Raw genomic sequence first — 56,686 nt, forward strand, 5'->3', positions numbered from 1 at the left:
CCACGATTGCTACCGACTTCCCGGCTTGTGCCGCACGAATCGCGGCGACATATCCACCGGGTCCGCCACCTAGGACAACGACGTCGAATTCTCTAGCCATGTTGGTTCGCCTCCATATTCCTTAACTTCTTCTTCCCCACGTAAGACACGCAACACTCCTTCTGCGAGCGCCTGCAACTCATCTTCACCAGGACTACGTACGACTTGACCGAGGTGGACGATGCGTTCTTCGATCGCACGCGTCAATCGATCACTATAGGCAAGTCCGCCTGTTAGGATGATCGCGTCGATCTGCCCGAACAAGACGGCACTTTGACCAGCGATCTCTTTTGCGATCCGGTACGCCATCGCGTCATATAACAATGCCGCTTTTTCATCGCCTTCTTCAATCCGGCGCTCGATCTCGATCGCGTCAAACGTTCCCAAGTGCGCGACAAGTCCGCCTGACCCAACGACCAGACGCTTCATCTCTTCAAGTTTATACTTGGTACTATAACATAGTTCTACTAGTTGACCAACAGGTAGCGATCCGCTTCGTTCTGGCGAAAACGGTCCTTCTCCATCGAGTCCGTTATTGACATCGATGACACGCCCCTCTTGGTGCGCACCGACCGTAATCCCGCCGCCCATGTGTGCGATGATCAGGCGCAGTTCCTCATAGGGACGTCCGATTTCCTTCGCGTACCGCTTCGCGACAGCTTTTTGATTCAAAGCATGGAAAATACTCTTTCGTTCAAGTTCAGGTAAGCCTGTAATCCGCGCAATCGGCTCGAGTTCGTCAACGACGACTGGATCAACGATGAACGATGGGATGTCGAGTGTCCGAGCAATCTCATCCGCGAGGAGTCCACCGAGGTTCGAGGCATGGACGCCAAAAATACCGCTGAGTAAGTCTTCTCGCATTTCCCGGTTAACGGTGTACGTACCGCTGACGAGTGGTCGGAGCAGTCCTCCGCGTCCTACGACTGCAGTAAGCGCTTTCAAATCAATCTGTTCTTCAGCTAACACTTCGAGTAACACATGACGACGCATCTCCAGCTGCGCTGGAAGCGGTCCTCCGACCGCCTCCGCTGGATGGCGTAACGTCTTCGTGAACACCTGATTCGCCCCTTCGAAGATACCAATCTTCGTCGACGTCGAACCGGGATTGATCGTTAAAATACGTTCGCTCATGGATATCCTCCTCTGATCAGCCGCGTGACCCTAGAATGTTTTTATCACGACGCAGGAACTGGCTGCGGGCACTACGCATCGTCGCAATGCGCTCTTCTGCCATTTTCTCAGCCGCACGGTATGTCGGTAAATGATCGCGTTTTGCGATTTCGAACACTTTCGTGACCGCATCATAGACAAGTTCAACTTTTTTCATAGCACGATCACGGTTGTATCCGTCGAGTTCATCAGCAACGTTGATGACACCACCGGCATTGATGACGAAGTCTGGTACGTATAAAATATCGCGTTCTTCAAGCATGTCACCGTGACGGTCTTCTTTGAGTTGGTTATTTGCCGCACCAGCGATGATCTTGACTTTCAATTGGGGAATCGTCTCGTCGTTTAATGTCGCACCGAGGGCACATGGTGCGAAGATATCTGCTTCGACACTGTAGATGTCTTCTGGTGCGACGATCAAGGCACCGAATGCTTCTTCTGCACGTTGAAGTGCTTCTTGGTTGATGTCCGTGACGATCAGCTTCGCCCCTTCTTCATGCAAGTGACGGCACAGATTGAAGGCAACGTTACCGACACCTTGGATCGCAATCGTTTTTCCACCAAGTGAATCTGTTCCGTACACTTCTTTTGCCGCTGCTTTCATCCCACGATAGACACCGTATGCCGTAACCGGTGATGGGTTACCACTTGATCCGAATGCTGGGCTGACACCAGTAACGAAATCTGTCTCCATGTGGATGTAATCCATGTCTGCAACTGTCGTATTGACATCTTCTGCTGTGATGTAACGACCGTTCAGTGACTGGACGTAACGTCCGAATGCCCGGAAGAGTGCTTCTGACTTTTGTGTCTTCGCATCGCCGATGATGACCGCTTTACCACCACCAAGGTTTAATCCAGCGGCTGCGTTCTTATATGTCATCCCTTTTGATAAACGAAGCGCATCAATCAATGCCTCTTCGTCTGATGCATAGTTCCACATGCGAAGTCCACCGAGTGCCGGTCCGAGTGTCGTGTCATGAATCGCGATGATTGCTTTTAGTCCTGATACTTTATCGTGGCAAAAAACGACTTGTTCGTAATCTTCCATCTCCATTGTTTCAAAGATGCTGAAGCGTGATTCTACGTTTGTTTCGACCATTTTAAGTTCCTCCTCAAATTGTTTGTTTTACTTTTTTCGTCTGTTGGGCATTTAATAGCGCAAAGGCTAGTGAGTACATTTTTGCTTCTGCTGTATCGGCACGGCTAGTCAAAACGACTGGCGCCCGCGCTCCGACGAGAATCGCCGCAACCGAGGCATGTGCGAAATACATGAGTGATTTGTAGATGACGTTTCCGACTTCGATTTGCGGAACGACGAGTAAATCCGCCTGACCTGCTACATCTCCCGTCAATCCTTTTTGCTGGGCAGCGACGAGATTTACGGCATTGTCGAGTGCGAGTGGTCCGTCTACAAGGCAATCCTTGATTTGACCACGTCGGTTCATCTGTGTCAAAAGTGCGGCATCAATCGTCGCCTGCATCGTCGGATTGACGACTTCGACAGCTGCTAAGACTGCGACTTTCGGTAAGCCGTATCCGAGAGCACGTAAGGCGGAGACACCGTTTTCGATGATCTTCACTTTGTCTTCTAGTGTCGGTTGGATGTGAATCGCTGCATCGGTTAATCCGATCGCTGATTCACGCCCCGGTACTTCGAACAAGGCGACATGCGACAAGACATTCCCTGAACGCAAACCCGTTTCTTTGTTCAAGACAGCTTTCATGAACGTAGCTGTCGGAACAAGACCTTTCATCAAGACGCTCGCATCCCCCTTGCGAACGGCATGAGCAGCACGTTCTGCCGCTTCTTGCGATGTAGAAGTATGAGTGATCACGAACTGTGACTCTCGTAATGCTCGTTTTTGAATCATCTGCTGAATCCGTGTCGCATCCCCGAACAAATGAAAACGCGCTAAATCGTTCTCAATTGCTAATGCGACAGCATCCATCACTTCTTCGTCATCCGCAGCTGCAATCGCAACGACGGAATCTTCGAGTCGAGCTGCCTGCTCGACCATTTCACTGAATCTCACCGTATTCCCCCCTCACCTGTCATACATAAATAGTAATAGCAATTTTCGTGCCAATTCAAAAGAGACGGTAGGTTAAGCAAGAACGTCTTTAATTTTGCACGCTTTTGCATTTTTTGCAATATATTGCACGCAAAAATTTGCGCTTCATGAATAGATGTTAAATCGTTCCACTTTGTAATAAAGTGCCCGAAGAGAAATTCCGAGTTGTTTCGCCGCTTCTGTTTTGTTGCCATTAAAGGCAGTAAGCGCTTCCCGAATCAACCGTTCTTCGACGTGTGACATCTCGTCCGATAGATGCTTGATTTCCTTTTTCTGTCTCGTCGTGACTTTCGTTGTTTGTGGCACGACAAGCTGAAGATGACCTTTTCGCAAGACGGTTTCTGTTTTATCCGTAAAAATCAACGCGCGTCCGATGACATTTTCAAGCTCGCGGACATTTCCTTTCCACGGTTGCTTCTTCATTGCTTCAAGTACATCATCTGAGATCCGTCCGACCGATCGTCCATAACTTTGATTCAATTTACGGAGTAAGTGTAAGGTCAATGGTGCGATATCATCCGGTCGCTCACGTAGTGCCGGTATGTGAATCGGTAAACGATTGATCCGGTAGTAGAGATCTTCTCGGAACTCATTCATAATGATCTTTTGCTCTAGATTCGCATTCGTCGCCGCGATAATCCGGACATCGACTGGAATCGCTTTCGTCCCACCGACGCGAACGACTTCATTTTCCTGTAACACCCGTAATAGTTTGGCCTGGACGTCGAGTGGTAGTTCGCCAATCTCATCTAAGAATAGCGAACCTCCATGTGCTTCTTCGAAATATCCCCGCTTCCCACCACGTCGCGCTCCTGAGAACGCGCCTTCCTCGTAGCCGAATAGTTCACTTTCGAGTAACGTCGGTGCGATTGCCGCACAGTTGACGCGGACGAATTGTTCATATTTACGTTCGCTCGCTGCATGGATCGCATGTGCAAACAGTTCCTTGCCGGTTCCGGATTCACCGCGAATCAAGACGTTGACGGGCATCGTTGCCGCAAGCTTTGCTTGATCGACGACGAAGCGCATCGCTTCACTCTCAGCGATGATATCGTCAAAAGTATATTTGGCTTCGAGCGTCCGGATTTTTTGTCGCGCTGCCTTCAATTCTTTGGCGAGTGCCTTCATTTCTGAAATATCCCGAATGACCCCAACGGAACCGCGGACTTGTCCATCGACGATGACGGGTGCCGCATTGACGATGATATCACGTTGATCTTGCCCGATCTTCATGCGAACATCCCGCACGTTCTCGCCCGTATTCAATACTTTCAAATGAACGGATTCCTGCATTCCGATATCGGCACTTGCCGGTTTTCCGACGACGTCTCGCTCCGTGAAACCAGTCATACGCGTATATGCTGGATTGATCAGCATCGTCTGTCCGTCTTGATCGGCGACGGAAATCGCCTCGCTCGTACAATGAATGATTGCTTCGAGCATTTTCTCTTTTTCAGTCAATCGCTCAAGCAACACTCTGACGAATTCACCCGGTAAGACCGCCGCTCCCGGAAAATCATGAATCAATTGCTCAAGTACGCCAGTTTCTCCTGTAGCGTCAATGATGAAATCGACATCAGCTCCTTCAAAAGCTGACCAATTCGTTTCGATCCGAATGTCCGCACGCCGTGCAAGCGCCACCCCAGGCGCCTCCATGTTTGGATCGACGAGACCGATGACCGTTAATAATGGTGAACGTTGAAACGCATGTAGGACTTCTGTTCCCCCTTGACCAGCCCCGACGACGAGTAGATGATGCATATGAATTCCCCCTTTGAAACTGCTTACATTTCTATCGTACTCGGAATAAAATAGGGAAGCAAACCCGATTCGCAGAACGATCGATTTTTTGATACAATACGCTTGGAAAGGAGTGGCGTCCTATGCGTATCATTGGTTTGCTCTCATTATTAATCCCCGGCATCATCGGCGCGATTGGTATTAAGCTCATGCGTGATAGTGTTTTTCTAATTGCGCAAGTGCCGTTTAAATACTTAGGCGATGCGGCTTACGTATATGTACTGCAAGGTCTCGTTGGTTTGGTTCTTGCGATGGGTGGCATTGGATTTGTCGCAGGATATGTCTTTTATCGCGATCGAAAACGTGGAAAAGTCTCCGACCGCTATCAAAAAAAATGAACACAGAAAAAGGTCCCCATCTCTTGAACTCATTTCAAGCGCGGGACCTTTTACTCGTATAAAATTGGTTTCACTTACGGATGAACTCCTCTCATAGTTAGAACTATTCGTGTACTCCAAAACCTTAGGTGTTCCTCTTAATGAAGAGGTAGAAAGAAATCAGATCTGGCTATCGGGCTAACGATAGAATGGTGTTTCAGTTCCATCATCTGACTGTACTCGGGACCTAGGTGGAGCGTAATGTCATCCGCTTGAAGCAGTCAAACATTCGGTTGCTAACAATCACTGCTAGACAACACTCCTTTTCACGAACTGTACTTTTCATTTTAGACGATCCGTTACCTTCCACTTTTCCCTAGCTTCGAAATCATGGAAGCTCCCATTCATTCGAGATTTCCCATCTAGAATGAACAAGATACCTTGGTACGACTTCTACCAAGAGAATGTCGTCCGGCATTCTTGAGCCATTTACAGTTGGCGTTCTGAGATGATGTTCATCAACAGGATTTCCGGAGTCCTTGTCGACTCGACGTTCATCTGACGTCTTGCCAAATCATTTGGTACCTTTATTATAACAAACATTTCAGTTTATGCAATATTTATTTGCAAGCGCTTTTATATATTTTTAGCTTTGCGGTATGCTATAAGCAGAACGTAATCGAAAGGAGATCTTTCATGCGAAAAATCATCGTATTCGAACATCTATCGTTAGACGGTGTCGTTCAAGCACCGAGCGGAAAGAATGAGGATGTGAGCAACGACTTCGAACAGGGTGGATGGACTGCTCCATTTCAGCATCCCGAGATCGGTCAGGTCATCCGTGGATGGATGCAAGAGGATTGCGCCCTGTTACTCGGTCGCGCGACTTACGAGCAATGGTCGAGTTACTGGCCACTCCATGCAGATATCTGGCCAGTTGCCGATCGTGCCATGAAGTATGTTGCTACGCGTCATACACCACCTATTCGTTGGCAGCCGACGACATATTTGAATCAACCGACTTCTGAACTAACACGCTTGAAACAACAGGACGGACCACCGCTTCACGTCTGGGGGAGTAGTCAACTCGTTCATACGCTTTATCAAGCTGATCTGATCGATGAACTTCGATTGATCCACTATCCAGTCATCGTCGGTTCTGGTAAACGTCTATTTCCCGACAACGGAATGACGCCCCTCACTTGGAACGTCACGAAACGACACACGTTCGATAACGGCGTGTTGATCGCTTACTATGAGCGGGATCGGAACTAAAAACACACCGTCTATCATTCAGACGGTGTGTTTCCTTTAACCAGATTGTTCTTGATTCATATGACTTGAAACATACGAGATGAATTCCGAGTTCTTCGGACTTTTCTCTTGTTCGATTCGACCATTGAAGAGCTCGTGCTGTTGCATTCCTTCGTTCCAAGCTGACTTGATGGCGTGACGCATCGCTCGTTCGACGCGAGATGCCGTCGTTTGATGTTTTTTCGCAATCGTCGGATAGAGTTCCTTTGTGATCAATCCAAGTAAATCTTCCCGTTCTAGCACCATTAAGACAGCGTCCTTTAAATACGTGAAGCCTTTAATATGCGGAGCAATCCCCACTTCTCGCAGTGTCGTACCGACTCTTAAGTCAATTGTTTCGACGATCGGTGCTTGTCCTTGATGCGTCACGAGACGAATTTTTTGAACGAGCTGATCCATGCTGAACGGTTTAAGTAAGAAGTACGATGCTCCGAGAGTGACCGCCTGTTGTGAGACCTCATCCTTACCGAAAGCACTCAACATGATGACAGCAGGGTTCTTCTTTTTCTTCATCAATTCTTCGAGAACACCAAGCCCATCTAAATGAGGCATGATGATATCGAGAAGCAATACATCCACTTCATGTTCTTTCATACGTTCGAGACAACTCTCGCCATTGTAGGCGACGCAAACGACTTCCATGTCTTCTTGCGCAGAGATATGCTGGCGAATCAGTTCGACCATTTCGCGATTATCATCTGCTATCCCGACTTTAATCAATCCTTACACCCCATTTTTAAGCGATTCTTTCATCGTCTTCGCCTGATCCATCAATTCCTCGGCATGGCGTAACGTCAAATCCGTCATATGTGCACCGGAAATCATCCGTCCTAGTTCGTTTCCTCGATCTGACTGAGACAAGACGTTGACCTGTGTCGTCGTACGATCCGTCTCCTCGATTTTCCGAATATAGAGATGTTGATCGGCCATCGAAGCGACTTGCGGTAAGTGCGTAATACAAAGCACTTGTCCGTCTACCGATAATCGATAGATTTTTTCAGCCATCGCTTGTGCGACACGACCCGATACTCCTGTATCGACTTCATCGAAAATGATCGAAGCAACTCCGACCGAGCGCGAGAAGATTGACTTCAATCCGAGCATGATACGAGATAACTCCCCGCCCGATGCGACTTTTCCGAGCGACTTGAATGGCTCTCCCGCATTCGTCATGATGAAGAACTCCACTTGGTCGATTCCGTTCTTGCGTAGCATCGGTGTCTTCCCGTCTTGAAGAAAACGAATTTCAAACCGTGCTTTTTCCATGTAGAGCTCACGCAACTCCAGATGAATCGCTTCGCTTAATTGAACGGCCGCTTTTCGACGCTGTTGCGACAGACGCCCACCTATCTCAAACAATTCGCCTTCGAGCTGTTCGACTTCGGCTTTTAAGCGTTCAATCCGTTCATCTCGATTCGTCATCGTATCGAGTTCAACACGAATCTTCTCCCCATACGCGATGACTTCCTCGATCGTCGCCCCGTATTTTCGTTTCAGTTGTTGAAAGACGGATAAACGTTGTTCGATCTCATCGAGTCGATTGGAATCGAACTCAAGTGTTTCGAGTTGATCTCGAATCGCATACCCGACTTCTTCGAGTCCATAAAAAGCGCTTGCGATCGCGTCACTCTGCTGCGAAAACTGTTCGTCGATGCTTGATGCTTGTTGTAATTCACGCATCGCGTCTCCAACAGAGTCGATGCCGCGCATCTCATCATGCAAAGCATCGTACGCTGTCTTTAACGACGCATATAGCTTCTCGAAATTCGCGAGACGATTTCGTTCGACGAGCAACTCGTCTTCCTCATGTGCTCGAAGTTTTGCGCCTTCAATCTCTTCCGTCTGGAACGATAGTAGATCAATCCGTTGAGCGAGTTCTTGCTCACTTTGCGCGAGCGATTGCAGCGCCGTCCGTTTTTCTTCATACGCTTGATAACCGGATTGATAGGCTTGAAGGAGCGGTGCAATCGTCTCTTGCGCGAAGTCATCGAGAATCGCTTGATGATACGTACTGTCCATTAAATGCTGATGTTCATGTTGCCCGTGCATGTCGACGAGGACACGCCCGAACTCCCGTAAGATCGTCAGTGTGACCAGCTTATTGTTGACGCGACAGACACTTTTCCCGGTCGCGAACAGATCACGTCGTAAGATGATCAATCCATCTTCGATATCGATACCATACTCTTCTGCGAGATCATAGACGAGATGGTCGTCTTCAATCAGAAACAATCCTTCTAGCTCCGCTCGATCTTCCCCGTATCGAACGAATTCCGCGGATCCACGTCCACCAATCAATAATCCGATCGCGTCGAGAACGATCGATTTACCGGCACCTGTTTCCCCAGTCAAGACGGTCATTCCTTTTTTAAAGTCGATCTGTAGCTCGTCAATGATCGCAAATTGTTTGATCGATAATTCAGCTAGCATCCTGTCAACTCCTTACAGCATTTCTAAAATTCGTTCCGTCACTTCTTTCGCTTGTTCCTCACTTCGTGCGATCAATAGGATCGTATCGTCCCCACACACCGTGCCAAGCAGTTCGTTCCAGCTCAAATGGTCCAGTAAGACAGCGACTGCATTCGCATTTCCCGGCAGGACATGCATGACAATCAGATTTTGAGCAGAATCAATCGAGATGAAGCTGTCCCCGAGCAGACGCCGCAATTTCCCGAGTGGGTTGAAGCGTTGGTCGGCAGGTAAGCTGTATTTATAACGTCCATCATTCAACGGGACCTTAACGAGGTGAAGTTCCTTGATATCTCGTGATACCGTTGCCTGTGTCACCTTATATCCTGCATTCCGTAATTCCTCTACCAATTCATCTTGGGTTTCTACTTCCGACTGGGTGATGATCTCCCGAATCTTAATCAACCGTTGCCCCTTTGTCATCCCTGCACCTCACAGTATTCTTCGATGTTACTATTGTAATCCAATAAATCATTAAAAGTCCACGTTTGCCATTTTATTATACGGTTTTCGTCGCTCCGAACAATAAGGAAGACGGACCCATGAACCGGATCCGTCCTCGTTTTCATCTGTTCGTTTAAAGACTAGCATGTGCTTGCTTGACTGTCTCTGTCGCATGGACAGATGGATCAAGTCCTGGTTGACCAAGGCGCGCATGCAATAAGAACTCGATGTTCCCCTCTCCACCGGTAATCGGCGAATAGTCGAGCTGTTTCACATAGAACCCTTGTTGAATGAAGAATTCAACCATCTCATCGAGGACGCGGACATGAATCCGTTCATCCCGCACGATGCCTTTTTTACCGATATCATCACGCCCCGCTTCGAATTGCGGTTTGACGAGCGCCATGACATCTCCTCCTTCGACGAGGATCGTCTTCAGGGGTGGAAGCATCAACCGTAACGAGATGAATGAGACATCAATCGTCGCAAACTGTGGCGCAACAGGGAACATATCTGGTGTTGCGTGCCGAAAGTTCGTTTTCTCCATCACCGTCACACGATCATCCGAACGAAGCTTCCAGTCCAGCTGATTGGAACCGACATCAAGCGCATACATATGCGCTGCTCCATTTTGTAAGGAGCAATCGGTAAAGCCACCCGTTGACGATCCGATATCGAGACCTGTTTTACCAGCGACATCGAAATCGAATACTTGAAGTGCCTTTTCCATCTTGAAGCCTCCACGACCGACATAAGGCATCAACTGACCTTTAACATGCAGGTCGATGTCCGACTTGACCTTCTCACCAGCCTTCTCTAATCGTTCCGTACCACTAAAGACCAGTCCAGCCATGATCGATCGCTTTGCTTTTTCACGCGTTTCAAACAAACCGCGCTCGACGAGAAGAACGTCGAGGCGGATTTTTTTTACATTTTCCATGAATCGTCACACACTCTGTTTCTTTCCTTGATTGACGAAAGCGCGTACTTCTTCTGCGATTTGTCCAGGTAATAATCCGATTTCTTCCAGTAATTCGTTCACACCGCCATGCTCGATATACCAATCCGGAATACCAAAGCGTTTGACGCGTGGGAATGCTTCCTGCTCGTTCGCATGCTCAAGGACAGCTGATCCGAATCCACCTTTTAAGACGGCTTCTTCGAGCGTCACGAGTGGAATGCCTTCTGCGTAAAGGGCATTCAGCATCTTCTCATCAAGCGGTTTGATCGTCCGAGCATTGATGACACGAACCGACAGTTCGTCTGCTAGGAAATCCGCGATTTTGAGCGCATCTTGTACTTGTGGTCCAAACGCAAGGATCGCGACGTCCGTTCCTTCACGTTCGACTTCCCATGTATCAAGCGAAATTTCATGCAGTGTCTCGTCCATTGGTACACCGATACCTTCTCCACGTGGGAAACGAACGGCGATTGGTCCTTCATATTTGACGGCCGAATAGAGCAAGTGTTGCAGTTCGTTCTCATCCTTCGCCATGACGATCCGGATGTTCGGTACGTGACGCATGAAGGCAATATCGAAGACGCCTTGGTGTGTTTCACCATCTGCGCCAACGAGACCTGATCGGTCAATCGTAAACGTCACATCTAGATTTTGACGCGCCACGTCGTGAACGAGCTGATCGTATGCACGTTGGAAGAAGGTCGAGTAGATCGATACGACAGGTTTCATGCCTTGCGTCGCTTGACCAGCTGCGAACGTCACAGCATGTTGTTCTGCAATTCCGACGTCAAACATCCGCTCTGGGAATTCTTTTTCAAAACAATCGAGTTTTGAACCGACGCTCATCGCTGGCGTGATCAACGTCAGCTTTTCATCATCGCGTGCCATCTTCGTCAAAGTATCCGCTACCGTAAAGGAGTAACTAGGTGCTTTTGATTTTCCTTTAATGACTTCGCCAGACTCCATCTTGTATGGTCCAAGACCATGCCATGTGCCGACGCCATCGAACTCTGCCGGACGATAGCCTTTCCCTTTTTTCGTGATGACATGAAGCAGGACAGGACCTTCTTCTTTTTTCACGTAATTGAGCTGTTCGATTAAATCATCAAGATCGTGCCCATCGACTGGACCATAATAGTTGAAGCCGAGCTCTTCGAAGAACATGCCAGGAACAAGTGCGCCTTTAACAGCTTCCTTCAACTTCTCGCTTCCTTTTTCAAGACGTCCGCCAATGACCGGAATCTTTTTGATCAACGTTTCAAGCTCGTCTTGGGCAAAACGCACTTTACGTGACGAACGAATTCGTCCAAGCATTTGATGCATCGCCCCAACGTTTGGTGCAATCGACATCTCGTTATCGTTCAAGATGACGATGACGTTTTGTTGTTCTGCTCCAATATGATTCAATGCTTCGAGTGCCATCCCACCTGTCAACGCACCATCACCGATGATTGCGACTGCACGATCACTCTTACCGCTCAGTTCATTCGAGACAGCAATCCCCATTGCTGCTGACAAGGACGTCGAGCTGTGTCCTGTCTCCCAGACGTCATGCACACTCTCATTACGTTTCGGGAACCCACAGAGTCCTTTGTGTTGACGGAGCGTATCAAACTGGCTCGCGCGTCCTGTCAAAATCTTATGCACGTATGCTTGGTGCCCGACATCCCAGACGAACTTGTCATTCGGACTGTCGAATTCACGATGCAACGCAAGTGTCAACTCAACGACACCGAGGTTCGGTGCCAAGTGTCCACCTGTCGTCGCTAATTCTTCAATCAAAAAGCGTCGAATATCGCCTGCGAGTACTTCGAGTTCGGAGACCGACATACGCTTTAAAAATGACGGATCCTGTATTTCTGTCAATTTCATACCTTACCGCCTCTTTTCCTTACAATCTTATAGGGTTTGTACCCTACATTGTACTAGAACAATCTATCGAGCGCCATTATCAGCATAGAAAAAGACGACGCAGATGCGTCGTCCTGCTTAATGGTCGCGCTTGACCACGAAGTCGAGCAGTTCCTTAAGTGTCGTCGCTTCGACTGATAATGCATCAATCGCTTGTTCCGCTGCTTCCACCTGAGCTGTCAGTGCGCGTTTCGCTCCTTCAAGACCCAGTAATTTTGGATACGTTGCTTTTTCGTTCCCTTCGTCGCTACCAACCGGTTTGCCGATTTTTTCAGCATCTCCCGTCACGTCCAAGATGTCATCTTGGATTTGGAATGCGATTCCGAGATGGCGACCGTATTGCTTCAAGTGCTCAAGATCCGTCGAGCTGACCGAGGCAAGCAAACCACCCGCTTCGACTGCAAAGACGAGGAGTGCTCCTGTTTTCCGACGGTGAATCGACTCAAGCTCCGCTACGTCATTGATGCCGCCACGCTCACCGAGCATATCGTCGAGCTGACCACCGACCATACCCGTAGCACCAGCCGCTGCTGCTAACCGTTCGACAAGTGCAAGCTTCACTTCTGGCGAAGCTGGTGTCTCAAGAAGACAGCTGAAGGCGTTCGTGAGCAAGGCATCTCCTGCTAAAATCGCTGTCGCTTCATCAAAAGCGATATGATTCGTCGGACGCCCTCGACGCAGATCATCATCATCCATTGCGGGAAGGTCATCGTGAATCAGTGAGTATGTATGAATCATCTCAAGTGCCGCAGCAGTCGCGTCACCTTTTGAACGATCGATGGAAAAAGCATCGAGTACCGCATAAATCAAGGCTGGGCGAATTCGTTTCCCACCCGCATCGAGTGAATACCGCATCGAATCGCGTAAACGATCCGGTGCGTCGAGTCGCTCCATGAACTCTTCCATTTTGTTTTCGACTTGTGTCTTCCACTCATTCAAAGCAATCATTGCGCTCCTCCTTTTTCCCGAAGCGTACCATCTTGCTCTAGGATTTGATCGAGTTTTTTCTCAGCAACGGATAACTTTCCTTGGCAAAGAGCCGTCAGTTTGACGCCTTCTTCATATAGAGCCATCGCTTGTTCAAGAGGAGCTTCGCCCTCTTCGAGTAACGTGACGATTTCTTCTAATCGTTCCAGTGCTTCTTCAAAAGATTGTTCCGTCTCCATTCTTACTCCCCATCCTCTCGTTTAGCACGAATCGTTCCATCATGGAATCGGATATCGAACGAAGACGCTGTCAATGCCTTCGCGGAACGGACGATTTGTCCATCCTGTTCGACATACGTATAGCCGCGCATCAGAACATGCGTCGGACTGACGGAGTCGAGTCGCGCGAGCACATGACGCACCTGTTGTTGCTTCGATTGTAAAAGTCGACGAACGATTTCGAGTCGACGTCGTGATTGTTCAATCGTCGCCCGTTGTTGCACGAAGCGATCCCGCATCGGCACACGCATTAAGCGTGTGTCAAGACGCTCCACCTGTTGCTGGTGTTGCGCTACTACTTGCTTGATCTCCTTTTGGAGTGACATCTCTGCTCGGTCCAATTGTTCCTGCTTCAGTCCGAGTAGGACGCGTGGTGATTTCAGACCGTAGCTCGCAGCAAGCCGTGTCACTTGCTCCTGTTTACTTTTGAGGAGTTGTGCATACGTTCGTTCTAAACGTCGCTCTACATCCTGCACACGTCGAGTGAGTGCCTCTGCTTCCGGAGTGACGAGTTCTGCCGCTGCCGTTGGTGTAGCAGCACGAACGTCGGCGACGAAATCACTGATCGTAAAATCCGTTTCGTGACCGACAGCAGAGACGATCGGAATGCGTGATTCAAACACGGCTGTCACGACAGACATCTCATTGAATGCCCACAGCTCCTCAATCGAACCACCACCACGACCAATAATCAACACATCACAGGCATCATGCTCATTCATCAGCTGAATGGCACGACTGATTTGTGGTGCCGCGTCCGCTCCCTGTACAAGGACCGGGGCGAAGACGATGGCCGCTTGCGGATAACGGCGCCGGAGTGTCGTTGCGATATCATGAAGCGCTGCTCCTTTTGGCGACGTGATGATCCCGATTCGCTCGGGAAAAGCTGGCAACGATTGTTTGATGGCTGGATCAAACCAGCCACGCTCTTCAAGATCCACCTTCAAGCGTGAGAACGCCTCATATAACGCTCCTACACCGTCTTCCGTCATCCGTTCGACATAGAGTTGCATCTCCCCAGAAGAGACGTAAACGGATAAGCGCGCGGTGACGACGACTCGCATCCCATCGCGAACGTCTGCTTTGACTCGACTCGCATCCCGGGCAAACATGACGGCTTTCATCCGTGACTGCTCGTCCTTCAACGTAAAATAAAGGTGACCGGAAGAGTGTCGTTTAAAGTTCGACACTTCTCCCACCACCTGGACTTGTTGCAGAAGGGCGTCGCCTTCTAGTTCACGTTTGACATAGTGGACTAAATCGGAAACGTGAAGAGGTTCGCTCATCGCGCAGCCTCGATCGTGTTATGCAGTAGCATCGTGATCGTCATCGGACCAACGCCACCCGGAACAGGTGTAATCATCGATGCAACGTCTTGTACCGTATCAAACTCGACATCACCGACGAGTTTGCCATCGACACGGTTGACACCAACGTCAATGACGACAGCATCCGGTTTCACCATATCCGCCGTAATCAGCTTCGGTACGCCGACTGCGACGATCAAGATATCCGCTTGACGCGTCATCGCACCGAGATCTTTTGTCTTGGAATGACAATAGGAAACGGTAGCCGATTCATTCAAGAACAACATACCAACGGGTTTACCGACGATTTGGCTACGACCGACGACAACGACGTGTTGACCAGCAATCGGTACGTTCATCTCTTTGACGAGATGAAGAATGCCGTTTGGTGTACACGGTAAAAATGTCGGTTCACCAATCATCATTTTCCCGACAGAGACAGGATGAAAACCATCGACGTCCTTTTCAGGAGAAATCGCAAAAATGACCTTACTCTCATCAATGTGGTCAGGCAACGGCAATTGGACGAGAATCCCATGGACACTCGCATCAACGTTCAGACGGTCGATCAAGTGAAGAAGCTCTGATTCCGTTGTTTCTGCCGGAAGTCGGATTAACTCCGAATCCATGCCGATTTCCTTCGCCGCCTTTTCTTTACCACGTACATAGGACTGACTAGCAGGATCTTCGCCAATCAGGATGACAGTCAATTGCGGTTGAATCCGCTGTTCTTTCAGACGTGCGACTTCTTCTTTCAGCTTCATACGATATGAATGGGCTACCTGTTTTCCATCGATTACTACTGCCATGATTTGTCCACTCCCCCAAAAAGTTCGATTCACTCTTCTGTCTGTTTGTCTCTATTCGTCGGTTTTACAAGTTTATGAATTTTCTTTAACGACGCCTTGTGCGACCTTACCGAGAACACCGTTCACGATTTTTGTCGCTTCTTCGTCAGCGAACGCCTTCGTCAATTCAATCGCTTCGTTGATCGTCACTCGAACCGGAATGTTCGTTTCGAACAATAATTCGTAGACGGCTAAGCGAAGAATCGTCCGCTCGATGTTTCCGAGTCGTTCGAATGACCAGTTGACCAGTGCTTCTCGGATGTGTTGGTCAATCGTTGCTTTGTTCGTTTCGACGCCGTTCACCAATTGCTCGACGAATGTGTCATATTCCTTACCTTCTACCGCGAATTCAATGGCCTCTTGTGCAGTCAGATCCGAAAGCTCCATTTGGAACAAAGATTGGACTGCGAGTTCGCGTGCCATGTGTCGTTTCATCATGATTTTGCGTGCTCCTTTTTTTGTCGTTCTCAATCAGTTAGTTTAGCACATTCCTCTTTTAAAAAACATAGAGAACGCCAAAAAAAGACGGGAGTTCGTCGCACAAACTCCCGTCCCGATTCAGTTAACGATCGTACCTTTTAGCTCACGCTCTGCGAATTTCGTCGTGAACGTCCCACGCCGGAATACCGGGTGACTGAGAACACGTTCGTGGAACGGGATCGTCGTCTTGACACCTTCGATCCAAAATTCAGCCAGTGCACGTTCCATCTTCGCACATGCTTCTTCCCGTGTTTCCGCATGGACGATCAACTTCGCGACCATCGAGTCATAGTACGGTGGAATCATGTACCCCGGATAGACTGCGCTATCGATACGTACGCCCATTCCGCCTGGTGTCACGTATTGTGTGACGCGTCCAGCAGACGGACGGAAATCATGATCTGGATCCTCGGCATTGATTCGGCATTCGATCGAATGACCGTGGAACTTGATATCCTTTTGTTTGACGGCAAGCGGATGATCGAGCGCGACTTGCAATTGTGCTTGAACGAGGTCGAATCCAGTGATCATCTCCGTTACCGGGTGTTCGACTTGAATGCGCGTGTTCATCTCCATGAAGAAGAACTCTTCCGTCTCTTCGACGAAGATGAATTCGATCGTTCCAGCTCCCGTGTATTGAATCGCTTTTGCGGCTTTTACGGCAGCCTCGCCCATTTTTAATCGTGTCGCTTCACTGACCGCAGGTGATGGCGCTTCCTCGATCAGTTTCTGCATCCGGCGCTGGACGGTACAATCCCGTTCACCGAGGTGAATGACATTCCCGTGACGGTCAGCGAGGACCTGTACCTCGACATGGCGGAATTCTTCGATGAAACGTTCTAAATAGACATCCCCGTTTCCGAAAGCTTGTTTTGCTTCACGGCGTGTCTCACTTAGCCCGTTGATCAGCTCTTCTTCCGAACGAGCGACCCGAATCCCTTTACCTCCACCACCTGCTGTTGCTTTGATGATGACCGGATAACCAATTTCTTGCGCCAGTGCGACCGCTTCTTCGTCCGTGACCGTTCCATCTGAACCAGGCACGACAGGCACGCCACACTCGATCATCGTTTTCTTCGCAACGTCCTTGATCCCCATCTGACGGATCGCATCCGACGTCGGACCAACGAACTTGATCCCGCACGCTTCACACATCTCAGCAAAATCAACGTTTTCTGCTAGGAAACCGTAACCCGGATGGATCATCGTCACTTGACGGTTCGTTGCGATCGCAAGGATATTCGTAACGTTTAAGTAGGATGAAGCAGAACTCGCCTCACCGATGCAGTACGCCTCATCGGCTAAACGAACGTGTAAGGCTTCCTTATCCGCCGTCGAGTAGACAGCAACGGTCTGTATTCCAAGTTCCTTTGCCGCTCGAATGATACGGACGGCGATTTCTCCACGGTTGGCAATCAATAATTTTTCCATGCTGTTCACCCCCGTTTACGGACGGATCCGGAAGAGTGGTTGACCGAATTCAACGAGATCTCCATCGGCGACAAGAATCTCGACGACCGTTCCAGATACTTCCGAGTTTAAGTTATTGAAGAGTTTCATTGCTTCAAGGACACAAACGATCTGACCCACTTCAATCTGATCACCGACTTTGACGTATGCCGGTTTATCTGGATTCGGACGCGAATAGAACGTTCCGACCATCAAGGCATTGATCGTGACCGTATCATCCGCAGTCGCCTCTTCCTCGACTGGTGCTGCCGCTTGCTTCACAGGAGCAGGCGCCGACACTGGAGCAGCAGGTGCTTGATGCGAGACCGTCACTGTTTCTCCTTGTTTCTTCAACTTTAATTTATACGTATCCGTCTCGAGTGAGAGTTCATTTACACTCGACTGATCGAGCATTTCGAGTACTTGTTTCAACTGATCGATTTTCATCTGTCATTCTTCCCCCATCTATGCTGTATTCACAATTATTATACCAGGTGCTAATGCCTACTCAAATACTTATATTAACTGGTCATACCATTGGATGCAAGTCAAGCTGAATGAAAAAAGACGTCTCTCGACCTGATAGAAGGTGAGAGACGTCTTGTCGTTTCAATATTATCCGTTGTAACGACCTGTGAAATCACCTGTACGTGTATCAACCGTTACTTTTTCGCCTGCTTCGATGAAGAGTGGTACTTGAATGATATGACCTGTCTCCACTGTCGCATTTTTCTTGACGTTCGAAGCCGTATCACCCTTAACGCCAGGCTCTGCTTCAACGATCGTCATGACGACTGTGTTCGGTAATTCAAGACCGAGGATTTCGCCGTTGTAAACCGCGATTTGAACTTCCATGTTTTCAAGCAAGTATGGAAGAGCTGCTTCGACTTGCGCCGTCGTCAATTCCAATTGCTCATACGATTCTGTGTCCATGAAGACGTAAGTCTCGCCCATTGGGTAAAGGTATTGCATCTTGTTACGCTCGATGTGTGCACGCTCGACACGCTCACCACCACGGAATGTCATCTCTTGGATGTTTCCGTTACGGATGTTACGCATTTTCGTCCGAACGAAAGCTGCCCCTTTACCTGGTTTAACATGTTGGAATTCAAGTACTTGCCAAATCATACCGTCTGAAGTCTTAATCGTTAATCCTGTTTTTAAATCGTTTACTGATACCATGAATGGTTCCTCCTAAAATGTCCCGTCACTCTGAATTAGAGAGTGATCAGTTCTTTTGGTGAAGACGAAAGAATTTCTCGACCTGTTTCCGTGATCAAGACGTCATCTTCAATCCGGCATCCGCCAACTTGCGGCACGTAGATACCTGGTTCGACCGTAACGATCATGCCTGGTTCAAGTTTCGTCTCAGAGCGGAACGACAAGCCAGGTCCTTCATGTACTTCTAGACCAATACCGTGTCCCGTCGAGTGACCGAAGTACTCACCGTAACCTGCTTCTTTGATGATATCACGTGTCAACGCGTCCGCTTCGATCCCAGTGATGCCTGGTTTTAAGCCGTCGACACCCGCTAGTTGCGCTTGTAAGACCGTATCGTAGATTTTCTGCAACTCGGCATTGATCGGACCGACTGCGACAGTCCGTGTGATATCTGAAACATAACCGTTCAAGAGCGCTCCGAAATCAAGCGTGACGAGTTCACCTGTCGCAATGACCTTCGAGCTGGCAACACCGTGCGGCAAGGCAGAACGATAGCCCGATGCCACGATCGTATCGAAAGAAGAAGACGTCGCTCCATGCTTACGCATGAAGAATTCTAGTTCATTTGATACTTCAAGTTCCGTTCGTCCTGGTTGAATGTACGTCAAGATGTGTTGGAAGGTCGCGTCTGCGAGCTCCACCGCTTCCTTAATCATCTTAATCTCTGACGAATCCTTAATCAAGCGTAGGTTTTCAATGATTCCTGTCGTCGGAACAAGCTCGATTGCCGAAGCTTGATCGTATGCTTCAAAAGCACCGAGTGTCATCGCATCCTTTTCGACACCAACCGCGCGAACACGCGCTCCTGCCATCAATTCGCCCATCGTCTCTGGAATCGACCGTTCGATTTGGACGATCTCCATTCCTTTAACTTGGTCTGCCGCTTGCTCCGTGTAACGGAAATCCGTCACGAAGTACGCTTGCTCTTCTGTTACGAGACATGCACCACTTGAGCCCGTGAAGCCGGAAATGTAACGAATATTCTCTGCCTTCGTGACGAGTAATCCTGGAAGGTCCCGTTCCTTTAAAGCTGTTTGTAACGCCTCGATCCGTTGTTTCATGATTGATTTCCCCCTTGTTCCGATTGTTGTAAAGCTTGGAGTGCCTCCGTTGCCAGACGATATCCCGTCATGCCAAGTCCAGCGATGACACCTTGGCAGACGGGTGCGATCATCGAATGATGCCGGAAGGATTCACGTGCATGGACATTCGATAGATGGACCTCGATGACGGGCGCTTCGATTGCAGCAATCGCGTCACGTAACGCGATACTCGTATGCGTGTAGGCAGCCGCATTGAAGACGATGCCGTCCGCTCCCCGTTCCTCGTGAAGAACATCAATCAGTCGTCCTTCATGGTTCGATTGTTCAAACCGAAACTGAATGTTCGGAAAATATGTGCGAAGATCGTGTTCTAAGTCGGCTAATGTCGCCGTTCCATATGTATCCGGTTCGCGTGTTCCGAGTAAATTCAAGTTTGGTCCGTTTAATATCAAGACACGCAAAAAAACACCTCCTCAAATTCCTTTTCATTGTATCATAACCCGATTTCCGACTCCTAAAGATTACCTCGTTTTGACGAGTCGAACATAGTTTTTTTGTCGTAAATCAAGTACACTGACGATACACCTAATTTTAATGAAGACGGGATGCGTTCTATTATGAAAACGACTAATCCGCCGGTCGGTGGTCAAGCCATCGTCGAAGGCGTCATGTTCCAAAATGCGACCCATGCGGTCTCAGCGATTCGTCGAAATGATGAATCGATCGAGACGTTCGCCCAACAAAAGCCGGTTCGACCACGAATCGCTAAAGGTAAAAAAATCCCACTTCTGCGTGGCTTGTTTGCTTTAATGGAGTCCTCAGCGAATGGCGCCAGTCATATGAACTTCGCAAGTGACCGATACGGTGTCAAACCTGGTGAAGAAGAGCCGGAAGAAACGACTGCCAGCCCCTTGACGAAATGGCTCGGCGTTGCTGTAGTCGGGATCCTATCATTCTTTTTCGGTAAATTACTCTTTACGTTACTACCTGCTTTCCTTGCATCATTATTCGATGTGATCCCTGCTTTATCGGGACATGTCATTCAAAATGTCATCGAAGCAACAATCAAATTAACGCTTTTGTTCAGTTACCTCTACGTGATTTCATTGACTCCGCTCGTCAAACGACTCTTTCAATATCACGGTGCAGAGCATAAGGTCATCAACTGCGTCGAATCAGGACGCCCACTCACGGTCGAAAACGTTCGCGTCAGCAGTCGTCTTCATTACCGTTGCGGCTCGAGTTTCTTGATCTTCACCGTCATCGTCGGATTTTTCGTCTATCTGATCGTGCCAACGGATCCGCTTTGGTTGCGTCTCGTCTGCCGGATCGCCTTATTACCGGTCGTCATCGGTCTTTCATTTGAAGTGTTACAGCTGACGAATAAAGCGCAGCACATCAAAGGACTTCGCGTCATCGCCTTGCCTGGCCTATGGTTACAATACTTGACGACGAAAGAACCGGACGATGCACAGATCGAGGTTGCGATTTATGCGTTTGAAGCATTGGAAAAACAGGAACATAACCTACATGAGAATGCACTGGGTTAATCGATAACAGGGGTGATATTATGATCAGACAACGCATTGGTTCTACATTTGCACTCGTCGTGTTACTGTTCGCTTTTGTCGGCTTCGGATATAAACTCGTCAATAATCCAAGTAGTCTGTTTTCACAATTGCTGTTCTTCGGGATTACCGCCGGGATCATCTTCTTGCTCTTTAAGTTCCTGACTCGTAATCGAAGCGTCGGAACGGGCGCAAATGCTCAGTACCGAAAATCCGTCGCTCAATCAAAAAAAATGCATGGCTCTTCGAATTCTGTTCGCCGGACAGACTTTAAGAAAAAACCGGTCAAATCCTCAAAAGCGCCGGCATCGAATAAAGTCAGACCGTTGCGCGATCGTTCAAAAGCGCCTCATCTGACAGTTATCGAAGGAAAAAAAGGCAAAAAGAAAAAACGTGCTTTTTAATTTCAGAAGTACATTAAAAAGGAGATTCGTCATGCGACGAACCTCCTTTTTTCGTGTTCAATCCGTTTCGACCCAACCGATATACGGTAGATTGCGATATTCCTCCGCACAATCGATTCCGTACCCAACAACGAAGTAATCCGGAATCTCGAAACCGACATAGTCTGCGTCGAGTTTTACTTCACGACGTGCCGGTTTATCAAGCAATGTACATACTTTGAGAACTCCGGGTTGATGCAATTTCATGTGATCACATAAGAAATGGAGCGTCCGCCCTGTGTCGATGATATCTTCGATGACGACGACATATTTCCCTTGAACATCAAGATCGAGATCTTTCTTCAACTGAACACGCCCGGAAGAGACGGTCTTTGTTCCGTAAGAAGAGCACGCGACTGTATCAATTTGAACGCTTCCTTTGATTTCGCGCATCAAATCCGCAGCAAAGACCATCGACCCTTTCAACACGACGACGAGAACGATTTGACGCCCAGCCGCATCCACTTCGATCTGTTGTGCTAATTCACGAACCTTTTCTTTCAGTTGTGACTCCGACACTAATTTTTCTTTAATCGTGATTTCCATGACAAGGTGCGAACACCCGCCACCCCCTTCGTCCATTTTCAGGCTCAGTATAGCATATCTAACTTAAAATGCGCACTTTATCATAAAAATGTAATGGATCGTTCGTGTTTGAGAACTTTTTTAGCAAGGAACTATAAAAAAACAAGCCTCAATCCTCTGGATGGGCTTGTTGATAGCGATGCAGTTCCTCTTTCAAACCAGGACGTTCCGCAAAGAACTGAATCATTCCGTTAATCTTATCCAACGCTTCGATACTAATATGATGCTCGATTCCTTCGACATCCTTATAAATCAGTTCTTCATCCACACCAACGAGACGAAGAAAATCTTCAAGTAAGGCGTGTCGTTCCACGAGACGCTTTCCGATTTTGCGTCCTTTAGGTGTCAGCATGAGACCCCGATACTTTTCGTAAACAAGGTACGTCTCCCGGTCGAGTTTTTGAACCATCTTCGTTACCGATGACGGGTGAACTCCTAACGACTCCGCTATATCCGATACGCGGGCATATCCCTTATCTTCAATCAGTTTATAAATTTGTTCCAAATAATCTTCCATACTCGGAGTTGGCACGACATCACCTTCCCATTTCATTCATTAGCGTTTCCAGTTCCACTCATCACTACGGTATTTCTCGGCAAGACGCTCAATCTCCTGCCACTGCTCACTCGTGAACGTCAACGGAACGAACGACAAATCAAGCGCCTCTTCGAAGCCTTTCGTGAACGCTTCTCGTACCTCGTCAAATGCGACAGCGCGACCTGCTAGCTCATTTAAAGCGACAGCTTTTCCTGAAAAACGCGCTTTCATTCGCTCGCGCATCGACTCATCATCATACAAGAAACAATCAAACAATTCACCTTCATCGACAGAGAGTGGGACCGAACCGTGCTGTAAGACAACGCCTTGATGGCGGACTTGTGCACTTCCTGCGACTTTCCGTTTTCCGACAGCGAGTTCATAATACGATGCTGCATCAAAACAGACGGCTGATTTCGGCTTCCGTAATTCTTCTTTTTCCTCTTCCGTCAACGGAACGGAAAATTCGACCGGAATGCCGAGGTGATGGTATCCTTTGCGAATCCCTTCCGTCAACATCCGATAACTTTCGATGACCGTGCGTGGTAAACCTTCTGTATCTTCCGGGATGACGACACTGTATGTCAACTCGTCTGCATGCAAGACAGCGCGCCCTCCTGTCATCCGACGCACGATCGGAATCCCGAGTTCTGCAATCCGCTCTCGATCGATATCACGGGTTGCCCGTTGAAAATGACCAACGCTTAATCCACGTGGTTCCCATGAGTAAAAACGAAGCGTCGGTGCGATCTCCCCCCGCCCGACGAACTGAATCAATGCTTCATCGATTGCCATGTTCATTGCCGGCTCCATCGCCGGCGTCGTCAACACTTGCCACTCTCTGTTCACTTGAGCACCCCCAAAACGTTTCCGTCTTAGTGTATCAAACCCATTCTCGGTCGCGCAATCACGAGTCGATTGCCGAAATCGATTTCGTTGACTATAATGAAACAGAGGTTAAACGAACGAAGGGGTTGGAAGTCGAATATGGAAACTGGAACTATCATTACGATCGTATTATGGGTCGCGCTGATCGCCTACATCGCTTGGCGTTTCATGCCGGTCAAAGGCATCACGAAATTGTCGCAAGAAGAATTCCGTGCGAACTACCGTAAAGCACAAATCGTCGATGTTCGCGAAACACAGGAATTCAAAGGTGGACACATCGTCGGTGCCCGTAACATCCCGGTCAGCCAAATGAAGATGCGCTCGAAGGAATTACGAAAAGACATGCCGATTTACTTGTATTGTCAAGGTAGCATGCGTTCTTCACAGGCTGCAAAAGTCTTGAAAAAAGCAGGCTATACGAATCTGTATCAGTTAAAAGGCGGATTCAAGCAGTGGTCAGGAAAAATCAAACGGAGCTAATGCTTCGTTCATCGCAAAAAGAGGATCTCTCCTTCGTCGGAGAGGTCCTCTTTTTTATGAAACAGCTTATGCGTGTACTTCTTGTTTTGGTTCGTAGCGTAAGACTGGTTTTCGAGCAGCAAGTGTCTCGTCCATCCGTTTGACGACCGTCGTGTGTGGTGCGTTCAAGACGACATCCGGTGTCTCTTCGACCTCTTTTGCAATCTGGAGCATCGCATCACAGAAGGCATCGAGTGTTTCTTTCGACTCTGTTTCCGTCGGTTCGATCATGATACACTCCTCGACGTTCAACGGGAAGTAGATCGTTGGTGGATGGTATCCAAAGTCAAGCAGACGTTTAGCGATGTCAAGCGTCCGGACACCTAGTGCTTTTTGACGTTTACCCGACAAGACGAATTCGTGCTTGCAATAGACGTCGTATGGCGCGTCATACGCACCTTTGAGACGAGCCAACATATAGTTCGCATTCAAGACCGCTTCTTTCGAGACGCGAGCAAGACCTGCTCCACCCATCGTCCGAATATAGCTATAGGCACGAACATTGATGCCGAAGTTACCGTAGAATGGTTTGACACGACCGATTGCTTCCGGACGATCGTAGTCGAGGACATAACGCTCTTCCTCTTTGCGGACGATTGGTTTCGGTAAATACGGAATCAAATCTTGTTTGACCCCTACTGGACCCGATCCTGGTCCGCCGCCACCGTGCGGTCCTGTGAACGTCTTATGCAAGTTCAAGTGGACGACATCAAAGCCCATGTCCCCTGGTCGAGCGATGCCCATGATCGCATTCGAGTTCGCACCATCGTAGTACAGTTTTCCGCCTGCCTCATGAACCGCTTTGGCGATTTCGACGATATCCGACTCAAATAAACCGAGCGTGTTTGGATTCGTCAACATGAGTGCCGCTGTATCGTCACCGACTTTTTTCTTTAAGTCCGCTAAATCAACGAGACCACGTTCATCCGATAAGACCGTCACGGTATCAAATCCAGCGACAGATGCCGATGCGGGGTTCGTTCCGTGTGCCGAGTCCGGTACGAGGACTTTCGTCCGTTTAAAGTCACCACGTGCATGATGGTAGGCCTTAATCAACATCAAGCCTGTCCATTCACCGTGTGCTCCCGCCGCCGGCTGAAGCGTCACTTCATCCATTCCTGTGATGACTGCGAGTTTTTCTTGCAGATCATACATCAAACTGAGTGCCCCTTGGACACTTTCGACTGGTTGAAGCGGGTGAATGTGTGCAAACCCAGGGAGGCGTGCCATATCTTCATTGATTTTCGGATTGTATTTCATCGTACATGATCCGAGTGGATAGAATCCAGAATCCACACCATGGTTACGGTTCGAGAGTGCCGTATAGTGACGGACGAGATCCAGTTCAGATACTTCCGGTAGCGCCACGTCTTCCTTCCGTAACATCGAGGTCGGTAACAATTCTTCTACTGCCACCTCATCGACAGTCGGTAACGGTAAGCTATAGGCGATACGACCCGGTTTAGAAATTTCAAAGATCAATGTTTGCTCATTCATGTGTGAGTCCCCCTAACGCTGTCACGAATTGATCCAACTCTTCATTCGTCCGTAATTCCGTTGCACAAACAAGCATTTCATTTTGACGTGCCGCGTCATACGATCCTAACGGTAAACCGCCGATGATTCCGTGATCGAGCAATTGTTGACTCGCACGTGTCGCGTCGATTGGTAGCATAACGACGAATTCATTGAAGCTCGGTCCATCGTCAACGATCGTAAAGCCAGCCTGTTTCAGCTTTTGTTTTAAGGCATGTGCCATTTGCAAGTTGCGTGTCGCGAGTTCCCGGATACCCCGTTTTCCGAGTGCACTCATCGCGATCGAAGCAGCGAGTGCATTTAACGCTTGGTTCGAACAGATGTTAGATGTCGCCTTGTCACGGCGAATGTGTTGTTCACGTGCTTGTAACGTCAGAACGAAACCGCGTTTCCCATTCTCATCGACGGTCTGTCCAACGAGACGTCCCGGAATCTTACGCATCAACGCTTTTGTCGTCGTGAAATAACCACATGTCGGTCCACCAAAGCTTTGTGGAATTCCGAACGGTTGGCAATCTCCGATCGTAATGTCAGCGCCAAGTTTACCTGGCGCTTCTAAGATACCGAGTGCCAGTGGATTCGCAGAGACGATGAAGAGCGCACCACGTGCATGTGTCGCATCGGCCAATGCTTGTAGTTCTTCGACACGACCGTAGAAGTTCGGATACTGCACGATGACACAGGCGACGTCTTCGATGGCATCGAGTTGATCGATCCGTGTGACACCTTGCTCAAGCGCCAACGTCTCGACGTTTAGTCCTGGACCGTTCGCATACGTCCGAACGACATCGTGTGCCTCCGGGTGAACGCCGTCTGAAAGAACGATCGTCTTTTTCTTCGTATGGGCACAAGCAAGCATAGCCGCTTCCGCTAACGCCGTGATACCGTCATACATCGACGAGTTCGCGACATCCATCCCTGTCAATTCACAAATCATCGATTGGAATTCAAAAATCGCTTGTAGTTCACCTTGCGAAATCTCTGGCTGATACGGTGTATAGGCAGTGTAAAACTCTGAGCGCAGTAACATATGATTGACGACAGCAGGTGCATAGTGATCATAGATGCCTGCGCCAAGGAACGATGGATATTGTTTCGTATTCATGTTTTGGTCGGCAAGCTTCGATAGCGTCCGAATCAAGTCCGTTTCCGGAAGTGGCACACCGACTTCTTCCAATGTACCGTTATCACGGACGGATGCCGGGATATCAGCGAGTAAATCTTCGATCGATGCTGCACCGATCGTCTGTAACATCGCCTGCTCATCTTCTGCTGTCATTGGTAAATAACGAAAATCCATAGAAATATCCCCCTTATTTCGTGCGACGATAAAACGGTGTCGCTGTTCGTTTCGCTGCTAAACGTTTTCCGCGTACTTCCACTTCAAATTGCTCTTGTTCCGCTACTTCTGCAGGAACGAGTGCCCAAGCAATCGCTTTTCCGACTGTCGGCGGCAACGTACCTGTCGTCACCACACCAACGACTTCCCCGTCATGCCAAACCGGTGCATCTTGACGCGCAATCCCTTTATCGAGTAATTCAAGACCGATCAAGCGTCGCGGTGCTCCTTGTTCTTTCTGTTGCAACAAGACTTCCGAACCGACGAACGGTTTGACTTGTGGTTTGACCGCAAAGCCCATTCCCGCTTCGATTGGTGAAATCGTTGCTGATAATTCATGTCCATAAAGTGGAAGACATGCCTCAAAACGTAATGTGTCACGTGCCCCGAGCCCGCATGGTACGACACCTTGCTCAAGCAGTGCTTGCCAGACAGCAGGTGCGTCACCAGCTGCCATGTAGAGTTCGAACCCATCTTCCCCTGTGTACCCACTGCGTGAGACGATCATTTCCACTCCTGCAACCGTCCCCCGTTGGAACTTGAAAAATCCGATCTCTGATAAGACAAGTGGTGTCATGCCGGAAAGGATGGCTTCCGCACGTGGTCCTTGGACCGCAATTTGACCATATTGTTCCGATTGATTCTCAAGCGTGACGTCTCCTGTTAGATAGTGACGTAAATGTTGTTCGTCTTTTTCAATGTTCGAAGCATTGACGACGAGAAGATAGTCCGTTTCTGCCAAACGATAGACGAGTAAATCATCCACTGTCCCACCGTCTTCTTGGCATAAGACGTTATATTGCGCTTGCCCCACCGCAATCTTCGAAATATCGTTCGATAATGTAGCTTGTAAAAACGTCAGAGCATCCGGTCCGCTGACGAACAGTTCTCCCATGTGCGAGACATCGAACATGCCGACGTTCTCCCTTACTGCAACGTGTTCTTCTTTAATCGAGGAAAACAAAACTGGCATTTCAAATCCCGCAAAATCCACCATCTTACCGGTTTGCGAAACCGTCTCGAATAACGGTGTTCTTTTCAATGTCGTTTGACTCATACAAATCCCCCTATTTACGAACGTTTTCGCTCTCTCTTCTCTTTAATGTTCCATTTTCAAATCCATCTTACCAATTAAAATCATAATTATCTAGTATTATTCGGAAAAAGGAACATACGAAAAAGAGAGAAAGGACCCTGTCCCTTCTCTCCTATTGTTTCATATTCTTCCCATGAAAGCCATTTCAAAATTGTTTGATTCCGGCAGTTCGTTTGATTTCCTCCTGGAGTCGACGACCTTCCGTCACCAATTGGCTCGCTCCTTGCTTCACACGATTTCCTTCTTCAGTGATTCGATTGATATTCCCTTTGATTTGATCGATTCGCTGCGTCGTATGATCAATGTTCGTCTGCAAGGTTTGCTGACGAATCGTAAAGCGCTCCATCAGTTGTTTTAACTGCCGAATATCCTGAGACAGCTTCTTTTTGTAAAGACTGAATCCGAACAACACGAGTCCTATGATAGCCAATAAAATAATACCTAACGTAATCCAAATCATGACTTCTCCTCCAATACAGTTTCAATCGCACGCGTTAATTCTTCGATTGATGCCGTTCCTTCAAGTCGGACAGTAGCTACTCCAGCATATAAGGAATAGCGACGTTCAAACAATCGTCTCACTTGTTCCCGTTCTGTCACGAGTGGACGATTCGGATCAGCGGCGATACGTTCCCAAATCAAATCAAAGGGTGTATCGATCCAGACGACTGTTCCGGACTCCTGCATGTACAGTCGGTTCTCTTCCCGTTCGACGATCCCGCCACCCGTGACAACCACTTCCGCATTGCTACTCTTCAACAATTCGCTTTCATGTGTACGAAACCCTGCTTCGCCATGCTCAGCGAAAAAAGCGGTAATCGTTTGTCCATGTTCCTGTTCGAACCGTTCATCCAGTTCGTCGACCTCGTATTGTGAACCCAATCGATGTCCGACGGCTGTTTTACCAGTTCCCATAAACCCAATCAAATAAACCTTACTCATGTGTGACGACCGCCTCGATTCTTTGACCATTCTCTAATCTCGCTTCCATTTTAAAGCCTTTATCGGTCGCTGTACAGCTGACTTGTCCGATTGGGTAGCGGAGGGTCTCGTCCTTCGTACAATCTGCTTTCGCCGCTCGGATGAGAGACTCGAGTTGAAGGGCTTCTTGCTCTAACTGATGATGCCGCATCTCTTCGTCAATCTGCTGACAAGAAATCAAGAGCACGACTCCCATTCCTAAAAGTAACAGTAACGTTTGAATCAAGATGAATCCTTCCTGACGCATCGGAAGGAACGTCTGCTGTCGTTCAACTGAATCGAGAGAATCTCGGCATCCCCTGTCACGGTATAGTGTTTGACGTCGCGGGCGTATGTCAGTTCACCTCCCTGTTCTTTCTTGAGACGTAGTTGATCTTGCACACGGACGAGACGCCACTTTTCAGCCGTCTCTCCCGGATTGACGTCCATTCCACGAATCTCGTCTCCGACGCGCTCACACATCGTACTACGCCACATCAGTCGTTCCACGGTATGAAAGAACAATTCTTCATTCATTCGGTTGACTTCCGGCGGACGAACGAGTGGGGTCAATGTCAAGATTGCCAGCAGAAGAAGTGGGCTCAGCCATAGGACGAATGACAGTTCGAGAAGGGTCATTCCGGATTCCGCTCGCAAGACACATCGTTTCATTGCACCACGCTCCTTGTTTCAGGACATAGGACGCTGTTCGGTTTTCAACTTGATCCGTCGCCATCTGCTCAAGCTGTTCCGTCTCTTGTTCCCATTTCATTTGTTTCGTCCGTAACTCGAGATAAGGATCGATCGCTAACGTCATGAAGATACCGATCGCAACGATAGAGAGCATCACTTCAAGCAAAGAGAAGCCCGCTTGGCGTTCGTTCTGCATACTTCTCACCTCACTTTACGGATTGCCATTTGATAGTTCCCAAGTAAGAATTTGATTTCATATTCGGCTGTTGCCGAACGGCAAGACCAGGTCGCTGCATAGATCGAGTGATAGCTTTTAAAATAGATGATGCGATTCGAGGGCGGAACGGTACACGTATGACCATTTTGGAATGTTCGTTGCCATAACAACCGGTCATCCGCAAGGACAAGGTATCCCGTACCGTCCCCTCGAAATCGAAACTGCATCAATGCTTGATCTTGCTTTGAGTACTGCATCAGTCGAAGTGTCTGAATATCTTGTTCCATCAGACGAACCTCTTGTTCAAGCGGAATCCAGTCCGGTCGTTTTTCAAACAGTGCCGGCAACAAAAAAACAAGTAAACAAGCAATGATTGTCAGCACCGCCGTCATCTCAAATAAGGTAAATCCTTGTTCACTTCGTAAGTTCGCCAGTCTTCGGATCATACGTATACGTCTCCTGATCACAGACGAGGGCATTCGGTTTATCAGTTGTACCGCGATTGATTGTCTGGAGCGATTCCGGGTACTTTTTCTCTTTCGCGTAATACAAATTAACCTCTGACCGAATGACTCGAATGTTCGCCTCACAACTGACACCTTTCGCCTGGTCCTTTCCACTTGTCATCGTTGGAATCAAAACGAGCAGTAACAACGAAATGATCAATAAGACGGCTGCCATCTCAAGTAAGGTGAATCCATCCTGTCGCTTTAAGAATTGTTTCATCGTATCGTCTCCTCTATTTAGAATGGAAGCTGCTGTATCGCTAGCTGAATCGGATAATACAAGATGAGAAACAACGTTCCCGTCATGATCGTCAATCCACCGTACAAAATCGGCTCGATCCATAACAACTTTTTCTCTAGTTCCTCTTCCATCGACTCATGCAAGAGTGTCGCTTGTTCAAGCAACAACGGACCAAGATCGCCACTTTCCCGCGCCAAATGGACGATTCCAATCGTCTCGGCTTCGATGATTTCATCTTCGCCAAGCGCTTCTGCAAGTGGTTCCCCTGCCTGTTGTTTAGCATGTAGACGAGCATAGAGGTGTCCTTTTTTATTCGCTTGTCCTTGCTCTAGATGACGAAAGGTCTCTTCAAGCGAGAAGCCAGCATCGATGAACGATCCTACTTCGATCGTGAATAAATAGCTGTAGTAGAGACGAATCAAACGCTGTAGCGGTTTCAGTCGTAAAATACGGTTTAACGGAAAAAAGCGAAAAAAGAGGTAACTGGAGGTTAACAAAATAACGGGAATACTTGCGAGCAGATATTTCGCAGAGGGGTGAAGAAGGAGATGAAGAAATGAGGGGAGAGTCTTCGGGTCCGACATCTCGAGGAGAGACGGAAATACGTAGAGGGCGTAAAAGAAGAACAGGAGGAATAGACTGGTCGCTAGAACAAGCGGATACCGGATCATCTTCCAAAACTTCGATCGCATTTCTGTTTCGAGGTCGAGCAGTTTCACGATTTGGCGAAGGACGAGCAACGGTCGTTCTGTCCTTTCTCCAACAAAAAGAAGTCGTTTTAAAGTATTCGTTAACGCAAGCGGTTCAAGCGATGCTGAAAAGGAGTCTCCTTTTTCAAGACAGCGTTCCATTTCTCCGACTACTTCGGAGAACGGCTGACGCTCGAATCGTTTTAAAATGAGTAACGTCTCTTTCGTAGAAATGCCTTTTGATAACAAGCGATGATATCGTTTTAAGAACCGACTTTGATCGCGGCTTGTAAGTTTCTGACGGTACAGCGGACATCCTCTCCTTTTCGCTCGAGATGAATGATGCGTTGACAGACAGCCAGTTCTGACTCTTCGATACCTAAACTGCACAATCGCAATCGCGCCTCATCAATACTTCCAGCGTGTAACGTAAACAACACGACGTGACCACTAAGTGCGGCATTCATCGTCAAACGTGCTGCCTCTCTCGTCCGCACCTCACCAAAAGCAATCCAATCCGGATCCGCTCGCAATATTTCTTCAAAACATCGCGTAGCAGTGAACCCTGCTTTTTCATTTAGTTCCAGTTGCAAGACGTTTGGTACCGTACACTCCACCGGATCTTCAATCGAGATGATTCGTTTTTCTTCCATCGCACTCATCAAGGAATATAACATCGTCGTCTTTCCTGCGCCTGTCGATCCAGAAATGACGATACACCCGTGTCGTTGTTCAGCTAACCAAGCGAAGTCCAATTGATCGTGTAACGTTCGTAAAGCCGTTTCTTGAGAGACCGTCGAACGATAAAATCGCCACGACATTGCATCTCCTTGTCGACTCGGTAACAACGAGACGCGCATTCCCTTTTTCCCGTGCGGATACAAACCACTTTGCGGAATCCGCTCATTTTGTTCCTTTAAGTTCGCCTCATAGCGAACATGACTGACAAGCGTTCGATAACGCGTCAATTCCACCTCTTCTTGTTCACACAGACCGTCACCCGTTCGACAAATGATCCGGACGCAAGCTTCATTCGGTACGAAATGAACGTCTGTTGCACCAAGTGATTCGAATCGTTCCATGAGTTGTGTCGTCCATTCCTTCATTTCTCTTCACCTCCCTACCGCAAACAATACACAAAAAAAAGAAGCCGACCAAACCGGCTTCTTTACGATACGTGTGCGATTGTACGATGTTTACGCTTCGCCAATGTCTCAAGACCTGGTTTATCGTATCCGATAACAAGTTGTTTTCCATCAGTGATGATTGGGCGGCGTAATAATTTCGGATTGTCACTCATGAGGCGTAATAACTCACTGAGTTTCATGTCTTCAATATCAATGCCGAGATCTTTGAAGGCTTGACTGCGTGTTGCGAGCAAACTTTCAATCCCATCCGTCGATAATTTCAACAGTTCCATGAGTTCATCAACTGTTGGAGCATTTCTGAACAGATGACGTTCCTCTACATCAACATGTTCCTCTTTTAACCATGATTTCGTTTTACGACATGATGTACAGCTTGGGTATGTGAAAAAGACTAACTCATTCGTCATTTTTGCTCCTCCTCTCAAAGTGTGGGGTTTCATTACAGTTACTATAGCACGCCATTTTAACTTTGTACACCTTTTGTACAACTATTGTACAACTTTTTTTGAAACTTCATCTTTTGTTCACAGTTATTCCTTAACAATCACTAGAACAGGATGGACGGATGATTGTTTGCTTGGTAAAATAAGTACGTATATTGACTATCTGTCGGATTTAGGGGGTTATAGGAATGGGGAGAATGTACCGCGTACTCGGTTTCTGGACTGGTATCATCGCAGTCATGGCATTTATCGGCGCATTGGGTGGCGATGCAAGCTCAAGTGAGCATACGGATTCATTTTTAGTCATGGGCTTCGTCTTCTTAGCACAAACTGTCTTTTTTGCAGCGCTTGGTTACTTGCGCTTAACTGAAAAAACGTATGTCTATATCTTTGGAGCTTACTTAACTGTATTTTTCATCGTCTTTACGTACTGGTCAAACTTCCAGATGTAATGAAAAAAACTCGTCATCCTTTTGGATGGCGAGTTTTTTTAGTCAGAGGAATGGATTCGATTTCATTTCTTGACGAATCGTCGTACTCGGACCATGTCCTGGATAGATCGTCGTATCTGCCGGTAGTTCCGCGATGAGTCGATCCAGTGAACGCATCAATACGTCTTGATCCCCACCATGAAGATCCGTCCGTCCGACGCCTTGCTGGAACAAGAGATCTCCACCGAACGCGATCCGCTCTCCTTTGAAGTAGAACGTCACACTTCCTGGTGAATGCCCTGGCGTCTCAAGAACATGCATCGAAAAGCTACCGACCGTCAGCCGTCCTGGTTGCAACAAATGGTCTGCTGGTTTCATCCGCATCGGCGGCATTCCGAATTTTGCCGAACCATTCCATTCTGGATTACCGAGCCATCCTGCTTCTTCCGTATGCACGTAGACAGGCGCTTCCGTGAAGCGTCGTAACATATCGACACCTCCGATATGGTCAAAATGCGCATGCGTCAACAAAATCGCTTTTAAAGTCGCTCCCCGACTTTCAATCTCATCGAAAAACCGCATATCTTCTGTACCTGGATCAATGACAAGACATTCCTTGTCTTTAAATAATAAATAACCATTTTCAGATGCCATACCGGAAGTGATCATTACGATTTCCATTCTATAAAACCCCTTTACAATAGACTCTTCTCCTACTATACACGAAATTGTCGAAAGTTCCTGCAACGCCCTCTCGACTTTATCCCGCGAGTCGGATAAACTAAAAAGTGAGATTTAAGTGAAATCTTCGTGAAATTCATAACGTGATTGTTTAAGGGGGAGTACGTCATGCATTTGGATCAACCAATCGGTTGGCTTTTCTTCTTCGTCGCACTCGTCGGCGTTTGGGCCGTCGTTCGTTCACTTAAGAAACGCCAAATGTTTCCACTCGTATTCGCAGGTCTGACTGTCGTCTTATTCGGCTGGTTCGGGATTGCGACATTGATTTACGGCGGTATTCCATCGTAATCAAGATACGCTAAAAAGAGAGATGCCTCGCGCATCTCTCTTTTTATTTGCCTTTCTACAAAAAAAACGAATCCACTCGAAAGTAGATTCGTTTTCTTTATCTTATTTTGAAGTTTGAAGGAAACGGAGCAAGTCACCATAGATGACTTTATCCGAAAGTCCTAACTCCTTCTCGGATTGTTTCGTAGATTGTTTACACATCTCCGCTAACTCTCCATCTTTTACTTCTTCACCCGTCTGACGATCATAACATGTTTCCTGCGTATAGACCGTTTTGTCTGTTATGACGGAACCATCGCGGAACAGCGCATAATCCTTGTGCTGTTTCGAGAAGAGATCGGTACCGAACAATACTTCATTCTTGAAGTCTTGTCCTAACAGATGAAGCAATGTCGGTTTAATGTCGATTTGGCTCGCGACGTCTTCATGTTTGACACCTTTCGTTTGACCCGGTAAATGGATCACGAATGGTACACGTTGCAATTGTGCAACATCATACGGCGTCAACTCATCTTTGTTCATGAGTTCTGCCATCGCAGCATTGTGGTTCGTCGAGATACCATAGTGGTCACCATAGACCATGAAGATCGTATCATCCCACGTACCATCTTTTTTCAGACCCTCGATGAATTTACCAAGTGCCATATCTTGATACGCTAGTGCCTGAACGTAGTGGTTCAGCGTCGTAGAACTTGTCTCAAGCGGTGGTACAAGTTCATCTTCTGGTTTTGGCATCTCAAATGGATAGTGGTTCGTCAATGTGATGAACTTCGAATAGAACGGACGTGGTAAATCTTTCAACATCGGCAATGACTGTTCAAAGAATTTATCATCGAGCAAGCCCCACTCCGTCAAATCTGCTGGATCACCTAAGTCATAATCCGTCTCTGAGAAGAAACGATCGACGCCAAAGCTATTGTAGACGATGTCTCGGTTCCAGAACGATTTGTTGTTTGCATGGAAAACAGCTGAATAATAGCCATCTTCTTTCAACATTTCAGGAGTTGCCCGGAATTCGTTTTCTCCGTTCGTAAAGAATGCTGCACCGCGTCCAAGTGGATAGATCGAGTTTTCGAGAATGAACTCAGCATCTGCCGTTTTCCCTTGTCCTGTGTTGTGATAGAAGTTATCCCATGAATGCGATTCCTTGATCAACTTATTCAGGTTCGGTGTAATCTCTTGTCCGTTTGGTGCCTTTAATCCAACTGCAAAGGATTGTGCCGACTCAAAGGAAACGACGATGACGTTCTTTCCTTTGTACTTTCCGAACATAGCTGGGTTCGGTTCAGCATGTTTTGAATCAATGAAGCTTTGAACTTCCGACAGTTCAGAACTGTCCGCGAGTGCTTTTTGCGCAGATGTCTTCGACTGAATGAGTGCGTCATACATATGGAAGTTAAATGTTCCGATGTTTTTAACGAGCAGTTCTCGGTCAAAGGCACGTGTGAGCAATTCTGGACGTTCTGTCTCAGCGAGCGTCAAGTTTCCAAGGAAAACGACAACTGCTGCAACGAATGCGAGAATCGCGCGTCCACGTGACGCAACGTTTTTTGACATGTCCATTTTCCGTAAGAAGAACGGTAAGATGATCAAGTCACCGACGATCAATAAATCGGACCAATTCAAGAGTGACCCGAGCGATGCAGAAACGGTCTCTGCATTCGATGTTTGGAACAATACCGGCAACGTCAGATAGTCATTAAAGAAGCGGAAGAAAATGATGTCCGCATATAAAATGAGTGTCGCGACGAACAATGTACCGTAGATGAACCATTTTTGAACATTTCCCCGGAAGAAGAAGCTGAACCCGAACATGAAGAGCGCTGAACTAATTGGGTTAATTAGTAGAATGAATGCTTGCGCAGAGTTTGTTACGGGAACGTTGAAGAAAAGTGTATACGCTAAATACGTTTTTAACCAAATCAATAAGGTCGCAATCCAAAAGAGCTTGTGCTCTTTATAGGTGCTGCGAACGCCTTGACCCATCTTTAGGCGCATTCGCGACCAGATGTTTGCGTCTTGCTGCATAAAAACCTGCCTCCTAATTTACATGTGCTTTCTGCTTTCAGTTCACACAACTTACATCATAATTTACATATACCCATATCACGTGAAAATTTTACGCTTAGTTTTACAAAAATGCAACTGGAATCCGGAAGATACTTAACAATCACATAATTACTGTACGTTTGTAAACAAAAAAAAGATTCGCCGAAGCGAACCTTCTACTGAAATTGAATATTATCATTTTTTGAGAAACATCTGCTTCGCAAGCCATGCACAGCCGATGACTCCGGCATCGTTTCCAAGTTCGGCAATCTTGAACGTCGTCGATCCGAAAACACGTGGTAAAGCGAAGCGTTCGAACTGTTTACGCAGTGGTGCAAGCAATGTCTCTCCTGCTTTTGACACACCACCACCGATGACGATGATTTCCGGGTTAATACTGTTCGCTAAGTTGGAGATGGCAAGACCGAGGTGGAACGTCACTTCTTCTACGACTTCCGTTGCGATCCGGTCTCCTTTCTCATACGCTTCGAATACGTCTTTCGCCGTTACTGCCTTGATGTCGTTGAGTAACGTTTCCTTCCCTTTACGCTTCTCAAGACCAAGACGGGCGATCCCTGTTGCTGACGCAATCGTCTCAAGACATCCTTTGCGACCACATCCACATAGAACGCCACCTTCAGGCAACATCGTGATATGACCGATTTCTCCAGCCATTCCGACTGTACCATGCACGATTTGTCCGTTCGTGATCAGACCACCACCGACGCCCGTACCGAGTGTGACAGCAAGGAGTTCTGTTGCCCCACTACCGGCACCTTTCCACATCTCACCGATTGCCGCTGCGTTCGCATCATTTTCAAGCACAGCCGGTAAACCCGTCAAACGTTCGAATTCACCGATCAGTTCAAAGTTATTCCAACCGATATTGACTGCTTTCTCAACGACACCTGTATTAAAATCAATGAATCCCGGCGCACCGATGCCCGCTCCGACGAAATCTTCTGGTCGTTTATTGCTCTCTTGACACTTCTCAAAGAAAGATTTTGCAATATCTCCAGGAATTTGTACGCCATCATTCAAAACGACCGTCTCGATTTCCCACTTTTCTACGATGATCCCTTGCAAATCCAAAATTGCCATCTTGACTGTCGTTCCGCCGATATCAATGCCGAGTAACCATTTCATTGCTTCGTCTCCCCTATACTCATATAATGTCTGCTTCATCATTTTACCGGACATAACCCATTTGCGCAAAGGGTTGCACAATCTTAAATGTTATCGGATTGTGAACGCTTTAATTCATGTCGTAAGATTAGTTTCGCTGAATCGTACTGACGTTGTTCCAAAACGCCCGCTTCTTGTAATTCATCGAGTTCAAGCATCATCATCGCGATATCGGACGCTCGATCCCCAAGATAGATGAATGTCCCGTATGTCTTGAGTAACTGCTGTACGTCATACAGTGTCTTCATCGACCATCGGCTCCTTTACATAGGCATGTAGCAAATCATATGTCGCTTGTAACGACGTCTCATGCGTACGTTCGTACGAATGACTCGATTCGATTCCCGGACCGAACAATCCGTGCCGGACGTCGTGGCCCGCACTTACTGCTGCCGAGGCATCCGAGCTATAGAACGGATAGATATCAACTTTATATGGAATGCTATTACGTTGTGCTAAGCGTGTTAACTGGTGGCGTAAAGCTAAGTCATACGGACCAGAACCATCTTTGGCACAAATGGAGACTGTGAATTCATCGGAGTGTTGCCCCTCTCCTAGTGCTCCCATGTCGACCGCGATGTATTCTGCGACTTCTTCCGTGAATCCAGCATTTCCACCGAATCCGACTTCTTCGTAATTTGAAATCAGGATCTGGACCGTGTGTGGTAGTTCGATTGTTTTCCATTCCTTGATCAATTCAAGCAACAAAGCAACAGATGCTTTATCATCGAGATGGCGCGACTTCACGAATCCTGTTTCCGTATAGAGGAATCGCGGATCAAACGTTACGATGTCTCCTACTTCAATCCCCGAGACGCGCGTCTCTTCTGCTGTCGTCGAACGGATATCGAGCCGTACTTCGATATTATCAGCGGATCGTTCCGTTTTGTTCGTCTCGCGCGAAGTATGAACACTCGAATGGTGGAACACGATCGTACCTGAAATCGTTTGACCGTCCATCTTGTGAATGAGACAGTTCTCACCTTCGATCGCTGTCCAAGCATATCCCCCCAGTTGTGATAAACGAAGTCGTCCTGTTGGTAAAATTTCTTTCACCATCGCTCCTAGTGTGTCGACGTGTGCCGTCAGTAACCGCGTACGCGTTGAAGCACCAGGTAGTGTCGCTAAAATCGCTCCTTTTTCAAGCTTTCGATACGTGATCCCTTCTGCTACCAATCGCTTTTCTACATATGTAATAGCTTCTTTTGTCGAACCTGTTGGACTCGGAATCGAGACAAGCTCTTCAATCGTACGTATGACTTCTTTCATGTTCATTCGCTCCCTTTCAATCGGACTACGACGTGACATCCGCTTTGTTCTCATGATAACAAATATTCATTCTTTGCCGATACTGATATCCTACGGATACGATGCGAAAAAGCTGTAGCGCTTTTTTGCTACAGCTTCTTTCCACACCATCTCAAGAACTTAGACGTACTTCTTCATCCAAATATCATCACGATATGTGCCATCTTCTAATTTTACGGAATCTGGATCTTCGGCATATACTTCAAAACCGAGCGACTCATAAAGATTTTGTGCGGCTTCGTTTCCTGATAAAACGGCAAGAATGACTTGCTCGACGTCCGGTAACTTCTTCGCTTCCTCGATTAAGGCTTCCATTAAAGCGCGACCAGTACCTCCGCGATATTCAGGTGATACGTATACTCCAGAAATCATCGCTTTATGCGATTCACGTGACAATTCATATGGTTTGACCTGACCAAACCCAAACAATGTATCACCGTCGAACATACCAAGCCAAACCTCATCGGAGTCGGGTTCTCCCTCAAGTCCTTCTTGTACTTCGCGGAGCGGGGTTTGCTGTTCATCATCAAACGAATGACCGAATGCATCTGGATGATTTTTTAATCCCTCAAGGCGTAGATTCCAGTATTGTTCTGCATCCTCTTTAGTTAGTTTTCGAAAAGTATACATGACTGTCGGTTCTCTCCTTTTTGGGTATCATGACGTACAAAAAAATGACGTAAAAATGCTTCTATCTCTTACTTAACCCTTTTCTAGTAAAATAAAACCTAGATTTTTTTCTTTTTACTACCGGACGAATAGATGTGATTTTTTATGTATTCGTTCACTACATCAAAAAAACTCAAGTGTGGACAATGTGAAGCAAGTCCGACACTTGAGTTTTTTGCTACTTTATTTCGTGATACCTTCATCATGATGCGTACGCTTATCCTTGCAAGACGGGTTCAAGCGTCTGACGTAATACATCAGCAGAATGATGGAATTTCTTCAACTCTTCTTCCGTCAATGAGACTTCAATGATTTCACGCACACCTTGACGATTGATGATGGCGGGAACTCCAATATGGATACCGGAAATTCCGTACTGCCCATCGACATGCGCACCGACCGTCAATAGACAGTTCTCATTTCCGAGGATGGCACGAACGATCCGAACGAGTCCAAGCCCAATCGCATAGTAGGTTGCCCCTTTGCGCTCGATGATATGATAAGCAGCATCTCGGACATTGATGTAGATTTGATCAAGATCTGCTTGAGAATAACGATCGTCTTCAGCAAGTAGTTCATCAATCGTTTTTCCATAAATACGGCTGTTACTCCAGGCTGCGAATTCCGTGTCACCATGTTCGCCAAGAATATAGGCATGGGCATTTCGGGAATCAATGTGAAAGTATTCTCCGAGCATTTGACGCAGGCGCGCTGTATCAAGCACCGTTCCTGATCCAAATACGCGGGATTTCGGAAGACCAGAATATTTCCAGGCAAGATGCGCCATGATATCAACCGGATTAGAAGCCACGACGATGATACCATCAAAACCGGAATCCATGATTTGACGAATCATTTCTTTCATGATCAACGCATTCTTTGCAACGAGATCGAGTCTTGTCTCACCTGGTTTTTGTGGAGCGCCTGCCGTGATGACGACGACTTCCGCTTCTCGGCAGTCCGCGTAGTCTCCAGCCCATATGCGCATCGGTGAAGAGCTAAATGGTGTTCCGTGGTTTAAGTCCATTGCCTCGCCCTCTGCTTTGGCTTTGTTGACATCAATGATGACAAGTTCTTCACAAAGTCCAGCTGTTGACATCTGATAGGCAAAGCTTGAACCGACTGCACCAGCTCCAATGAGGGCTACTCGTGTCACTTTCGCATGTAATTCCATATCGTTATGTCCACCCTTCCATTCGTCCTAAGAGTTTGTTAACTATCTCACAAGTAAATTGTAACATCTTTCACATTCTTTGTATCATGTGAAATTAATCACATTTGTCCATTTTGTGTCATTGATATCCTAACATAAGGAATTACATACTCACATACTTTCCAGTTACCAAAATCGAACGATGATAAACCCGATTCCGCTTGCCAAACCACTCGTTAAGACATTGACAGCGTCATTCCCTAAAAATCGAATGCCTGAAACGTAAGCTGTCGGTTGACCATGGTGCTCTCGCTTTTCCGTGTATTCCCCACAAACCGTACATCGGTAAACGCGTTGCCCTACCGCTCCAAATAGTGTATCCAGTAGGCTCCCGAGTACACCGATGCTTGTTACGAGTAAGACGTGTCTTAAAGAAAGAGAAAATATCCAATGCGCTGCTACAGCGATGAACGCAGCTCCTGCGATCGTACCGATCGTTCCAATCAGCGACATCGCTCCACTCGTTCCTGCTGGTACCCGTCGTAACGTTTTGAGAGACCACGGATCACGTCTTGAGAGCGGTCCGATTTCAGATGCCCACGTATCAGCATTCGATGCTGCGATGACGAATAGAAATAACAAGAGATACGCAAAATCCTTCGTCATAGCATACGCTAAGGCAGCAACGAACGCTACCCCTCCATTCGCAAGGACTTGCCATCCGTCACGCGCGCCGTCTTTCTCAACGATGGAGTCGACCGATTGTTTTCTGGACCTTCCGACCTTCGATAACAGACTCGAGCTACCAAAGAAGAGTAAGAGTACTACTAATCCTTGCCAACCGAATCCGAATGAGACACCACTACCGACGAGCAGGGTCATGATAGCACCACTTGTCGTCAATAAACGAAAAGATCGTCCGGTCCAAGCAAGCAATAGACAAAACAAAATGGTCGCGCTCAACATCGGATGACCTCTAATTCAGTGACGATCAAGTCAACGGGGATATCAAAGGCTTCCACTTCGAAATCTGGAAGAAGTTGTTCAGAAAAGGCAATCGATACTTTACATCCTGCATATGGCACGAGTGCACGATCGTAATAGCCTCCTCCCCATCCTAAACGATAGCCGTCCCGACGATAGGCGCGACCTGGAACGAGGCAAAGCTCTGCTTGATCAAGTGAGGCGCGACGTGCTGAAGCGATCGGTTCAGCAATCCCCATCTGATTTGCTTGCAGTTGATCTTCTGGTCCATGTTCATAAAAGACCATCTCGTCTCCGACTACTTTTGGTATCAAGACCGTCTTGCCCTCTTGCCACGCTTGTTCAATCAGCATTCTTGTATCACATTCATTTCGAAAAGCTAACGTGATCGCGACACAGGTCGCTTGTTGCCATTCAGGTAGTAACAAGACATGTTCGTGAATCAATCGTTCCTTTTCCGCACGGTTCTCCATCACATCTAGTCGTTCTTTGATCAGACGGCGTACTTCTTGTTTATTCATAGTTGTCTTCCTTTCCACAAAAAAAGCCATCACACGAAGTGACGGCTTCCATCTCAATTATTTCACTTCACGGTGAAGTGTGTGCTTACGGAGACGTGGGTTGTATTTCTTCAACTCAAGACGCTCTGGGTTGTTACGCTTGTTCTTTTTAGTGATATAAGTACGGTCACCAGTTTCAGTGCAAGCTAATGTGATTTTAACGCGCATGGGATTCCCTCCTATCTAGCTCTCGATGTATCAAGTGATTTTGCTTTACATAAGGTTAAGCATACTCAAGTATCGTACCAAGAAAGGAAAGGAATTGCAACTGTTCATCCGTTCTTTTTCGGATTCGTCACGTGTTGATATGGTTTTTCAAGGTTCTCTTCAAAACGCAGCGGCTTCTTTTCGACGTGATACTCTTGTTCCACCCCATGACGTGACTCTTCTCGTTCTAGATAAACGACCGCTGATTGGCGCAACGCATCTCCTTCAAGTCGTTTTAAGGCAACGACCAGACCGCCTGAACGATCAGGTGAACGCTCACTTTCGACATCGTAGACGTTACTGACGAGTGGCAATTCTTTGATCTTAGCGATGGCTTGGGCAGCTGATGCAGTCTCCATGTTGAAGTTGTGGATGACTGCGAAATCAACGATCTTACTCAAGGCTTGCGCTTGACGTAAGAAGGCTAAGTTTAGTGCCGCCAATTGGTTATAGGTCTGAACGAGCGGTAGACCCGTCACTTGCACTCCGTAAACGTGAACACCTTCTTCAAATCGATACGCTTCCGGATGTTCCGTAACGACATAGACATTCTCACCAGTAGCAGCGAGCCGTCGAGCGAGCTCCGAAGCTGGCCGGTCTGACGCATCATATTGTCGGACGAACAATAAGATGGCGTCTGTATTCCAAGATTTCTCACGCTTCACTGCCACATAGTAATCATGTGCTGTCAAAAAGACATCTGGTTCAATATCTGAATCTTGAAGAAAAGGATATTCGCGATATCGATCATCCAACCATTCCACCGTCAGCTCCTCCGCATCCAGTCGACGCTCGGTTTCTTCAAAACGTAAGATGTGCTCACGGAAACGATTCGCAGCATATTGCGCTGTCGTCTGTCCATCGAGGATGAATGGCCAGTCGCTCGAGACAGCAAGGAGGTATTCTCGAATGAGTTGACGCTTCGCTTTGACAGTCAATGCATCTTGATGACGATTTCGAGCTACGACACCTGCTAGTCTCTTCTCAAGCTGATGGAGATGACGAATCATCCAGTCATTCCGTTCGTTGATCCAGACTTCCGCGTAGCCTTTTCGTCCCCACGTTCCCATCGCGACGTGTGCCGTGTCGATGTCTTGGAAGTGACGTTCGAGGAAGATCGCCGGTGAAATCGACTCAATTCCTTGGTCTTCTAAACGTTCCATCGCTTTACCGAGGAAGTCGGGACCTTCAAACCACCAGTGACCGAACAATTCGGCATCAAATGGTGCTGTGACAAGGAACGGTGGGAAGTCTTGTCCTTGATGCGCATCCAAATGTTCACCGAGTGCTTGTGCGAAGTCTGCTGCATGCTCACTCGTCCGTTGCCATGCCCAATCACGGACGTAATAGTCTTTTTGATCCGTTTCTCCTGTTACGCGATGCAATTTCAATCCTGTATCATAACGTAAGCCTTCCGGGTGCATGAACTCAGCGATTTGATCCCACTCCCGATCGTACGCAAGATCACGATAAAACTCGCGGTAATCCGGATGACCCGGGTATCCGATGACAGAGCTCCAAATCTTCCCGGAAATGATTTGATCACGCGGGAACAGTGCCACACCGTGCGGAGAATAGACAGGTGCTCCGATTCCATGTTTCGATGACGGATCCGCGTTTAAAATTGAATGTTCGTCAACGAATGTATAACGAATGCCCTCTTCGTACAAAATACGATCAAGTCCTGGCGTATACGCACACTCCGGCATCCAAAGACCAGATGGACGGAATCCGTAATGACGTTCGAAACAGTTCAATCCCGTCTGAATTTCAGAACGTGCCGCTTGTTCAGACAACATGTGCGGACTGAATCCGTGTGTCGCCGTACACGTAATCAAATCGAGATAACCTTGCTCTTTGTAATGACGGAATGCCCGGTTCAAATCTTTTTCCCAGTGAAGGAACGTATTCAATAAATCTTGATAGCGGTCTTGATAGAATAGAAGCGCATCTCGTTCCTTTTGAGCAAGCTCTCGCTCTAGTTCCTGGCGAATCAAACGTAACGTATCTTCGATATGCTCGATATACCGCTCTTGAATCAATGGGTCGGCAAGCATCTCGATGACGGGTGGTGAAATGCTGACCGTCCAGCCGAGCGGACGTGACAAGCGATCGACCTCCCACAATAATGGGATGTAGGTTTCTGAAATCGCTTCATACATCCACCGTTCTTCTAAGCGATGTGCCTCTTCATGACGGATATATGGTAAATGTGCATGTAAGACGAGTGAAAAATATCCTTTTCGCATAGCTTCTCTTCCTTTCCCTCTCTCTAATTCCATTATCGGACGCGATCGAAATAGGAATAAGGACGTAATACTTCGACCCATTCCGGTTGTTCGACCTCTCCGTATTGCCAATGATGCACGACTTCCGCGAACCGTCCGTCCGTGACTGGTTCGTCACGTGGCGTTTCGACTGGTTTTGAACGCAGTACTGGAACAAAGTCCCCGTCGATTGTTTGAATGCCCCATTCAATAATGTATGTAGTATTCGGGGCGACTGGTCGAACGAACCAAGCATTCGTCATTTCTGGCAGCTCGAATTGATACGTCCGATTTGCCTGTCCTTGTTCGTATTCAACAAGCGTGATATCAATGATGCGTAATTCTTTACGGAACGAATCAAACGTCGTGTGATAGTGCGTTTCTAGCAACTGTTTCGACAGTTCAGATAATTCCCAGTAGACGTATAAAGCTGTCGGTGACTGAACGATGGCGTGGAGGATGTCATCCTCGTAATGTGTCGCCATTCCAAACGCGTCGCGTTCTAGCGAAGGTACCACTTGCACAGACGGTACGACGTCTAATACCGGTGCAGTCGACTTTTTCGTCTGCTTGACCGTTTTTGATTTTACTTTCGGCGCTGCTACAGAAGGTTGTTCTGTTAACGATTTACGATATTTAGTCCAAGCATATTTGATTTTCCCTTCAGTCGTATCCAATTGAGCTGCGATTTGTTTTGTTGTCAGCCCTTGTTCTTTCATTTTAATGATTTGCTCAAGCATTCCCAATCACCTCTCTGTCATTATTCACTTCTTTCCTATTCTACAAACGTGTTTCGAATCCCTTTACAAAAAAAGTAGGCAGAGGAAATTCCTCCTGCCTACTTGATTCATCCGTTTAAATCATAATGTTTTCCTTTTTCGAGATAGATAAGATGCTCCCCGACGTTCGTCAAGTGATCACCCATCCGCTCGATGTAGCGGCAAATGTTCGTGAATTGCATGACTTCATCGACAACGATCGGCTGAAGCGACATATGACGCATATACTGGCGAAGTGCCTTATATGTCGTCTCATCAATGACGTTATCGAGATCAGACAAGGCTTTTGCTTTCTCGACATCTCCGTCACGATAGGCGACGATCGCAGTTTCCGTCATATCCAGTAATGTCTCGAATGCTTCCTTCAACAAAGAGATATCGATGACATACGGGAATGTTTCGACACGAAGAACCGCTTTTGAGATATTCCCCGCGTAATCTGCAATCCGTTCGAGATCCGACGAAATTTTCATCGCGGTGATGATTCGTCGTAAATCTGTCGCAACGGGTTGTTGCTTCGCGATTAATAAAATCGCATCATCGTTGATTTCAAGTTCAAGATCATCGAGTTCATTATCGTTTTCGATGACACCACGCGCGATGTCTTGATCATATTTTTCGAGTGCTTCTGCCGTTGTTGCGATCTGTTGCATTGTCTTACGAGCGAGTAAAAAGACCTTTTGATCGAGTATTGCAAGATTTTCTCCAAAAATCGTACGGTTCGCTGCCATTCGTCTCGTCTCCCCTTCTTATCCGAATCGTCCTGAAATGTAATCTTCCGTCCGTTTGTCACTCGGATTTCCAAAGATCCGGTCTGTTTGATCGAACTCGACGACTTCACCATTCAAGAAGAACGCTGTTTTGTCCGAAACACGTGCAGCCTGTTGCATGTTGTGTGTCACGATGATGATCGAGTAGTCTGATTTCAACTCTTGGACGAGTTCTTCTACTTTTAATGTAGAAATCGGGTCAAGTGCCGATGTCGGCTCATCCATCAAGATGACATCTGGCTCGATTGCAAGGCAACGCGCGATACAAAGACGTTGTTGCTGACCACCAGAAAGACCATAAGCATTTTCGTTCAAACGATCTTTGACTTCATCCCAGATCGCCGCACGGCGTAAACTGCGTTCGACGATCTCGTCGAGGATTTTTTTGTTTTTGACACCGTGGACACGGGGACCATAAGCGATGTTGTCATAAATTGATTTTGGGAATGGATTCGGTTGTTGGAAGACCATTCCGACCGATGTCCGTAATTCTTCGACACCGTATTCTTTATCAAAGATATTGCGTCCGTGATACTCGATTGCACCATTCGTCCGTACGATCGGAACGAGTTCGACCATTCGATTCAATGTTTTGATGAATGTCGATTTCCCGCATCCAGACGGTCCAATGATTGCCGTGACTTCATTTTTCTTAATGTCGAGATTAACATCTTTCAGCGCATGATCGTCACCGTACCATAAGTTTAAGTCTTTGACGTTATAGACGCTCTCACGTGCTGCTACTGGTTGATTCATACGCTCTGTCCCTTCTGTAACGACTGATTTCGTATTCAGCTTCGTATCCATCATCTGTCTTCCTCCTTAAAAGAAATCCCTTCTATCTATCTCGTTCGATTAGTAGCGTTTTGAGAATCGGTTCCGAATCCAGATTGCAAGTGAATTCATCGTCAAGAGGATGACCATTAAGACGATGATTCCTGCCGCTGCAAGTCCTTGGAAGTCCGCTTGTGGACGACTTGTCCAGTTGTAGATTTGAATCGGTAATGCTGTGAATTCTGAGAAAATGCTTTCAGGCGCACGAGCAATGAAAATCGCAGCTCCGACCATGATGAGTGGTGCTGTCTCACCAATTGCTCGAGATACAGCCAAGATGATCCCAGTAATGACACCCGGAAGTGACGCCGGAAGAACGACTTTGAACGTCGTTTGCCATTTCGAAGCACCGAGTGCAAGTGATGCATGACGCATCGCTTGTGGAACGGCACGGATTGCCTCTTGAGACGAGACGATGACGACCGGAAGACTCATCAACGCTAGTGTCAATGCTCCTGCAATCAATGTTGAACCGAAGCCCATGTTACGTACGAAGAACGTCAAACCAAGTAAACCGAAGACGATTGACGGAACACCAGCAAGGTTTGAGATGTTGACTTCGATGAATGAAGTCATCCGACTCTTCTTCGCATATTCTTCTAGATAAATCGCTGCCCCGACACCAATGATGAAAATCATCGGGATGATCAAGAGCATTAAGAAGATGGAGCCCATTAACGCCGGATAAATCCCGGCACGTTCCGAACGACGTGATGGTGCATTTTGTAGAAACTCAAGTGATAACCATGACGCACCGTCACGGATGACGCCGAACAGGAGAATACCTAAGACGACGAGACCAAAGAACAGTCCAGCAAGGAAAATGACTTTTGTGACGTTGTTGACGACGAGTCGCTGGCTAATGGATTTCTTCACCGCGACCGGATCAATGAATTTCTTTGAGACAGGTTGCTTTTCTGGTAAGGCCATCTTAGTACTCCTCTCTGAAGCGGCGTGTGATCCAGTTCGCAAGTAAGTTCATCACTAATGTGAAGACGAACAAGAGTGTACCAACCGCATAGATACTGTAATATTCGACAGTTCCAAATCCAGCATCACCTAAGGCGACCTGAACGATATACGCTGTCATCGTTTGGACTGGCTCGAGTGGATCGATAGCAGCTGTCGGATTCGAACCACCAGCGATCGTTACGATCATCGTCTCACCGATTGCACGTGACATACCGAGTACGATCGATGCAATGATACCTGATAATGCAGCTGGAACGACGACTTTCAATGCAACTTCAAGACGTGTCGAACCGAGTGCAAGCGCACCATCGCGAATTTTTTTCGGAACGGAGCTCATCGCATCCTCAGAAATCGAAGCGATCATTGGAATGATCATGATCCCGACGACGATCCCTGGACTGAGCGCATTGTAAATTTGAATACCTGGAATCAACTTGACAAGCAATGGTGTAACGAACGTCAATGCGAAGAATCCGAAGACGATCGTTGGAACACCTGCTAACACCTCAAGAATTGGTTTTAAGATACGGCGTGCGCGGTCTGACGCGTACTCACTTAAATAAATCGCTGATGTGAGACCGATCGGCACGGCAACTAGCATCGCAATCACGGTAATCTCAAGCGTACCGACGACAAGTGGCCAAATTCCATACTCTGGTTGTGAGTTGAGTGGATACCAGCTCGTACTGCCGAAGAATTCCTTGAACGGAACAACTTCGAAGAAGTGTTCTGTTTCAATGACTAACGTGAGAATGATGCCGATGGTCGTAACGACCGAGACAAACGCACAAAGGAATAACACGATCGGCATGACGCGTTCCATGACGTTTTTCATACTATATTTTTGCTGTCGGTTCTGTTGAATCAGCTCGCGAACCGATTTATTTTGTGTTGAACTCATCCTTCTTCACTCCCTACTCCTTCTTGACATGAGAACGGGACCCAACCGGTACAGACTTCCCCGGTTGGGCCATCCTCATGACTCGATGATTTATTTCATTGCATCTTCAATTGCTTTTGCGTTTTCATCGTAACGATCTTGCGGCATTTTGATGTATCCAACTTCTTCAGCAAGATCACCAGCGTTTTCGTTCGTGAACTGAACGAAATCAGCGACTTGTTTTTTGTCTTTCATCGATTTGTTATTGATATACGTGTAGATTTCACGTGACAGTGGATAAGAAAGATCTTTGATCGTTTCTGGTGTTGGATCAACTGCATCTTTTCCTTCAGCAGAAAGTGGTACTTCCTTCAACTTATCTTTATTCTCTGCGTAGTACGCATATCCGAAGTATCCGATTGCGCCTTTCGTTCCTTCAACACCTTTGACGAGAACGTTATCGTCTTCTGATAATTGAACATCTTTACGCATATCTTTTTTCTCAAGTACTTCCTCAGAGAAGAAGTCGAATGTTCCTGAGTCTTTACCTGGGCTGAAGAATTTCAATGGTTCAGCCGGATAAGAAGAATCGACATCTTTCCAAGTCTTGATGTTCGGATCGAGCCAGATTTTCTCGAGTTGCTCCATTGAGAGTTCTTTTACCCATGTATTTTCTTTGCTGACTGCGACAGTCAAACCGTCATATGCGAGTGCCATTTTTGTGAATTCAATGTTGTTCTTTTTCGCTTCAGCTGCTTCTTCTTCTTTAATTTCACGCGACGCGTTTGAAAGATCTGTTTCCCCAACGACGAAGCGTTTGAATCCGCCACCTGTACCAGAGACACCGACTGTGACATCTACGTCAGGTTGTTCCATCGAATATTCTTCACCGACAGCTTCCATGATCGGGAAGACAGTAGAAGAACCGTCGATTGCGATTTTTCCTTTTAAATCAGATGAACTAGCAGAACCGCCTTTATCGTTACCACATGCTGCCCCCACTACTGCGATTGATGCTACCGTTGTGATGAGTGCTGTTTTTTTCATCCAAGACATGATTAATTTTCCTCCTCGAAAGTATGTCGCTGACGATGCTACGACTTTTTATCCGTTTTCCTTACAAGACTTATACTACGGATGAACTATTAAAACGAAATGAATCCAACGTAAAAGAATTGTAAAGGCGTGTTTTTTAGTGTTTACAATTCGAAATCCATTAGAAAAAAAGGTCAATGCAAACAAAAAAACGAGAGTGATTGCTCACTCTCGTTTTCCATCTAGTTAATTTGGCTTAGTTTGCCACGGGATATCTTTGACATTAAAGTACGCTTTAACAAGATCGTGACCAATTTTTGAGTTGACGGTTTCTTGTTCCATATAAGGAAGGAACACGGCCCATGCCATCTCTGGATTATCATACGGTGCCCAGCCAACGAGGTTCGAGTTCAATGAACGAACCGGTTGACCACTTCCGTCACGTAAGGCGATTCCATCGTCACCATAGACACTAACCTGCGCTGTACCTGTTTTCGCAGCTGCATCAATACCGGTTTGTGCGATGATTTTTGCTGTACCACGCTCTCCTTTGACAACGCGATGTAATCCTTCACGAACATGATCAATGTTATCTTGACTGACTTCAATTCGATTCAAATAATTCGTCTTAAAGCTATAATCCACTTGTTTTGTTCCTTTTTCAATCGAATTCGACGCGAGAACTTCTTTTAAGAAGTGCGGCTGAACACGATAGCCACCGTTGGCAAGCGTTGAAATATACTGTGCGACTTGTAGCGGCGTAAAGGCATCATACTGTCCGATGACTCGGTCCATGAGTAGCGTGACACGGTCAGGTGTTCCTTGAACACCTTTTGCTTCGTACGGTAAATCCACACCCGTTGTTACTCCAAGCCCGAACTGACTATAGTAATTCTGCATGATCGCAGCTGCTCCGTCCACACTCGCTCCGGCAATACCGTTACTTGGGTACTTCGCCATCCGCATCGCAATGTTGAACATATAAACGTTTGATGAACGCTCAAGTGCCGTTAAATCCGTGATTGCTCCCATGTTGACGTACGATGCTTTTTTCGTACCCCCGATTGTAATCGGAGCATCATTGATGACTTCGTTTTGACGGATAACGCCCTCCTCGAGCCCCATCGCAACCGTTGCACCTTTGATCGTCGAACCGATTTGAAGCGACGTTAAGACGTTATTGATTGCGACATCCGAAAACTTACCGGTTGCTGGATCCAACTTTTGACCAGACATCGCAAGAATCTCACCTGTCTGTGGATTCATGACGACGGCGTAACCTTCTTTTAGATAACGACTACCCATGCCACGTCCCATTTTAATGGCTTGTTGCATGATTTGGTCGACTTGTTTGTTGTATTCCGCATCCACGGTCAGAACGAGATCTTTACCGGACTCGCCTTCCTCGCGTTTTGGATCACCGACCGGCTCTCCATTGAACGTCTCATACACATCGTATGCGGGTTTCCCGCGCAGTAGATCTTCATACTGTTGTTCAAGGAATGATGTTCCGACACGGTCATTCAAGCTGTAGCCTTTTGCTTTGAACTCCGCTTGTTGTTCTGCTGGAATCTTCGAATACTTCCCGAAGATATTCCGAAGTGTTCCTTCATATGGATAAGAACGCTCGTAGAACGGTTCCACCGATACACCTTTTAAATCTTCTAGATTTTCATCGATGATTGCCATCTCTTTTGCGGAAGCACCGAGTTTGACGAGTTGTGGATCAAGCGCGTAACCGACTTCCATGTTGTGTTTGATCGCAATGACTTCCATTGTTTGATCGTCATAATCAATATCGTCTTTCGTAATCGCATCTAATCGGATTTGATCCTGTTCTGCGATTGATAGTTTACTTTGTGCTTCTGCTGAAGGATATTTCTGTTTGACGGCTTCTTGATAACGACGATCAGACTCTTTCGTGTTCGTCGCGATCCAGAAATCCTTAATATCACGTTCTGTGACTTTCCAATCTTTTTTCGGTAGATCAATGATTGCTGCAAGACGTTGTGCAATCTCAATGCGTTCATCGACTTTCGTCGTTTGTGCTCGACGGTAGACGATTGAGTATTTAGAAATCGTATCAACCAAAAGACGACCATCCCGGTCATAAATCTTTCCGCGTGGCACTTCATATTTTGATGCGATCATTTCTGTTTTTTGAACTTCCCGCGAAATTTTCTCACCATTGACGATTTGCACGACTCCTAAACGGAAAATCAAAATCGCAAACAATAAAAAAACGACGAAGAACATTAAATTCAGACGAAGCGGCAGATGATTACGCCGTCTTCCTCGTACGGTAATTCGTTTAGCCATGGCGTACTCCCCTATCGTTCAAAAGTCATCTTGTTTCATTATATAGAAGGAAACTTTCCATAACAACCTATCCCATCATTTTCCGCATTAAAAAAAGCGTATCGTTCACAATTGAACGATACGCTAGTTTTCACATTACTTCGCGTCAGCGTAAAGCTTCGCTACGTGATCCCAATCAACGACGTTGAAGAACGCATTGATGTAATCAGGACGACGGTTTTGGTAGTTGAGATAGTATGCGTGTTCCCAAACATCAAGACCGAGGATTGGTGTTTTGCCTTCCATGACTGGTGTATCTTGGTTTGGTGTCGAAACGACCGCCAATTTTCCACCGTCAACGATTAACCAAGCCCAACCTGAACCAAAACGAGTTGTTGCTGCTTTTGCGAATGCATCTTTGAATGCATCAAATGATCCGAATGATTCATCGATTGCTGTCGCGAGTTCGCCTGTTGGAGCAGCGCCATCGTTCTTCTTCAACAGTTTCCAGAAGAATGAGTGGTTCCAGTGACCGCCACCGTTGTTACGGACTGCAGTTTGAATGTTTGCTGGGAGAGCATCCAAGTTTTGAAGAAGTTCTTCAAGTGACTTTCCTTCATGTTCTGTACCCTCAAGCGCCGCATTCACGTTCGTGACATACGTGTTGTGGTGTTTCGTGTGGTGAATCTCCATCGTACGAGCATCGATATGTGGCTCAAGCGCATCATAAGCGTAGCCGAGTTCTGGTAATTCAAATTTTGACATGTTCATGTCCCCCTTTGTGCTATTTTCGAAAACTTCAATACCCTTTAAGACTAGCAAAAGAACCTGTGTTGACGCAAGTCAAGACCCTCGGATTTACTCGACTTCTCGTGGAGCAAAAACTGAGACACCACCACCTGGAACTGGGAAGACACCAAATCCTTCATCGTCGATCACAACAGGGTGATCTTGATGATTCGTATAGTCGAACCATTCTTGGCCTGCCCGTTCTTCACCGACGAACATCCGTTTTTCACACATATCGGCATTCGACAATAAGACCGCACAGCCAGAGTTCTCAATTTCCTCAACTCCACGGCGAACCCAACCGACACAATGTGGATCATCGAGATAATCTTCTTGCTCACCATATGCTTTGTGATAACGTGCATAGAGTAATGCATCGATCATTTCTTTTTTCCCTTCTACCGGATGTGGTCCTTGCACTCCATAATAGTCACCGTAGAAGACACATGGGTAACCGTCTTTACGAAGTAAAATCGCCGCGTAAGCATGTTGTTTGAACCAGTCATCCACCCACGACTCAAGTGATTCTCCCGGTTGGGAATCGTGATTGTCGACGAACGTGACGGCATTCGTCGGGTGTGATTCGACAAGGGTATCTGCAAATAACGATGTCATATCAAAGTCCTGTCCCTGCTTCGAAGCTTCATGGAACTTATAATGAAGCGGAACATCGAACAAATCGATCGTATAGTCGACGCTATCGAGGAAATGACGACAATCATCGAGATCTGATTTCCAGAACTCGCCGACCATATAGAAGTCACCTTCACTTTTTTCAATCATCGATTTTGCGAATTCATGAACGAATTCATAATTGATATGTTTGATGGCGTCGAGTCGGAAACCTTGGCAATCAATTGTTTCTTGGAACCAATGTCCCCAGCGGATCATTTCTTCGCGGACTTCCGGATGATTATAATCGATGTTCGCGAACATCAAATAGTCATAGTTTCCGAATTCATCATCGACTTGATCATTCCAATCTTTATTTTTACCGGAAATTTTAAAGACACCCGTCTTTTCTTCACGGGCATCAAAATCCGTTCCATTGAAAAATTCATGTGTCCAGATGAAATCTGAATATTTTCCGTTACGTCCTGGGAATGTAAACTTCGTCCAGGCTTCGATTTCAAACTCTTCTGAAATTTCTTTCGAACGATCTTCCGGATGGACTTCGACGACATTGATCGTCTCAAGTTCATCAGCTGCTGCTTTATGGTTCATGACGACATCAGCGTAAACAGCGATATCGTTCTCACGAGCGACCTGGATCGCTTCGACGAGTTCATCTTTCGTACCGTATTTCGTACGGACCGTTCCTTTTTGATCAAATTCGCCTAAATCATAGACGTCATAGATGCCATATCCTGTATCTTCATCCGATTGACCTTTTGACGCCGGTGGAATCCACACGGACGTGATGCCGGCAGCACGTAATTCAGGCGCCCGCTCTTTCAAGCGTTGCCAGTGCTTCCCATCATTCTCTACATGCCACTCAAAAAACTGCATCATCGTATGGTTACGTTCCATCTCTCTTCGCTCTCCCTTAGTTACTATAGTATGAATATTATTACAATATCTTTACTATTCCCCGGAGGAACAAAAATAAACGCTCCTCGTTTTCAACGAAGAGCGTTCTACTGAATGGACCCTGCAGGGCTCGAACCTGCGACCGGACGGTTATGAGCCGTCAGCTCTAACCAGCTGAGCTAAGGGTCCTTAAGTAATAGTAGCGGCGGAGGGAGTCGAACCCACGACCTCACGGGTATGAACCGTACGCTCTAGCCAGCTGAGCTACACCGCCATGATGTATGTTTCTTACTCTTACTAGATTACGAGATGTGGCGAAACTTGTCAATATGCTATTTCAAAAAAATAAACAGCTGATTTCATTTTTTGAAATCAGCTGTATTAGATAAATCGTATTTCACTTAGTTCGTTAAAGCCGTCCGCTGTTCAAGGACGAGATCCGTGATGTTGACAGCGTGATCGCCAATTCGTTCGAGGTTCGACAAGAGATCGACGAAGATCATCCCTGCTTGTCCCGTACATTCGCCAGCGTTAACACGAAGGACGTGATGCTTACGGAATGACCGTTCGAGTGCATCGAGTTTGCCTTCGAGCTCCAGAACCTTGCGAGCTCGTGTGACATCATCCTCTTCGACAGCACGAACGGCACAATCGACGATTTCTTGTGTCAAGGCGTACATGTCATCAAGCTCTTGCTTCGCTGATGATGTGAACTGAATCCGGTTGACGATTTGGAAGTCAACCAATTCGACGATGTTTTCGACGTGGTCACCAATCCGTTCAAAATCATTGACGGCATGCATCAGTAACGAGTGCTCATTTGATTCACGCTCTGATAAATCATGTGCCGCTACTTTAACGAGATAACTCGTGACTTCTGTATTTAAATGGTTGATCGCATATTCAATCTGTTGTGATTCCGATACATCTTTCTTATCATGCGATTGCGTGTAACGGTGTGCTTTTGCAAGTGCGTCTTTCGAGAATTCTCCCATTCGCAATACTTCGAGCTTCGCTTGGTTTAATGCCAGTGCCGAAGATTGGTTCAAGATGTTTTGATCCAGATGACGCGGTTTTGAATCAATCGTCGTATCCGTACCCGGTACGATTTTTTGTACAAGCCATGCGATTTGCGCAATGAACCAACATTGAATCAACGTATTGACGACATTGAATGTCCCGTGTGCAAAGGCGATTTGCATTTTTGGACCTAAATCAAGCGCGCCTGTGATCCAAGTAATGAAGCTTGAGAAGATTGGTAATGCAATCAGGAACAATGCTGTTCCGATGATATTGAAGATGACGTGTGCTGCTGCTGTCCGTTTAGCTGCAATCGACGCACCAAGTGCTGCAAGTACTGCCGTAATCGTCGTTCCGATGTTATCACCGAACAAGACCGGAAGTGCCGCTTTGATATCGATCATGCCACCAGCGTACAACTCTTGTAAGATACCGATCGTTGCTGACGATGACTGGACAAGAACGGTAAAGA

At 47.1% G+C, this 56,686-nt stretch carries 64 protein-coding genes and 2 tRNA genes (2 of these 66 running past the window's edge); 7 read left to right on the top strand and 59 right to left on the bottom strand.

Annotated elements, in window-relative coordinates; all coding sequences use genetic code 11:
- From lpdA to KNQ18_RS10105, 5 genes are all read right to left on the bottom strand, one after another.
- Window positions 1–100: the 5' end (the start) of a dihydrolipoyl dehydrogenase gene (gene lpdA / locus KNQ18_RS10085; RefSeq protein WP_214724480.1), read on the bottom strand. It extends 1,322 nt beyond the left edge of the window; only the first 100 of its 1,422 coding nucleotides appear in the window; it begins with the start codon at window positions 98–100; its stop codon lies off the left edge, out of view.
- Complete coding sequence (gene buk, locus KNQ18_RS10090) at window positions 70–1,173, bottom strand: butyrate kinase (RefSeq protein WP_214769096.1); 1,104 nt, start codon at window positions 1,171–1,173, stop codon at window positions 70–72. Before buk ends, lpdA begins: the two co-directional genes overlap by 31 nt.
- Before the next feature lie 16 nt (window positions 1,174–1,189).
- On the bottom strand, window positions 1,190–2,314 hold the full coding sequence (locus tag KNQ18_RS10095; RefSeq protein WP_023467593.1) for a Leu/Phe/Val dehydrogenase: 1,125 nt from the start codon (window positions 2,312–2,314) through the stop codon (window positions 1,190–1,192).
- Between the two features lie 13 nt (window positions 2,315–2,327).
- Window positions 2,328–3,248, bottom strand: coding sequence for a phosphate butyryltransferase (gene yqiS / locus KNQ18_RS10100; RefSeq protein WP_041255026.1), 921 nt, complete (start codon window positions 3,246–3,248; stop codon window positions 2,328–2,330).
- Between the two features lie 144 nt (window positions 3,249–3,392).
- Complete coding sequence (locus tag KNQ18_RS10105; protein ID WP_058704307.1) at window positions 3,393–5,048, bottom strand: sigma 54-interacting transcriptional regulator; 1,656 nt, start codon at window positions 5,046–5,048, stop codon at window positions 3,393–3,395.
- A 122-nt stretch (window positions 5,049–5,170) separates the two neighbouring features.
- Here KNQ18_RS10105 and KNQ18_RS10110 point away from each other — a divergent pair, with 122 nt between their 5' ends.
- Together KNQ18_RS10110 and KNQ18_RS10115 are read left to right on the top strand one after the other, a co-directional pair.
- Window positions 5,171–5,425, top strand: coding sequence for a DUF2627 family protein (locus KNQ18_RS10110; protein WP_058265115.1), 255 nt, complete (start codon window positions 5,171–5,173; stop codon window positions 5,423–5,425).
- A 675-nt stretch (window positions 5,426–6,100) separates the two neighbouring features.
- A complete protein-coding gene (locus KNQ18_RS10115; RefSeq protein WP_214769095.1) occupies window positions 6,101–6,679 on the top strand; it encodes a dihydrofolate reductase family protein in 579 nt (192 codons plus the stop codon).
- A gap of 36 nt (window positions 6,680–6,715) precedes the next feature.
- On the opposite strand, the gene spo0A is transcribed toward KNQ18_RS10115, so the two are convergent.
- The 15 genes from spo0A to aroQ form a co-directional block, all read right to left on the bottom strand.
- The gene (spo0A, locus tag KNQ18_RS10120; RefSeq protein ID WP_074668437.1) at window positions 6,716–7,438 is read right to left on the bottom strand and encodes a sporulation transcription factor Spo0A; all 723 of its coding nucleotides are present in this window, start codon (window positions 7,436–7,438) and stop codon (window positions 6,716–6,718) included.
- A gap of 3 nt (window positions 7,439–7,441) precedes the next feature.
- A complete protein-coding gene (gene recN / locus KNQ18_RS10125) occupies window positions 7,442–9,148 on the bottom strand; it encodes a DNA repair protein RecN (RefSeq protein ID WP_023467587.1) in 1,707 nt (568 codons plus the stop codon).
- A gap of 12 nt (window positions 9,149–9,160) precedes the next feature.
- The gene (gene ahrC, locus KNQ18_RS10130) at window positions 9,161–9,610 is read right to left on the bottom strand and encodes a transcriptional regulator AhrC/ArgR (RefSeq protein WP_023467586.1); all 450 of its coding nucleotides are present in this window, start codon (window positions 9,608–9,610) and stop codon (window positions 9,161–9,163) included.
- Window positions 9,611–9,764: 154 nt separating this feature from the next.
- Window positions 9,765–10,571, bottom strand: coding sequence for a TlyA family RNA methyltransferase (locus KNQ18_RS10135; RefSeq protein ID WP_029341099.1), 807 nt, complete (start codon window positions 10,569–10,571; stop codon window positions 9,765–9,767).
- A 6-nt stretch (window positions 10,572–10,577) separates the two neighbouring features.
- Entirely contained in the window at window positions 10,578–12,464 is a 1,887-nt protein-coding gene (gene dxs / locus KNQ18_RS10140; protein ID WP_214769093.1) for a 1-deoxy-D-xylulose-5-phosphate synthase, read from the bottom strand.
- A 117-nt stretch (window positions 12,465–12,581) separates the two neighbouring features.
- Entirely contained in the window at window positions 12,582–13,451 is an 870-nt protein-coding gene (locus KNQ18_RS10145; RefSeq protein WP_149426974.1) for a polyprenyl synthetase family protein, read from the bottom strand.
- The gene (gene xseB, locus KNQ18_RS10150; RefSeq protein WP_023467583.1) at window positions 13,448–13,669 is read right to left on the bottom strand and encodes an exodeoxyribonuclease VII small subunit; all 222 of its coding nucleotides are present in this window, start codon (window positions 13,667–13,669) and stop codon (window positions 13,448–13,450) included. The genes KNQ18_RS10145 and xseB overlap by 4 nt, the downstream gene beginning before the upstream one ends.
- 2 nt (window positions 13,670–13,671) lie before the next feature.
- Window positions 13,672–14,994, bottom strand: a complete 1,323-nt coding sequence (gene xseA, locus KNQ18_RS10155; RefSeq protein ID WP_214769091.1) for an exodeoxyribonuclease VII large subunit — start codon at window positions 14,992–14,994, stop codon at window positions 13,672–13,674.
- Entirely contained in the window at window positions 14,991–15,824 is an 834-nt protein-coding gene (gene folD, locus KNQ18_RS10160; RefSeq protein WP_082627410.1) for a bifunctional methylenetetrahydrofolate dehydrogenase/methenyltetrahydrofolate cyclohydrolase FolD, read from the bottom strand. Before folD ends, xseA begins: the two co-directional genes overlap by 4 nt.
- Window positions 15,825–15,896: 72 nt before the next feature.
- Window positions 15,897–16,301 (bottom strand): transcription antitermination factor NusB, encoded by a 405-nt coding sequence (gene nusB / locus KNQ18_RS10165; RefSeq protein WP_023467580.1) that lies wholly within the window; start codon window positions 16,299–16,301, stop codon window positions 15,897–15,899.
- A gap of 120 nt (window positions 16,302–16,421) precedes the next feature.
- A complete protein-coding gene (gene accC / locus KNQ18_RS10170; RefSeq protein WP_035409099.1) occupies window positions 16,422–17,774 on the bottom strand; it encodes an acetyl-CoA carboxylase biotin carboxylase subunit in 1,353 nt (450 codons plus the stop codon).
- Window positions 17,775–17,789: 15 nt separating this feature from the next.
- Entirely contained in the window at window positions 17,790–18,239 is a 450-nt protein-coding gene (gene accB / locus KNQ18_RS10175; RefSeq protein ID WP_214769088.1) for an acetyl-CoA carboxylase biotin carboxyl carrier protein, read from the bottom strand.
- Between the two features lie 168 nt (window positions 18,240–18,407).
- On the bottom strand, window positions 18,408–18,974 hold the full coding sequence (efp, locus tag KNQ18_RS10180) for an elongation factor P (RefSeq protein ID WP_023467577.1): 567 nt from the start codon (window positions 18,972–18,974) through the stop codon (window positions 18,408–18,410).
- A gap of 35 nt (window positions 18,975–19,009) precedes the next feature.
- Window positions 19,010–20,074 (bottom strand): M24 family metallopeptidase, encoded by a 1,065-nt coding sequence (locus KNQ18_RS10185; protein WP_215084673.1) that lies wholly within the window; start codon window positions 20,072–20,074, stop codon window positions 19,010–19,012.
- Window positions 20,071–20,517, bottom strand: coding sequence for a type II 3-dehydroquinate dehydratase (aroQ, locus tag KNQ18_RS10190; RefSeq protein WP_023467575.1), 447 nt, complete (start codon window positions 20,515–20,517; stop codon window positions 20,071–20,073). Before aroQ ends, KNQ18_RS10185 begins: the two co-directional genes overlap by 4 nt.
- 156 nt (window positions 20,518–20,673) lie before the next feature.
- Between aroQ and KNQ18_RS10195 the strand changes: the two genes are divergently transcribed.
- Entirely contained in the window at window positions 20,674–21,606 is a 933-nt protein-coding gene (locus tag KNQ18_RS10195) for a DUF1385 domain-containing protein (RefSeq protein ID WP_133207977.1), read from the top strand.
- A 20-nt stretch (window positions 21,607–21,626) separates the two neighbouring features.
- Window positions 21,627–22,028 (top strand): SA1362 family protein, encoded by a 402-nt coding sequence (locus tag KNQ18_RS10200; RefSeq protein WP_023467573.1) that lies wholly within the window; start codon window positions 21,627–21,629, stop codon window positions 22,026–22,028.
- Between the two features lie 57 nt (window positions 22,029–22,085).
- On the opposite strand, the gene hpt is transcribed toward KNQ18_RS10200, so the two are convergent.
- The 3 genes from hpt to KNQ18_RS10215 all read right to left on the bottom strand — a co-directional run bounded on the left by hpt (window position 22,086) and on the right by KNQ18_RS10215 (window position 24,039).
- Window positions 22,086–22,613 carry a hypoxanthine phosphoribosyltransferase gene (hpt, locus tag KNQ18_RS10205; protein ID WP_064300287.1) on the bottom strand — a complete coding sequence of 176 codons (528 nt, stop codon included), beginning with the start codon at window positions 22,611–22,613 and terminating at the stop codon, window positions 22,086–22,088.
- Between the two features lie 148 nt (window positions 22,614–22,761).
- A complete protein-coding gene (gene mntR / locus KNQ18_RS10210) occupies window positions 22,762–23,184 on the bottom strand; it encodes a transcriptional regulator MntR (RefSeq protein ID WP_035398709.1) in 423 nt (140 codons plus the stop codon).
- Window positions 23,185–23,208: 24 nt separating this feature from the next.
- Window positions 23,209–24,039, bottom strand: a complete 831-nt coding sequence (locus KNQ18_RS10215) for a lipoate--protein ligase family protein (RefSeq protein ID WP_214769085.1) — start codon at window positions 24,037–24,039, stop codon at window positions 23,209–23,211.
- Window positions 24,040–24,177: 138 nt separating this feature from the next.
- Between KNQ18_RS10215 and KNQ18_RS10220 the strand changes: the two genes are divergently transcribed.
- Complete coding sequence (locus KNQ18_RS10220; protein WP_023467569.1) at window positions 24,178–24,558, top strand: rhodanese-like domain-containing protein; 381 nt, start codon at window positions 24,178–24,180, stop codon at window positions 24,556–24,558.
- A 66-nt stretch (window positions 24,559–24,624) separates the two neighbouring features.
- On the opposite strand, the gene gcvPB is transcribed toward KNQ18_RS10220, so the two are convergent.
- From gcvPB to KNQ18_RS10285, 13 genes are all read right to left on the bottom strand, one after another.
- Entirely contained in the window at window positions 24,625–26,094 is a 1,470-nt protein-coding gene (gene gcvPB / locus KNQ18_RS10225) for an aminomethyl-transferring glycine dehydrogenase subunit GcvPB (protein WP_214769083.1), read from the bottom strand.
- The gene (gcvPA, locus tag KNQ18_RS10230) at window positions 26,087–27,433 is read right to left on the bottom strand and encodes an aminomethyl-transferring glycine dehydrogenase subunit GcvPA (RefSeq protein WP_215084675.1); all 1,347 of its coding nucleotides are present in this window, start codon (window positions 27,431–27,433) and stop codon (window positions 26,087–26,089) included. Before gcvPA ends, gcvPB begins: the two co-directional genes overlap by 8 nt.
- Before the next feature lie 13 nt (window positions 27,434–27,446).
- A complete protein-coding gene (gene gcvT, locus KNQ18_RS10235; protein WP_035409121.1) occupies window positions 27,447–28,529 on the bottom strand; it encodes a glycine cleavage system aminomethyltransferase GcvT in 1,083 nt (360 codons plus the stop codon).
- A 184-nt stretch (window positions 28,530–28,713) separates the two neighbouring features.
- Entirely contained in the window at window positions 28,714–29,028 is a 315-nt protein-coding gene (locus KNQ18_RS10240) for a hypothetical protein (RefSeq protein ID WP_023467565.1), read from the bottom strand.
- Window positions 29,025–29,510 carry a shikimate kinase gene (locus KNQ18_RS10245; protein WP_214857095.1) on the bottom strand — a complete coding sequence of 162 codons (486 nt, stop codon included), beginning with the start codon at window positions 29,508–29,510 and terminating at the stop codon, window positions 29,025–29,027. The genes KNQ18_RS10240 and KNQ18_RS10245 overlap by 4 nt, the downstream gene beginning before the upstream one ends.
- A complete protein-coding gene (locus KNQ18_RS10250) occupies window positions 29,503–29,775 on the bottom strand; it encodes a hypothetical protein (RefSeq protein ID WP_231925701.1) in 273 nt (90 codons plus the stop codon). The genes KNQ18_RS10245 and KNQ18_RS10250 overlap by 8 nt, the downstream gene beginning before the upstream one ends.
- Window positions 29,772–30,065: a hypothetical protein gene (locus tag KNQ18_RS10255; RefSeq protein WP_058704323.1), complete on the bottom strand. Its 294-nt coding sequence runs from the start codon at window positions 30,063–30,065 to the stop codon at window positions 29,772–29,774. The genes KNQ18_RS10250 and KNQ18_RS10255 overlap by 4 nt, the downstream gene beginning before the upstream one ends.
- Entirely contained in the window at window positions 30,058–30,417 is a 360-nt protein-coding gene (locus KNQ18_RS10260; RefSeq protein WP_050678401.1) for a type II secretion system protein, read from the bottom strand. The genes KNQ18_RS10255 and KNQ18_RS10260 overlap by 8 nt, the downstream gene beginning before the upstream one ends.
- 5 nt (window positions 30,418–30,422) lie before the next feature.
- Window positions 30,423–30,884: a prepilin-type N-terminal cleavage/methylation domain-containing protein gene (locus KNQ18_RS10265; protein WP_035398319.1), complete on the bottom strand. Its 462-nt coding sequence runs from the start codon at window positions 30,882–30,884 to the stop codon at window positions 30,423–30,425.
- Window positions 30,853–31,164: a competence type IV pilus major pilin ComGC gene (locus KNQ18_RS10270; protein ID WP_215084677.1), complete on the bottom strand. Its 312-nt coding sequence runs from the start codon at window positions 31,162–31,164 to the stop codon at window positions 30,853–30,855. The genes KNQ18_RS10265 and KNQ18_RS10270 overlap by 32 nt, the downstream gene beginning before the upstream one ends.
- A 17-nt stretch (window positions 31,165–31,181) precedes the next feature.
- Window positions 31,182–32,123 (bottom strand): type II secretion system F family protein, encoded by a 942-nt coding sequence (locus KNQ18_RS10275; RefSeq protein ID WP_251133340.1) that lies wholly within the window; start codon window positions 32,121–32,123, stop codon window positions 31,182–31,184.
- 14 nt (window positions 32,124–32,137) lie between these two features.
- Window positions 32,138–32,980, bottom strand: a complete 843-nt coding sequence (locus tag KNQ18_RS10280) for an ATPase, T2SS/T4P/T4SS family (RefSeq protein ID WP_215084679.1) — start codon at window positions 32,978–32,980, stop codon at window positions 32,138–32,140.
- 62 nt (window positions 32,981–33,042) lie between these two features.
- On the bottom strand, window positions 33,043–33,429 hold the full coding sequence (locus KNQ18_RS10285) for a Spx/MgsR family RNA polymerase-binding regulatory protein (protein ID WP_023467556.1): 387 nt from the start codon (window positions 33,427–33,429) through the stop codon (window positions 33,043–33,045).
- 224 nt (window positions 33,430–33,653) lie between these two features.
- On the opposite strand from KNQ18_RS10285, the gene KNQ18_RS10290 reads away from it, so the two are divergent.
- Entirely contained in the window at window positions 33,654–33,917 is a 264-nt protein-coding gene (locus KNQ18_RS10290; RefSeq protein ID WP_023467555.1) for a DUF2626 family protein, read from the top strand.
- Window positions 33,918–33,959: 42 nt separating this feature from the next.
- Here the strand turns inward: KNQ18_RS10290 and KNQ18_RS10295 are convergent, their stop codons facing one another.
- A complete protein-coding gene (locus KNQ18_RS10295) occupies window positions 33,960–34,577 on the bottom strand; it encodes an MBL fold metallo-hydrolase (protein ID WP_050678399.1) in 618 nt (205 codons plus the stop codon).
- Window positions 34,578–34,745: 168 nt separating this feature from the next.
- Between KNQ18_RS10295 and KNQ18_RS10300 the strand changes: the two genes are divergently transcribed.
- Window positions 34,746–34,925 (top strand): DUF2759 domain-containing protein, encoded by a 180-nt coding sequence (locus tag KNQ18_RS10300; RefSeq protein ID WP_023467553.1) that lies wholly within the window; start codon window positions 34,746–34,748, stop codon window positions 34,923–34,925.
- Window positions 34,926–35,027: 102 nt separating this feature from the next.
- On the opposite strand, the gene KNQ18_RS10305 is transcribed toward KNQ18_RS10300, so the two are convergent.
- The 22 genes from KNQ18_RS10305 to KNQ18_RS10410 all read right to left on the bottom strand — a co-directional run.
- Window positions 35,028–36,953, bottom strand: coding sequence for an LTA synthase family protein (locus KNQ18_RS10305; RefSeq protein WP_023467552.1), 1,926 nt, complete (start codon window positions 36,951–36,953; stop codon window positions 35,028–35,030).
- 216 nt (window positions 36,954–37,169) lie between these two features.
- The gene (locus tag KNQ18_RS10310; RefSeq protein ID WP_215084681.1) at window positions 37,170–38,120 is read right to left on the bottom strand and encodes an ROK family glucokinase; all 951 of its coding nucleotides are present in this window, start codon (window positions 38,118–38,120) and stop codon (window positions 37,170–37,172) included.
- An 83-nt stretch (window positions 38,121–38,203) separates the two neighbouring features.
- Window positions 38,204–38,407 carry a YqgQ family protein gene (locus tag KNQ18_RS10315; RefSeq protein WP_023467550.1) on the bottom strand — a complete coding sequence of 68 codons (204 nt, stop codon included), beginning with the start codon at window positions 38,405–38,407 and terminating at the stop codon, window positions 38,204–38,206.
- A complete protein-coding gene (locus KNQ18_RS10320; protein ID WP_215084683.1) occupies window positions 38,391–39,428 on the bottom strand; it encodes a M42 family metallopeptidase in 1,038 nt (345 codons plus the stop codon). The genes KNQ18_RS10315 and KNQ18_RS10320 overlap by 17 nt, the downstream gene beginning before the upstream one ends.
- Window positions 39,429–39,587: 159 nt before the next feature.
- Window positions 39,588–40,097: a GNAT family N-acetyltransferase gene (locus KNQ18_RS10325; protein ID WP_023467548.1), complete on the bottom strand. Its 510-nt coding sequence runs from the start codon at window positions 40,095–40,097 to the stop codon at window positions 39,588–39,590.
- Window positions 40,098–40,353: 256 nt separating this feature from the next.
- Complete coding sequence (locus tag KNQ18_RS10330) at window positions 40,354–41,310, bottom strand: L-lactate dehydrogenase (protein WP_023467547.1); 957 nt, start codon at window positions 41,308–41,310, stop codon at window positions 40,354–40,356.
- Window positions 41,311–41,475: 165 nt separating this feature from the next.
- Window positions 41,476–42,255 carry a DUF92 domain-containing protein gene (locus KNQ18_RS10335; RefSeq protein ID WP_215084685.1) on the bottom strand — a complete coding sequence of 260 codons (780 nt, stop codon included), beginning with the start codon at window positions 42,253–42,255 and terminating at the stop codon, window positions 41,476–41,478.
- Window positions 42,249–42,794, bottom strand: a complete 546-nt coding sequence (locus KNQ18_RS10340) for a 5-formyltetrahydrofolate cyclo-ligase (RefSeq protein WP_215084687.1) — start codon at window positions 42,792–42,794, stop codon at window positions 42,249–42,251. The genes KNQ18_RS10335 and KNQ18_RS10340 overlap by 7 nt, the downstream gene beginning before the upstream one ends.
- Before the next feature lie 57 nt (window positions 42,795–42,851).
- Window positions 42,852–43,001 carry a 50S ribosomal protein L33 gene (rpmG, locus tag KNQ18_RS10345; protein ID WP_012369771.1) on the bottom strand — a complete coding sequence of 50 codons (150 nt, stop codon included), beginning with the start codon at window positions 42,999–43,001 and terminating at the stop codon, window positions 42,852–42,854.
- A 104-nt stretch (window positions 43,002–43,105) separates the two neighbouring features.
- On the bottom strand, window positions 43,106–45,289 hold the full coding sequence (locus KNQ18_RS10350) for a 1,4-alpha-glucan branching protein domain-containing protein (protein WP_215084689.1): 2,184 nt from the start codon (window positions 45,287–45,289) through the stop codon (window positions 43,106–43,108).
- Between the two features lie 32 nt (window positions 45,290–45,321).
- Window positions 45,322–46,047: a DUF4912 domain-containing protein gene (locus tag KNQ18_RS10355; RefSeq protein WP_050678393.1), complete on the bottom strand. Its 726-nt coding sequence runs from the start codon at window positions 46,045–46,047 to the stop codon at window positions 45,322–45,324.
- A gap of 107 nt (window positions 46,048–46,154) precedes the next feature.
- Complete coding sequence (phoU, locus tag KNQ18_RS10360) at window positions 46,155–46,817, bottom strand: phosphate signaling complex protein PhoU (protein ID WP_050678392.1); 663 nt, start codon at window positions 46,815–46,817, stop codon at window positions 46,155–46,157.
- A gap of 18 nt (window positions 46,818–46,835) precedes the next feature.
- Window positions 46,836–47,612, bottom strand: a complete 777-nt coding sequence (pstB, locus tag KNQ18_RS10365) for a phosphate ABC transporter ATP-binding protein PstB (protein WP_053454494.1) — start codon at window positions 47,610–47,612, stop codon at window positions 46,836–46,838.
- Between the two features lie 99 nt (window positions 47,613–47,711).
- Window positions 47,712–48,620, bottom strand: coding sequence for a phosphate ABC transporter permease PstA (pstA, locus tag KNQ18_RS10370; RefSeq protein WP_029341063.1), 909 nt, complete (start codon window positions 48,618–48,620; stop codon window positions 47,712–47,714).
- Between the two features lies 1 nt (window position 48,621).
- Window positions 48,622–49,563 carry a phosphate ABC transporter permease subunit PstC gene (pstC, locus tag KNQ18_RS10375; RefSeq protein WP_047396437.1) on the bottom strand — a complete coding sequence of 314 codons (942 nt, stop codon included), beginning with the start codon at window positions 49,561–49,563 and terminating at the stop codon, window positions 48,622–48,624.
- Window positions 49,564–49,653: 90 nt separating this feature from the next.
- Complete coding sequence (locus KNQ18_RS10380) at window positions 49,654–50,598, bottom strand: PstS family phosphate ABC transporter substrate-binding protein (protein ID WP_047396434.1); 945 nt, start codon at window positions 50,596–50,598, stop codon at window positions 49,654–49,656.
- 225 nt (window positions 50,599–50,823) lie between these two features.
- Complete coding sequence (locus tag KNQ18_RS10385) at window positions 50,824–52,896, bottom strand: peptidoglycan D,D-transpeptidase FtsI family protein (protein ID WP_133207968.1); 2,073 nt, start codon at window positions 52,894–52,896, stop codon at window positions 50,824–50,826.
- Between the two features lie 135 nt (window positions 52,897–53,031).
- Entirely contained in the window at window positions 53,032–53,640 is a 609-nt protein-coding gene (locus KNQ18_RS10390) for a superoxide dismutase (RefSeq protein ID WP_029341059.1), read from the bottom strand.
- A 93-nt stretch (window positions 53,641–53,733) separates the two neighbouring features.
- Entirely contained in the window at window positions 53,734–55,194 is a 1,461-nt protein-coding gene (locus tag KNQ18_RS10395) for an alpha-amylase (protein ID WP_050678387.1), read from the bottom strand.
- Between the two features lie 115 nt (window positions 55,195–55,309).
- Window positions 55,310–55,383 (bottom strand) — tRNA-Ile (locus KNQ18_RS10400).
- 11 nt (window positions 55,384–55,394) lie between these two features.
- Window positions 55,395–55,468: transfer RNA gene (locus KNQ18_RS10405), tRNA-Met, on the bottom strand.
- A 127-nt stretch (window positions 55,469–55,595) separates the two neighbouring features.
- Window positions 55,596–56,686 carry the 3' portion of a Na/Pi cotransporter family protein gene (locus KNQ18_RS10410; protein ID WP_215084691.1) on the bottom strand. The gene runs 553 nt beyond the window's last position, so 1,091 of the gene's 1,644 nt are visible here — the last part of the coding sequence; its start codon lies beyond the right edge, outside the window; it ends in the stop codon at window positions 55,596–55,598.

The sequence above is a fragment of the Exiguobacterium sp. s78 genome, assembly GCF_018618985.1.
In the GTDB taxonomy this organism is placed as follows: domain Bacteria; phylum Bacillota; class Bacilli; order Exiguobacteriales; family Exiguobacteriaceae; genus Exiguobacterium_A; species Exiguobacterium_A abrahamii.

Bases quoted from the DNA above. Each gene is read 5' to 3' on its own strand.
- recN (WP_023467587.1), bottom strand. From the start codon at position 9,148: ATGCTAGCTGAATTATCGATCAAACAATTTGCGATCATTGACGAGCTA.
- KNQ18_RS10095 (WP_023467593.1), bottom strand. From the start codon at position 2,314: ATGGTCGAAACAAACGTAGAATCACGCTTCAGCATCTTTGAAACAATG.
- buk (WP_214769096.1), bottom strand. From the start codon at position 1,173: ATGAGCGAACGTATTTTAACGATCAATCCCGGTTCGACGTCGACGAAG.
- efp (WP_023467577.1), bottom strand. From the start codon at position 18,974: ATGGTATCAGTAAACGATTTAAAAACAGGATTAACGATTAAGACTTCA.
- KNQ18_RS10335 (WP_215084685.1), bottom strand. From the start codon at position 42,255: ATGTTGAGCGCGACCATTTTGTTTTGTCTATTGCTTGCTTGGACCGGA.
- KNQ18_RS10280 (WP_215084679.1), bottom strand. From the start codon at position 32,980: ATGAAGGAATGGACGACACAACTCATGGAACGATTCGAATCACTTGGT.
- KNQ18_RS10220 (WP_023467569.1), top strand. From the start codon at position 24,178: ATGGAAACTGGAACTATCATTACGATCGTATTATGGGTCGCGCTGATC.
- xseB (WP_023467583.1), bottom strand. From the start codon at position 13,669: ATGGAGACGGAACAATCTTTTGAAGAAGCACTGGAACGATTAGAAGAA.
- KNQ18_RS10200 (WP_023467573.1), top strand. From the start codon at position 21,627: ATGATCAGACAACGCATTGGTTCTACATTTGCACTCGTCGTGTTACTG.
- KNQ18_RS10115 (WP_214769095.1), top strand. From the start codon at position 6,101: ATGCGAAAAATCATCGTATTCGAACATCTATCGTTAGACGGTGTCGTT.
- KNQ18_RS10390 (WP_029341059.1), bottom strand. From the start codon at position 53,640: ATGTCAAAATTTGAATTACCAGAACTCGGCTACGCTTATGATGCGCTT.
- pstA (WP_029341063.1), bottom strand. From the start codon at position 48,620: ATGGCCTTACCAGAAAAGCAACCTGTCTCAAAGAAATTCATTGATCCG.
- KNQ18_RS10395 (WP_050678387.1), bottom strand. From the start codon at position 55,194: ATGGAACGTAACCATACGATGATGCAGTTTTTTGAGTGGCATGTAGAG.
- KNQ18_RS10300 (WP_023467553.1), top strand. From the start codon at position 34,746: ATGCATTTGGATCAACCAATCGGTTGGCTTTTCTTCTTCGTCGCACTC.
- gcvT (WP_035409121.1), bottom strand. From the start codon at position 28,529: ATGAGTCAAACGACATTGAAAAGAACACCGTTATTCGAGACGGTTTCG.
- ahrC (WP_023467586.1), bottom strand. From the start codon at position 9,610: ATGACAAAGGGGCAACGGTTGATTAAGATTCGGGAGATCATCACCCAG.
- folD (WP_082627410.1), bottom strand. From the start codon at position 15,824: ATGGCAGTAGTAATCGATGGAAAACAGGTAGCCCATTCATATCGTATG.
- KNQ18_RS10295 (WP_050678399.1), bottom strand. From the start codon at position 34,577: ATGGAAATCGTAATGATCACTTCCGGTATGGCATCTGAAAATGGTTAT.
- KNQ18_RS10145 (WP_149426974.1), bottom strand. From the start codon at position 13,451: ATGATTGCTTTGAATGAGTGGAAGACACAAGTCGAAAACAAAATGGAA.
- KNQ18_RS10305 (WP_023467552.1), bottom strand. From the start codon at position 36,953: ATGCAGCAAGACGCAAACATCTGGTCGCGAATGCGCCTAAAGATGGGT.
- accB (WP_214769088.1), bottom strand. From the start codon at position 18,239: ATGAAAATCGATCAGTTGAAACAAGTACTCGAAATGCTCGATCAGTCG.
- KNQ18_RS10285 (WP_023467556.1), bottom strand. From the start codon at position 33,429: ATGACGAATGAGTTAGTCTTTTTCACATACCCAAGCTGTACATCATGT.
- KNQ18_RS10270 (WP_215084677.1), bottom strand. From the start codon at position 31,164: ATGAAACAATTCTTAAAGCGACAGGATGGATTCACCTTACTTGAGATG.
- KNQ18_RS10135 (WP_029341099.1), bottom strand. From the start codon at position 10,571: ATGGAAAATGTAAAAAAAATCCGCCTCGACGTTCTTCTCGTCGAGCGC.
- gcvPB (WP_214769083.1), bottom strand. From the start codon at position 26,094: ATGAATGAGCAAACATTGATCTTTGAAATTTCTAAACCGGGTCGTATC.
- KNQ18_RS10385 (WP_133207968.1), bottom strand. From the start codon at position 52,896: ATGGCTAAACGAATTACCGTACGAGGAAGACGGCGTAATCATCTGCCG.
- nusB (WP_023467580.1), bottom strand. From the start codon at position 16,301: ATGATGAAACGACACATGGCACGCGAACTCGCAGTCCAATCTTTGTTC.
- hpt (WP_064300287.1), bottom strand. From the start codon at position 22,613: ATGGAAATCACGATTAAAGAAAAATTAGTGTCGGAGTCACAACTGAAA.
- pstB (WP_053454494.1), bottom strand. From the start codon at position 47,612: ATGAATCAACCAGTAGCAGCACGTGAGAGCGTCTATAACGTCAAAGAC.
- KNQ18_RS10195 (WP_133207977.1), top strand. From the start codon at position 20,674: ATGAAAACGACTAATCCGCCGGTCGGTGGTCAAGCCATCGTCGAAGGC.
- KNQ18_RS10255 (WP_058704323.1), bottom strand. From the start codon at position 30,065: ATGAATGAAGAATTGTTCTTTCATACCGTGGAACGACTGATGTGGCGT.
- KNQ18_RS10315 (WP_023467550.1), bottom strand. From the start codon at position 38,407: ATGAAGACACTGTATGACGTACAGCAGTTACTCAAGACATACGGGACA.
- KNQ18_RS10380 (WP_047396434.1), bottom strand. From the start codon at position 50,598: ATGTCTTGGATGAAAAAAACAGCACTCATCACAACGGTAGCATCAATC.
- KNQ18_RS10185 (WP_215084673.1), bottom strand. From the start codon at position 20,074: ATGAAACAACGGATCGAGGCGTTACAAACAGCTTTAAAGGAACGGGAC.
- rpmG (WP_012369771.1), bottom strand. From the start codon at position 43,001: ATGCGCGTTAAAATCACATTAGCTTGCACTGAAACTGGTGACCGTACT.
- KNQ18_RS10340 (WP_215084687.1), bottom strand. From the start codon at position 42,794: ATGAATAAACAAGAAGTACGCCGTCTGATCAAAGAACGACTAGATGTG.
- KNQ18_RS10325 (WP_023467548.1), bottom strand. From the start codon at position 40,097: ATGTATACTTTTCGAAAACTAACTAAAGAGGATGCAGAACAATACTGG.
- KNQ18_RS10330 (WP_023467547.1), bottom strand. From the start codon at position 41,310: ATGGAATTACATGCGAAAGTGACACGAGTAGCCCTCATTGGAGCTGGT.
- KNQ18_RS10265 (WP_035398319.1), bottom strand. From the start codon at position 30,884: ATGATCCGAAGACTGGCGAACTTACGAAGTGAACAAGGATTTACCTTA.
- KNQ18_RS10355 (WP_050678393.1), bottom strand. From the start codon at position 46,047: ATGCTTGAGCAAATCATTAAAATGAAAGAACAAGGGCTGACAACAAAA.
- KNQ18_RS10320 (WP_215084683.1), bottom strand. From the start codon at position 39,428: ATGAAAGAAGTCATACGTACGATTGAAGAGCTTGTCTCGATTCCGAGT.
- dxs (WP_214769093.1), bottom strand. From the start codon at position 12,464: ATGAAATTGACAGAAATACAGGATCCGTCATTTTTAAAGCGTATGTCG.
- xseA (WP_214769091.1), bottom strand. From the start codon at position 14,994: ATGAGCGAACCTCTTCACGTTTCCGATTTAGTCCACTATGTCAAACGT.
- KNQ18_RS10105 (WP_058704307.1), bottom strand. From the start codon at position 5,048: ATGCATCATCTACTCGTCGTCGGGGCTGGTCAAGGGGGAACAGAAGTC.
- KNQ18_RS10245 (WP_214857095.1), bottom strand. From the start codon at position 29,510: ATGAGTAAGGTTTATTTGATTGGGTTTATGGGAACTGGTAAAACAGCC.
- KNQ18_RS10350 (WP_215084689.1), bottom strand. From the start codon at position 45,289: ATGCGAAAAGGATATTTTTCACTCGTCTTACATGCACATTTACCATAT.
- KNQ18_RS10110 (WP_058265115.1), top strand. From the start codon at position 5,171: ATGCGTATCATTGGTTTGCTCTCATTATTAATCCCCGGCATCATCGGC.
- gcvPA (WP_215084675.1), bottom strand. From the start codon at position 27,433: ATGGATTTTCGTTATTTACCAATGACAGCAGAAGATGAGCAGGCGATG.
- KNQ18_RS10290 (WP_023467555.1), top strand. From the start codon at position 33,654: ATGGGGAGAATGTACCGCGTACTCGGTTTCTGGACTGGTATCATCGCA.
- KNQ18_RS10310 (WP_215084681.1), bottom strand. From the start codon at position 38,120: ATGAAATGGTTACTCGGCATTGATATCGGCGGAACGACAGTCAAGATG.
- KNQ18_RS10240 (WP_023467565.1), bottom strand. From the start codon at position 29,028: ATGATTTGGATTACGTTAGGTATTATTTTATTGGCTATCATAGGACTC.
- phoU (WP_050678392.1), bottom strand. From the start codon at position 46,817: ATGGCAGCGAACCGTACGATTTTTGGAGAAAATCTTGCAATACTCGAT.
- accC (WP_035409099.1), bottom strand. From the start codon at position 17,774: ATGGAAAAATTATTGATTGCCAACCGTGGAGAAATCGCCGTCCGTATC.
- KNQ18_RS10260 (WP_050678401.1), bottom strand. From the start codon at position 30,417: ATGCAGAACGAACGCCAAGCGGGCTTCTCTTTGCTTGAAGTGATGCTC.
- pstC (WP_047396437.1), bottom strand. From the start codon at position 49,563: ATGAGTTCAACACAAAATAAATCGGTTCGCGAGCTGATTCAACAGAAC.